General features: G+C 57.4%; 51 protein-coding genes, 2 tRNA genes, 2 pseudogenes and 1 riboswitch (2 of these 56 only partly in view). Of the genes and pseudogenes, 26 read left to right on the plus strand and 29 right to left on the minus strand.

The features are described from left to right. Positions 1-698, plus strand: partial view of a helix-turn-helix domain-containing protein gene (locus SIAM614_RS06930; protein WP_006933154.1) — the 3' portion only. 364 nt of this gene lie to the left of the window's left edge; only the last 698 of its 1,062 coding nucleotides appear in the window; its start codon lies off the left edge, out of view; it ends in the stop codon at positions 696-698. Between the two features lie 59 nt (positions 699-757). Here SIAM614_RS06930 and SIAM614_RS06935 read toward each other — a convergent pair whose 3' ends face one another. The 3 genes from SIAM614_RS06935 to SIAM614_RS06945 form a co-directional block, all read right to left on the minus strand. Then, entirely contained in the window at positions 758-1,402 is a 645-nt protein-coding gene (locus tag SIAM614_RS06935; RefSeq protein ID WP_006933155.1) for a LysE family translocator, read from the minus strand. A 154-nt stretch (positions 1,403-1,556) separates the two neighbouring features. Next, complete coding sequence (cls, locus tag SIAM614_RS06940; RefSeq protein ID WP_006933156.1) at positions 1,557-3,071, minus strand: cardiolipin synthase; 1,515 nt, start codon at positions 3,069-3,071, stop codon at positions 1,557-1,559. Between the two features lie 26 nt (positions 3,072-3,097). Further along, positions 3,098-4,132: a cysteine synthase A gene (locus SIAM614_RS06945; protein WP_006933158.1), complete on the minus strand. Its 1,035-nt coding sequence runs from the start codon at positions 4,130-4,132 to the stop codon at positions 3,098-3,100. 314 nt (positions 4,133-4,446) lie between these two features. Between SIAM614_RS06945 and SIAM614_RS06950 the strand changes: the two genes are divergently transcribed. Together SIAM614_RS06950 and SIAM614_RS06955 are read left to right on the plus strand one after the other, a co-directional pair. Next, complete coding sequence (locus SIAM614_RS06950) at positions 4,447-5,100, plus strand: ChrR family anti-sigma-E factor (protein ID WP_006933159.1); 654 nt, start codon at positions 4,447-4,449, stop codon at positions 5,098-5,100. A gap of 58 nt (positions 5,101-5,158) precedes the next feature. Then, complete coding sequence (locus tag SIAM614_RS06955; RefSeq protein ID WP_006933160.1) at positions 5,159-5,965, plus strand: SDR family NAD(P)-dependent oxidoreductase; 807 nt, start codon at positions 5,159-5,161, stop codon at positions 5,963-5,965. A 47-nt stretch (positions 5,966-6,012) separates the two neighbouring features. Here SIAM614_RS06955 and SIAM614_RS06960 read toward each other — a convergent pair whose 3' ends face one another. The 10 genes and pseudogenes from SIAM614_RS06960 to SIAM614_RS07000 form a co-directional block, all read right to left on the minus strand. After that, positions 6,013-7,242 (minus strand): SAM-dependent methyltransferase, encoded by a 1,230-nt coding sequence (locus tag SIAM614_RS06960; protein ID WP_006933161.1) that lies wholly within the window; start codon positions 7,240-7,242, stop codon positions 6,013-6,015. 19 nt (positions 7,243-7,261) lie between these two features. Further along, positions 7,262-8,113, minus strand: coding sequence for a DUF1365 domain-containing protein (locus SIAM614_RS06965; RefSeq protein WP_006933162.1), 852 nt, complete (start codon positions 8,111-8,113; stop codon positions 7,262-7,264). Next, complete coding sequence (locus tag SIAM614_RS06970; RefSeq protein ID WP_006933163.1) at positions 8,110-9,408, minus strand: NAD(P)/FAD-dependent oxidoreductase; 1,299 nt, start codon at positions 9,406-9,408, stop codon at positions 8,110-8,112. The genes SIAM614_RS06965 and SIAM614_RS06970 overlap by 4 nt, the downstream gene beginning before the upstream one ends. A gap of 294 nt (positions 9,409-9,702) precedes the next feature. Further along, complete coding sequence (locus SIAM614_RS06975; protein WP_081455205.1) at positions 9,703-10,302, minus strand: hypothetical protein; 600 nt, start codon at positions 10,300-10,302, stop codon at positions 9,703-9,705. Positions 10,303-11,166: 864 nt separating this feature from the next. Then, on the minus strand, positions 11,167-11,475 hold the full coding sequence (locus SIAM614_RS33415; protein WP_324293996.1) for a hypothetical protein: 309 nt from the start codon (positions 11,473-11,475) through the stop codon (positions 11,167-11,169). A gap of 104 nt (positions 11,476-11,579) precedes the next feature. After that, positions 11,580-12,010, minus strand: a pseudogene (locus SIAM614_RS33515) (M81 family metallopeptidase). A gap of 20 nt (positions 12,011-12,030) precedes the next feature. Further along, the gene (locus tag SIAM614_RS06985) at positions 12,031-13,941 is read right to left on the minus strand and encodes a beta-N-acetylhexosaminidase (RefSeq protein WP_006933168.1); all 1,911 of its coding nucleotides are present in this window, start codon (positions 13,939-13,941) and stop codon (positions 12,031-12,033) included. 3 nt (positions 13,942-13,944) lie between these two features. Next, positions 13,945-14,733, minus strand: coding sequence for an SDR family oxidoreductase (locus tag SIAM614_RS06990; RefSeq protein WP_040439577.1), 789 nt, complete (start codon positions 14,731-14,733; stop codon positions 13,945-13,947). Between the two features lie 4 nt (positions 14,734-14,737). After that, on the minus strand, positions 14,738-15,604 hold the full coding sequence (locus tag SIAM614_RS06995) for a MurR/RpiR family transcriptional regulator (RefSeq protein WP_006933173.1): 867 nt from the start codon (positions 15,602-15,604) through the stop codon (positions 14,738-14,740). A gap of 4 nt (positions 15,605-15,608) precedes the next feature. Continuing rightward, positions 15,609-15,995 (minus strand): RidA family protein, encoded by a 387-nt coding sequence (locus tag SIAM614_RS07000; RefSeq protein WP_006933174.1) that lies wholly within the window; start codon positions 15,993-15,995, stop codon positions 15,609-15,611. Between the two features lie 87 nt (positions 15,996-16,082). Between SIAM614_RS07000 and SIAM614_RS07005 the strand changes: the two genes are divergently transcribed. From SIAM614_RS07005 to SIAM614_RS07015, 3 genes are read left to right on the plus strand one after another with little or no spacing between them, the layout of a single operon-like run. Then, entirely contained in the window at positions 16,083-16,604 is a 522-nt protein-coding gene (locus tag SIAM614_RS07005; RefSeq protein WP_006933176.1) for a hypothetical protein, read from the plus strand. A 2-nt stretch (positions 16,605-16,606) separates the two neighbouring features. Then, positions 16,607-18,124 (plus strand): M81 family metallopeptidase, encoded by a 1,518-nt coding sequence (locus SIAM614_RS07010; RefSeq protein ID WP_006933178.1) that lies wholly within the window; start codon positions 16,607-16,609, stop codon positions 18,122-18,124. Positions 18,125-18,127: 3 nt separating this feature from the next. Then, positions 18,128-19,195, plus strand: coding sequence for a D-TA family PLP-dependent enzyme (locus SIAM614_RS07015; RefSeq protein ID WP_040439494.1), 1,068 nt, complete (start codon positions 18,128-18,130; stop codon positions 19,193-19,195). A 252-nt stretch (positions 19,196-19,447) separates the two neighbouring features. Here SIAM614_RS07015 and SIAM614_RS07020 read toward each other — a convergent pair. From SIAM614_RS07020 to SIAM614_RS07045, 6 genes and pseudogenes are all read right to left on the minus strand, one after another. Next, positions 19,448-20,209, minus strand: a pseudogene (locus SIAM614_RS07020) (ABC transporter ATP-binding protein); the annotation flags it as partial. A gap of 402 nt (positions 20,210-20,611) precedes the next feature. Then, positions 20,612-20,839: a sugar ABC transporter permease gene (locus SIAM614_RS31735; protein ID WP_006933193.1), complete on the minus strand. Its 228-nt coding sequence runs from the start codon at positions 20,837-20,839 to the stop codon at positions 20,612-20,614. A gap of 7 nt (positions 20,840-20,846) precedes the next feature. Further along, positions 20,847-22,016: a Gfo/Idh/MocA family protein gene (locus tag SIAM614_RS07030; protein WP_006933195.1), complete on the minus strand. Its 1,170-nt coding sequence runs from the start codon at positions 22,014-22,016 to the stop codon at positions 20,847-20,849. After that, positions 22,013-22,759: a copper homeostasis protein CutC gene (locus SIAM614_RS07035; protein ID WP_006933197.1), complete on the minus strand. Its 747-nt coding sequence runs from the start codon at positions 22,757-22,759 to the stop codon at positions 22,013-22,015. Before SIAM614_RS07035 ends, SIAM614_RS07030 begins: the two co-directional genes overlap by 4 nt. After that, positions 22,756-23,709, minus strand: a complete 954-nt coding sequence (locus SIAM614_RS07040; protein WP_324293995.1) for an ROK family protein — start codon at positions 23,707-23,709, stop codon at positions 22,756-22,758. Before SIAM614_RS07040 ends, SIAM614_RS07035 begins: the two co-directional genes overlap by 4 nt. A 200-nt stretch (positions 23,710-23,909) precedes the next feature. Next, a complete protein-coding gene (locus SIAM614_RS07045; RefSeq protein ID WP_006933201.1) occupies positions 23,910-24,791 on the minus strand; it encodes an N-acetylmuramic acid 6-phosphate etherase in 882 nt (293 codons plus the stop codon). 204 nt (positions 24,792-24,995) lie between these two features. Between SIAM614_RS07045 and SIAM614_RS07050 the strand changes: the two genes are divergently transcribed. From SIAM614_RS07050 to nagA, 3 genes are read left to right on the plus strand one after another with little or no spacing between them, the layout of a single operon-like run. Next, the gene (locus SIAM614_RS07050; RefSeq protein WP_006933202.1) at positions 24,996-25,757 is read left to right on the plus strand and encodes a GntR family transcriptional regulator; all 762 of its coding nucleotides are present in this window, start codon (positions 24,996-24,998) and stop codon (positions 25,755-25,757) included. Between the two features lie 5 nt (positions 25,758-25,762). Beyond that, complete coding sequence (locus tag SIAM614_RS07055; RefSeq protein ID WP_006933203.1) at positions 25,763-26,803, plus strand: SIS domain-containing protein; 1,041 nt, start codon at positions 25,763-25,765, stop codon at positions 26,801-26,803. Continuing rightward, positions 26,800-27,954: an N-acetylglucosamine-6-phosphate deacetylase gene (gene nagA, locus SIAM614_RS07060; RefSeq protein WP_006933205.1), complete on the plus strand. Its 1,155-nt coding sequence runs from the start codon at positions 26,800-26,802 to the stop codon at positions 27,952-27,954. The genes SIAM614_RS07055 and nagA overlap by 4 nt, the downstream gene beginning before the upstream one ends. Positions 27,955-28,030: 76 nt before the next feature. Here nagA and SIAM614_RS07065 read toward each other — a convergent pair whose 3' ends face one another. Together SIAM614_RS07065 and SIAM614_RS07070 are read right to left on the minus strand one after the other, a co-directional pair. Further along, the gene (locus tag SIAM614_RS07065; RefSeq protein ID WP_006933206.1) at positions 28,031-28,939 is read right to left on the minus strand and encodes a cupin-like domain-containing protein; all 909 of its coding nucleotides are present in this window, start codon (positions 28,937-28,939) and stop codon (positions 28,031-28,033) included. A 373-nt stretch (positions 28,940-29,312) separates the two neighbouring features. Next, positions 29,313-29,388, minus strand: a tRNA-Asn gene (locus tag SIAM614_RS07070). Positions 29,389-29,722: 334 nt separating this feature from the next. Then, positions 29,723-29,939: riboswitch (cobalamin riboswitch) on the plus strand. Positions 29,940-29,972: 33 nt separating this feature from the next. Between SIAM614_RS07070 and cobU the strand changes: the two genes are divergently transcribed. Genes cobU through SIAM614_RS07100 form a run of 6 tightly spaced genes read left to right on the plus strand, consistent with a single transcriptional unit; the run spans position 29,973 to position 37,917 of the window. Next, positions 29,973-30,524 (plus strand): bifunctional adenosylcobinamide kinase/adenosylcobinamide-phosphate guanylyltransferase, encoded by a 552-nt coding sequence (cobU, locus tag SIAM614_RS07075; RefSeq protein ID WP_006933207.1) that lies wholly within the window; start codon positions 29,973-29,975, stop codon positions 30,522-30,524. Further along, positions 30,521-31,642, plus strand: coding sequence for a cobalamin biosynthesis protein CobW (cobW, locus tag SIAM614_RS07080; protein WP_006933208.1), 1,122 nt, complete (start codon positions 30,521-30,523; stop codon positions 31,640-31,642). The genes cobU and cobW overlap by 4 nt, the downstream gene beginning before the upstream one ends. Before the next feature lie 34 nt (positions 31,643-31,676). Continuing rightward, positions 31,677-35,435, plus strand: coding sequence for a cobaltochelatase subunit CobN (cobN, locus tag SIAM614_RS07085; protein ID WP_006933209.1), 3,759 nt, complete (start codon positions 31,677-31,679; stop codon positions 35,433-35,435). Continuing rightward, complete coding sequence (gene cobO, locus SIAM614_RS07090; RefSeq protein ID WP_006933210.1) at positions 35,432-36,070, plus strand: cob(I)yrinic acid a,c-diamide adenosyltransferase; 639 nt, start codon at positions 35,432-35,434, stop codon at positions 36,068-36,070. Before cobN ends, cobO begins: the two co-directional genes overlap by 4 nt. Positions 36,071-36,120: 50 nt before the next feature. Beyond that, on the plus strand, positions 36,121-36,420 hold the full coding sequence (locus SIAM614_RS07095) for a YrhK family protein (RefSeq protein ID WP_006933211.1): 300 nt from the start codon (positions 36,121-36,123) through the stop codon (positions 36,418-36,420). Between the two features lie 6 nt (positions 36,421-36,426). Continuing rightward, positions 36,427-37,917 (plus strand): cobyric acid synthase, encoded by a 1,491-nt coding sequence (locus SIAM614_RS07100; protein ID WP_006933212.1) that lies wholly within the window; start codon positions 36,427-36,429, stop codon positions 37,915-37,917. 1 nt (position 37,918) lies between these two features. On the opposite strand, the gene cbiB is transcribed toward SIAM614_RS07100, so the two are convergent. Together cbiB and cobD are read right to left on the minus strand one after the other, a co-directional pair. Continuing rightward, positions 37,919-38,896, minus strand: a complete 978-nt coding sequence (gene cbiB / locus SIAM614_RS07105; protein ID WP_006933213.1) for an adenosylcobinamide-phosphate synthase CbiB — start codon at positions 38,894-38,896, stop codon at positions 37,919-37,921. 9 nt (positions 38,897-38,905) lie between these two features. Then, a complete protein-coding gene (gene cobD / locus SIAM614_RS07110; RefSeq protein WP_040439497.1) occupies positions 38,906-39,907 on the minus strand; it encodes a threonine-phosphate decarboxylase CobD in 1,002 nt (333 codons plus the stop codon). A 326-nt stretch (positions 39,908-40,233) separates the two neighbouring features. Between cobD and SIAM614_RS07115 the strand changes: the two genes are divergently transcribed. Then, positions 40,234-40,467, plus strand: coding sequence for a hypothetical protein (locus SIAM614_RS07115; RefSeq protein WP_006933216.1), 234 nt, complete (start codon positions 40,234-40,236; stop codon positions 40,465-40,467). Between the two features lie 44 nt (positions 40,468-40,511). Here SIAM614_RS07115 and SIAM614_RS07120 read toward each other — a convergent pair whose 3' ends face one another. Together SIAM614_RS07120 and SIAM614_RS07125 are read right to left on the minus strand one after the other, a co-directional pair. Next, entirely contained in the window at positions 40,512-41,642 is a 1,131-nt protein-coding gene (locus SIAM614_RS07120; protein ID WP_040439499.1) for a carboxylate-amine ligase, read from the minus strand. A 214-nt stretch (positions 41,643-41,856) separates the two neighbouring features. After that, a tRNA-Cys gene (locus SIAM614_RS07125) sits at positions 41,857-41,930 on the minus strand. Positions 41,931-42,180: 250 nt separating this feature from the next. On the opposite strand from SIAM614_RS07125, the gene SIAM614_RS07130 reads away from it, so the two are divergent. From SIAM614_RS07130 to SIAM614_RS07140, 3 genes are all read left to right on the plus strand, one after another. Continuing rightward, positions 42,181-42,843, plus strand: a complete 663-nt coding sequence (locus SIAM614_RS07130; RefSeq protein WP_040439500.1) for a protein-L-isoaspartate O-methyltransferase family protein — start codon at positions 42,181-42,183, stop codon at positions 42,841-42,843. A gap of 297 nt (positions 42,844-43,140) precedes the next feature. Further along, a complete protein-coding gene (locus SIAM614_RS07135) occupies positions 43,141-44,445 on the plus strand; it encodes a TolC family outer membrane protein (protein WP_006933219.1) in 1,305 nt (434 codons plus the stop codon). Between the two features lie 285 nt (positions 44,446-44,730). Then, on the plus strand, positions 44,731-45,471 hold the full coding sequence (locus tag SIAM614_RS07140; RefSeq protein ID WP_006933220.1) for a PopZ family protein: 741 nt from the start codon (positions 44,731-44,733) through the stop codon (positions 45,469-45,471). A 20-nt stretch (positions 45,472-45,491) separates the two neighbouring features. On the opposite strand, the gene SIAM614_RS07145 is transcribed toward SIAM614_RS07140, so the two are convergent. Beyond that, positions 45,492-45,920, minus strand: coding sequence for a DUF1284 domain-containing protein (locus tag SIAM614_RS07145; RefSeq protein WP_040439586.1), 429 nt, complete (start codon positions 45,918-45,920; stop codon positions 45,492-45,494). Positions 45,921-46,103: 183 nt separating this feature from the next. Between SIAM614_RS07145 and SIAM614_RS07150 the strand changes: the two genes are divergently transcribed. Beyond that, positions 46,104-49,034, plus strand: a complete 2,931-nt coding sequence (locus SIAM614_RS07150) for a valine--tRNA ligase (RefSeq protein WP_006933222.1) — start codon at positions 46,104-46,106, stop codon at positions 49,032-49,034. Between the two features lie 111 nt (positions 49,035-49,145). Continuing rightward, positions 49,146-49,694 carry a DUF2155 domain-containing protein gene (locus SIAM614_RS07155; RefSeq protein ID WP_407636305.1) on the plus strand — a complete coding sequence of 183 codons (549 nt, stop codon included), beginning with the start codon at positions 49,146-49,148 and terminating at the stop codon, positions 49,692-49,694. 28 nt (positions 49,695-49,722) lie between these two features. On the opposite strand, the gene SIAM614_RS07160 is transcribed toward SIAM614_RS07155, so the two are convergent. The 3 genes from SIAM614_RS07160 to SIAM614_RS07170 form a co-directional block, all read right to left on the minus strand. After that, positions 49,723-50,514, minus strand: a complete 792-nt coding sequence (locus SIAM614_RS07160) for a GNAT family N-acetyltransferase (protein ID WP_006933224.1) — start codon at positions 50,512-50,514, stop codon at positions 49,723-49,725. Between the two features lie 97 nt (positions 50,515-50,611). Continuing rightward, positions 50,612-51,199 carry a GNAT family N-acetyltransferase gene (locus tag SIAM614_RS07165; RefSeq protein WP_081455208.1) on the minus strand — a complete coding sequence of 196 codons (588 nt, stop codon included), beginning with the start codon at positions 51,197-51,199 and terminating at the stop codon, positions 50,612-50,614. Further along, positions 51,147-51,815: an alpha/beta hydrolase gene (locus SIAM614_RS07170; protein WP_006933226.1), complete on the minus strand. Its 669-nt coding sequence runs from the start codon at positions 51,813-51,815 to the stop codon at positions 51,147-51,149. The genes SIAM614_RS07165 and SIAM614_RS07170 overlap by 53 nt, the downstream gene beginning before the upstream one ends. A 300-nt stretch (positions 51,816-52,115) precedes the next feature. On the opposite strand from SIAM614_RS07170, the gene SIAM614_RS07175 reads away from it, so the two are divergent. The 5 genes from SIAM614_RS07175 to SIAM614_RS07195 form a co-directional block, all read left to right on the plus strand. Then, positions 52,116-53,285, plus strand: coding sequence for a cysteine desulfurase family protein (locus SIAM614_RS07175; protein WP_006933227.1), 1,170 nt, complete (start codon positions 52,116-52,118; stop codon positions 53,283-53,285). Between the two features lie 104 nt (positions 53,286-53,389). After that, positions 53,390-54,862 (plus strand): Fe-S cluster assembly protein SufB, encoded by a 1,473-nt coding sequence (gene sufB, locus SIAM614_RS07180; RefSeq protein ID WP_006933228.1) that lies wholly within the window; start codon positions 53,390-53,392, stop codon positions 54,860-54,862. A gap of 66 nt (positions 54,863-54,928) precedes the next feature. Further along, positions 54,929-55,684 carry a Fe-S cluster assembly ATPase SufC gene (sufC, locus tag SIAM614_RS07185; RefSeq protein ID WP_006933229.1) on the plus strand — a complete coding sequence of 252 codons (756 nt, stop codon included), beginning with the start codon at positions 54,929-54,931 and terminating at the stop codon, positions 55,682-55,684. Between the two features lie 14 nt (positions 55,685-55,698). Beyond that, positions 55,699-57,018, plus strand: coding sequence for a Fe-S cluster assembly protein SufD (sufD, locus tag SIAM614_RS07190; protein WP_006933230.1), 1,320 nt, complete (start codon positions 55,699-55,701; stop codon positions 57,016-57,018). Between the two features lie 35 nt (positions 57,019-57,053). Further along, positions 57,054-57,671, plus strand: the beginning of a protein-coding gene (locus SIAM614_RS07195; RefSeq protein WP_006933231.1) for a cysteine desulfurase. It continues 639 nt past the right edge of the window; the window shows 618 of its 1,257 coding nt (coding positions 1-618); its start codon is at positions 57,054-57,056; the stop codon falls past the right edge of the window.

Consider the following 57,671-nt stretch of genomic DNA (forward strand, 5'->3'; position numbering starts at 1 on the left):
CCATACGCTTTGAAGAAAGTTTTGCCAGACAGGAGTTTATTGTCGCTGATCAGTGCAATTCGCTGGTCCTGTCTCCCTACAAGGTGCGCCCGGCGAACCAGAAACCCTTCGGACCTGCAATGCTGGCCGGGGTCGCGACAGGAACGTTGGAAAGCGCCGGCATACATATTCAGGGCATCTGGTCCGTAACACGTGGTGGTGCTTCCTATCCGATGTACCGGTTCGGTACCTTTCTCGGAGACGGAATAGACTTCGACAGCGATATCCTGATCGTTCTGTCAGAAGATACTCCCGGGCTCAAAGGGGACGCAGGGTTGATGCCACCTGCTCGTAGCCTTTCCTTCTGCCATCTTGTGAACAGGCAAACGGGCCCTGGGGCAAACCGTCTACTGGAACGGATTGTCGGGAGTCTTGAAAGGTCAGAGGGGGAGCACCCAGGTTTGACGTCAACAGCCGCTGAACTCGGATTATCGCCAAGAAGTCTTTCCCGTCGGCTGACGGAGGCGGGGTTGGGCTATGCCAGACTGGTGCGTTTCGTCCGTTTGCGCAAGGCAACGCGCTTGTTGGCGGCCGGAAACTGCTGCCTGGATGACGTAGCTTATCAGGCTTCCTATTCGGACCGGCATCACATGAGCCGGGACTTTCGCAAGATGGCGCAACTGACCCCCGCAGGTCTCAGAGAGTTGCTGGCACGCTAGAAAATGGTGCCAGGGCGTGGCGGGTCAAAGTAAACGACGAAACGCGGCCCGCTTGGGGATCACTCATTTGCCTTGGCCACAAGGAGCTTCATGGCGAAGGTTCCCATGATGCCCGCAAAGGCCCAGTCGAAGGCACGCATGAATTTGGGTGAGGTTTTCAGGAAGCGAGCAAAGGCACTCGCACCAAGAACCATTGCAGTGCAGATCGGCATGCCAAGCGCGACGAAGTAGAAGCCGAGGAACATGAGTTTGCCCGTCGCGTGCGGATCGGTCGCGCTCACGAATTGAGGCAGGAAGGTCACGAAGAAGAGGACGATCTTGGGGTTGAGAATGTTGATCCCAAGTGCCTGTAACCAGACCCTGTGGAAGGGCTGTCTCTTAGTGGAAACTGCCTGGAGTGCCAGGCTTGACCCACTTCTGACAGCCTGGACAGCCAGCCAGATCAGATACGCAGCGCCGACGATTTTCAACACGGCAAATGCAACCGTTGAAGCCGAGAGCAGGGCCGAAACACCGATGGCTGCGAGAACGGTGTGCACGACCAATCCGCAGGTGGCTCCCAACACGGCAGCAAGGCCGGCACGGCGCCCTTGTGTCAGCGTCTTGCTCATGAACAACGTCATGTCGGGTCCGGGTGTTAGCGCCAGAACCAATGCCGCGGCTGTGAACGCAAGCAGGGTCGTGTAGTCCGGTAGGTAAGCCATGGTTTGCAAATGCCGGTGAAGTTGGTCTGACAGATGTTTAAATCATTCCCCTCAACGGCACCAGCACGGACCAGTCACCTTCAGCGCCCTTGATGAAAACGTACAGAACGGGGGATTTGACTGTTCGCCTGGCATTCGTTCGCCTCGACTTGTTTTAAAGGATCGGAGACAACAGCCGGGCTCCCTGGGCCAATACACGGAAAACATAGCTGCGTGACTGGAACGCGTCAGGCCAGGTCAGACGTGAGTTCTGGAAATCGGTCTCCAGCATGCGTTCGACGTTGCTGATCGTGCGTGGATGGGTGAACCAGAGAGTCAGCTCAAAATTGATCTGGAAAGACCTGTTGTCGAAATTCACCGTGCCGATGGAAACAAGCTCATCGTCCATGAGCGTGACTTTCTGATGCAGGAAGCCGTCAATGTAGCGGTAAACCTTAACCCCGCGCTGCACCAGAGTGTCTTCATAGGCGTGGCTTGCCAGCCAGACAGTCCAGTGGTCCCGTTTTTCCGGCATCAGAACACGTACGTCCACACCGCGCATGGCCGCTGAACAGAGCGCTGTCTGAATGTCTAGAGAAGGCACCAGATACGGCGTCGTGATCCAGAGCCTCTTGCGTGCGCGGGCGGCCGTTTCGACAAAGGCCAGTGCACATTCCTCAAGCTTGTCAGCTGGCCCGGTGGGCATGACCAGCACGGCTTCGTCGCCCGGCATCGGGATCTCGCCGACCTGGGGAAGGTCGATGCGTTCGCCGCTTGCCCAAAGCCAGTCTTCCACGAAGGAGAGCGAGCAGGCGACTGCGGCCGGTCCTTCGACACGCACGTGCGTATCGCGCCAGTGACCAAACCAGTTGTCCCGGCCCACATACTGGTCCGCAACGTTGTGTCCACCAACAAAGGTCACCCGATAGTCAACGACAACCAGTTTACGGTGATTGCGATAGTTCAGGCGCATCGGCCCGAGCAGGCGCAGGAACTTGTGGTTTTCGTTGAACCCGCAAACCTTGACGCCGGCAGCCTTCAGGCGGGACAGATAATCCTTCGAGAGAGAATGGCTGCCGACATCATCGTAGAGGAAATAGACTGTAATGCCGTCCTTGGCACGAGCGATCAAGGCATCGGCCATTTCTCGCCCCAGTTCGTCGTCATGAATGGCGAAGAACTGAAAGAAGATGACGTTTCTGGCCTTTGCGATCTCTTCCTTTATGGCACTAAAGGTGGCATCGCCATCAATGAGAAGATCTGTCTTGTTGCCGGCCATGAAGGGCACGCCGGCAACGCGGGACAGAACCGGCCAGTCTCTTGTTTCCACGTGATCGGTCAGGCCTAGCTCATCAGCGCGCCTGGCACGCTCCGCCCGGCCAAGGGTCGCCTGGATCTTCTCGTAGTCGGAAAAGGACCGCCACCCGAATACGAAATAGAGCGGCACCGTGAGGTAGGGCATGAAAAAGAGGGACAACAACCAGGCGACAGATCCCTGGGATGTCCTGGAATTCATGACCTCCCGTACCGCGCAGATAGCTGCAGTCACATACATGATCGCGACAAATGCCGCGACCAGTCCGAGATTGTTTGCCATGACATCCAGAACACCGGCATCGGTTACGGCATCGCGGATAACCGCTTCCGCTGCATCTCCACCTTGTGCCAGTGCTTGCTCTTCCGAACTCATGAAATGTCACCCCCCGGTGTTGATGGTCAGGCGAACGGAGGCTCGATCGTGACCTTGCGTTCCAGCCATTCAGGAACGGGCAGGTTTTTCGACCTGAGGAAGTCCGGATTGTAGAGCTTCGACTGGTAGCGCGTTCCGTGGTCGCACAGGATGGTCACGATCGTCTTGCCTGGACCGAGTTCGCGCGCAAGACGCCGTGCGCCTGCAAGGTTGATCGCTGAAGATCCGCCCAGCAGGAGACCTTCGTTCTCGGCGAGGTCGAAGACCAGAGGCAGGGCCTCTTCATCGGGAATGGTGTAGGCATGATCGATTTTCAGGTCGCCGACGATCGGAGTGCTGCGGCCAAGTCCGATACCTTCGGAAACAGATCCGCCTTCAGAGGCAACGGCCTTGCCAGTAGTGAAGAGCGATTGCATCGCAGCACCGCGCGGATCGGCACAGCCGATGACAACGCCGGGCTTGTTTTCCTGAAGATAGGTAGAAACGCCGGCCAGCGTACCGCCGGAGCCGACGGCACAGATGAAGCCGTCAACACGGCCGCCCGTTTGTGCCATGATTTCAGGACCGGTCGTTACGAAATGGGCTTTCCGGTTGTCGAGATTGTTCCACTGGTCCGCAAAGATGACGCCGTTGGCTTCCCTTCGCGCCATCTCTTCGGCAAGGCGTCGAGCAACGTGCTGGTAGTTGTTGGGATCGGAAAAAGGCTTGGCTGGAACTTCGACAAGCTCGGCACCGCACAGGCGCAGCATGTCCTTCTTTTCCTGGCTCTGAGTTTCCGGAATGACAATCACGGTCCGGTAGCCGCGCGCACTGGCGACAAGTGCCAGTCCAATGCCAGTGTTGCCTGCAGTGCCTTCTACAATCACACCGCCAGGTTTCAGATCCCCCCGGGCTTCCGCTTCGAGAATCATCTGCCGGGCAGGGCGGTCCTTGACCGATTGACCGGGGTTCATGAACTCGGCCTTGCCGAGAATTTCGCAGCCCGTTTCCTCGGACAGCGCTTTCAGACGGATGAGGGGCGTGTTCCCGATTGCATCGACAACAGAAGCGGACACAGACATTTATTCTTTCCCGGCTGATCTGGTCCGGTGGCACTGACCGGACAGAAGAAATCTGATGAGCCCAGGACGCTAAAGGTCTGAAGGGCCTTGATCAAGGTCGCAATGTAAGGGTTCAAAGGGGCATTGCCAGCACCAGAAGACAATCAGGTTTACTTTTCCCTCTGGCGTCAAAAACGCGCCATCAGTTGTTCCGGCCAAGCTGCTCACTAAAATTCTATTTCCAACAATTCTGGTATATTTATTGATCCGAATTTTGTTGCTTGTCGTAATGCCGATAAGGCAATTTAGGATTCTGCAGCCAAATGAGAGTGGTAATGGAAAAAAACGTGACCGGGATGGACGAGTTACTGGCAGGTTATGCCGCCGGAACCTTGACCTATCCGGCGCAGGCACTGGTCGGTGCTCATCTTGAGATGAGCGACTGCAACAGGTCTTATGTAAGTTCGCTCGAAACGCTTGCCGGGTTCGAACTTGAAGAGGCCCAGCCGGTTTCAATTTCCAATCGGGATGCAGTTCTGGAGTCTATCCTGGATGGCCCGCTCGGTGATCTGAACGACAATGAACCTTCCGCCAAGGTGGACGACAGCGCTACCGCTATTCCCGAATCGCTGCGGTCGATTATCGGTTCCTCCATGGACCAGCTTCCCTGGAAAACGCTTCTGCCAGGTGTCAAGGAATGCAAGTTCGGCGAGATCGATGGCTGTGCCAGCAGCCTTCTGTGGGTGCGGGCAGGCCGTGCGATGCCGTCCCATACACACCACGGCACCGAGTTGACACTGGTCCTGAAGGGCGGCTTCAAGGACGAGGACGGTCACTACGTGGCTGGAGACGTTGCCTTTGCCGATGGTGACATCGACCACAAACCGGTGGCCGATGAGGGGGAGGATTGCATTTGCTTCGCCGTTACCGCTGGCCGCTTGCAGTTGACCGGCCCCGTCGGTCGTTGGTTCGCGCCATTCATCCGCTGAAAAACAATCCAAATTCCGGTCTGTTTGCGTAGAAAGGCAAACAGACCGGGAGACTGAATTGCCCAAGACAAATTACGTTGCCAAACCCGACCATGGATGCGCCTGGGTTACGGGCGCAAGTTCCGGTATCGGCCGGGAACTCGCGCTTGACCTTGCCCGTTCGGGATGGACCGTTGTTGCGACGGCCCGTTCGGAAGAGGAATTGGCCGAGCTGGAAACGCAGGCGGAAGAGCTGCCAGGGTCCATTCATGCTTTGCCTGGCGATGTCACGAAGACAGACCTCATGGCCGGGCACGTAAAAAAGATCGTGCAAGACTTCGGCGGACTGGCGCTGCTGGTGGCAAATGCGGGAATTTACCTGCCGCAGGATGGTCTTGATGCAGACGCTGAGGCATTCCGCAAAAGCTTTGATGTCAATCTCATGGGCACCGTCAATGTTCTTCTGCCAGCTATTGCGGCCATGAAGGCTGTTGGAAGAGGGCAGATCGCGGTGGTCGCATCTGTGGCGGGATACGGCGGTTTGCCGACTTCGGCCGCATATGGCGCAACCAAGGCAGGTCTGACCAATCTGGTGGAATCGCTGAAATTCGACCTGGACCTGGCCGGTATCCGGATTCAGGTGATAAATCCCGGGTTTGTGGATACACCCGCGACCGAGTCGAATCCGTTCCCGATGCCTTATCTGATGTCTCCGCAGGAGGCTGTACAGGAAATCCGGAAAGGCTTGTCCCACCCAAGCCGGTTCGAAATTTCCTTTCCGCGTAAATTTGTCCTGCAGCTCAAGCTCTTGCGTTGCTTGCCATACAGCGCCTATTTCGCACTCGTTGCCCGGTCAACGGGCTGGAACAAAAAACAGGCCGGATGAGTCCGGCCTGCTGGAAGGTGAAGGTTCAGGGCTGAACGTGGGCAGGCTCAGGCGGATTTGACATACACCATCTGTCGAACGTCAATATTGCCCGAGCGGAAGCCTGCTTCGCAATAATGGAGGTAGAACTCCCAGAGGCGCTTGAAACGTTCGTCAAAGCCCAACGGGCTGATCCGCGGCCAGGCTTGCCTGAATCTCTGCCGCCATTCGGCAAGCGTCCGTGCATAGTCCTGCCCGAAGATTTTCTGGTCCATGAGGTCAAGGCCAAGCGACTTTCCGATTTCCGCTAGACGGCCGGGAGGAGGCAGCATGCCACCAGGAAAAATGTAGCGTTGAATGAAGTCCGTGCCTCTGCGGTAATCATCAAACATCTTGTCCTGGATCGTGATGATCTGCAGACCCGCCATGCCACCGGGCTTCAGGCATTTCGATAATTGACGGAAGTAGGTCGGCCAATATTTTTCGCCGACGGCCTCGAACATTTCGATGGAGGCTATCCTGTCGAAGACGCCGTTTTCGTCTCGATAATCCTGAAAGACCACTTCGACCTTATCGTTGAGACCAGCCTTGTAGATCCGTTCACGCGCATAGTCGAACTGCTCCTGGGAGATGGTCAACGCGCGCACATTGGCGCCTACCGATTTTGCGACATATTCGGCAAAACCGCCCCAGCCACAGCCGATTTCCAGAACCCTGTGATCCGGCTGGATTCCGGTTTGGCGCACCAGCGAGGCGTATTTTTCCCTTTGCGCCTGCTCCAGGTCATTGGTCTCGTTGCTGTAGATCGCAGAAGAATAGGTCATCGAGGGATCGAGCCATTCCCGGTAGAAAGCATTGCCGAGATCGTAGTGGGCCGAAATATTGCGTTTCGCTCCGCGTTTGGTATTGGAATTCAACCAATGGCGGACAGACATGATAAAGCGGGTGAACGGCTTTCCCTGGAGGGCTTCCAGCGTCGATTCCTGGTTGATACAGAATACTTCGAGAAAAGTCGTCACATCCGGCGATGACCAGTAGCCAGCCATGAAAGCTTCGCCGACGCCGACGTCACCAGCTTGAACGACCATCCGGAAGAACGCCCAATTGTGGATTTTAAGGACACCGTGCGGGCCGGCTTCCTGCCCTTTGATGTGAAACCTTCGACCGTCCGGAAATTGGACTTCGAGCGATCCGTAGCGGATCTTGAGTGCAAGGCCAGCAGCCATCTTGGCGAGGCGGGGTGTTCCCTTCAACTCCGCACGGAAGTTGTCCTTGGTCAGAACAATCGGCTCACTCATAGCAGAACCTCTTGAAATGTCAGTTGTTTGTAACCGGCAGAACAGTGTCTGTCTGCCTTCTCGACCCGTCATTCCCTGCGTCCTCTGCGGGTCTAGCGTGAAATGGTACACGCTTGCGCCAGATTTTAAAGGCTTCCCAATGGATGGCGCCGATGACCTTGTAGGTCAGCAGCGGCACCCGCAGACACGCCCGCAGGATCGACCTGCTGGCAAGGGGGGATCGCGTTCCGGAAAAGGTCGCGGACAGCAGCGGTCCTTCCGTATCCTTTTCCAGGATACGTACCCGTACGGTATTTCCCGGGGGCAACATGCGGAAGAAATAGTGTTGTTCCATGCTGATGAAGGGAGACACGTAGAACAGCTTCTTCTGGTACTGCCGAACGCCGGCGTCGCTGGACTGACTGTCTAGAACGGGCGCGACGTAAGTGTGCAAACCGCCAAACGTGTTACGCACTTCGTAAACGAGGGCAATCAACCGGTCCGAGCGGTCATAGGCGTAATAAACGCTGAGGGGGTTGAAGCCGTAGCCCAACATCCGCGGATAGGCGAGCAGCAAAACACGCGCTGGTGCCTCAAGGCTCTCCTTGGCAAGAAGTTTGTTAACGTAAGACCGAAGGTCAGACCCGTCTCTCGGCCCGTGATCCTTCTGGTGAAACGACAGGAGATTGAACCGGTTGACGGAGAAAAACAGGCTTGATTTCGCAGCTTCGCCCAGTCGGTCAAGGTCGAGTAGAACCGAGAAGACCTTGTAGGAAAACCTGTGTTCACGCGGCTTCATGCGGTGATGCATGACCGTGCCCGTGAACAGGGAAGCCGCCGCGTCGGGCGGCGGTCCATTGTCGTTCAGGCGATTGCTCGGCCTTGCCTTCATTCGGCAGCCTCCAGAAAGGTGCCAGCTTCGATTTCCCTGTCCCAGGGTAGGCGCGCGCCAAGCGATCTCGCAACATCCAGGCCGGATGACAATCCATCTTCATGGAAGCCATGTCCACGCCAGGCGCCGCAAAACCAGGTGTTGTTGACACCCTGAATTTCCCCGAGGCGGGTCTTGGCCTGCTGGGCCGACGCGTCGAACTGGGGGTGATCATAAACATACTTCGCAAAGGTGCAGTCCTCACGTGGTGGGGCATAAGGGTTCAACGTCACGAAGACCGGCCTCGAATGATCGAAATTCTGCAGCCGGTTCATCCAGTAGCTGACGGTTACGTCCCGGGTTTCACCGGCTTCGCGGTCGGACATGTAGTTCCAGGAAGCCCAGACCTTCTTGCGCTTGGGCATGAGTGCTTCATCCCGGTGCAAATAGACCTCGTTTGGACGGTACCTGATGGATCCCAGAATCTCGCGCTCTTGCGGGGAGGGGTCTCCGAGCATCGAGAGGCTCTGGTCTGTGTGGCTCGCAAGGATCACATGGTCGAAAACGTCCTGATGACCGGACTCATCGCGCACGAGAACCTGACCGTTTTGCCGCAGAATTTCAGCGACCGGTTTACCAAGTCTGGTTTTTCCTTGAAGGGGCGCCAGCAGCTTTTCGACGTAGTTACGGCTGCCACCGGAGATGGTTCGCCACAGTGGCCGGTCGAAGGACAGGAGGCGATGGTTTTCGAAGAAAGCGACGAAGCTTTCAGCCGGGTAATCGCGCATTTCGTTGATCGGTGTCGACCAGATCGCAGCTCCCATCGCCAGCAGATAATCGTTTATGAAACCGGATGAATACTGCTCGCGTTCCAGGTAGCTTCCCAGCGTTTCGGTGCGCAGGTGCCCGGCCTTCAGATCTTCGACGGCCTTGCCGTTAAACCGGAAAATATCGCGCAACATGCGCAGGAAGCGAGGTGATACGAGGTTACGCCTCTGCGCGAAGACAGAGTTCAGAGAATGCCCCGACCATTCAAGCTTGCCGTTGTCCGCGGACAAGGCAAAGCTCATGTCGCTTATTTCATTGGCAACACCAAGATGGTCGAGCAGAGCGGTGAAGTTCGGATAATTCAGTTCGTTGTAGACGATGAAACCCGTGTCCACCGAGATCCGGACACCGTCATAGTCGATATCAGCCGTGGCGCTGTGGCCTCCAGGGCGTTCGCGCTTTTCGTAAAGAACAACGTCATGAAGTTCGTTGAGGGCCCAGGCTGCACTGTTTCCGGAAATTCCGGAGCCGATTACGGCAATCCGCATGTCTTATCCTTCGGCGCGTCGCTGTTAGCGCGGAAAACCTGTTCGATTGTCTGGTTTTCCAGTTGATATGCAGCGGTTACGCCTCGGCGAAAAAGGCGGATCACATAGAACGATGAATTTTCTGGATTATTTTTGACGGGACACCCAAAAACGGGCCTCCGCAGACGGCTTCCGGCACGTCGATGGCCGAAACTGGCGGCAAAAGTCTATACACAAGCCAGACTTGCCCGGCCAAAGCCGGGCAAGCAGCAAAACAAGTTGCATGTCAGCAATGTATTTCGGCCGGTTTGCACATCAGGCCTGGATTGTATCGACAATCCAATTCCAGGCAATCTGAACGCGCGTTCGGGCAGCATCAAAGAAAGCAACAACCTTCTGCCACACAAAGTCGCCGAAATCTGCGACCTGCAGCATGGTGCCACGTTTTTGCGTTGGTTCCTGACCGGTTTCGATCAGTTCGATCGTGGTCGCGTCGGCACCTTCATTGACCACACGTCGTGTGACCGTGAGTGTGCCTTCGTTGACCAGTCTGGACTCATCCTTGCCTGCGACGACGGTATCCTGATCCATGGAGCGAACGACAACAGCCCGACCATCTGGCAGCAGATGGGTTTCGTTGGTGTTCACCTCACTGTCGTAGATCACTTCGCCGAAGGAATCGATCAGTTCTACCCAGATCGTTTTCCGGCCTTCCAGTTCGATTTCGCCCACCCAGATAGTGAGCTCACTTTCCAGCGGATCGGCCTGATCCTGTGACGCTGACGCGACTGTGACCGCAAGGCGATCCTCAGGCAACGTGATCGTTTCCTGAGGCAATGGGGCCGCAGCAGCGCTTCCCGCCAAGGCGAAGATAAGGCCAAGCGCAAGAGTTCCTGCTCTGGTATTCCGTTGCATGTACGCCTCCCAAGGCTAATACAACTCTTCCTACCGTGCGTGGGGTCTTTGAACGGTGGTCCTTGAAAGGACTTTTTGGTCTTCCGCGCTTTTGCGCCCCATTCGTACGGTCACGATTTTGCCATTATCGCACCACAGTCTCCCGAATGCGTGTAATAAAGATCACAAATTCGGGCATTTTTAGTTACATTTAGGTAATAAGTGTGGTCGGAGCCTTGAAGTTCAAGGCCGATCACTGGTTTGTGAACGCTGAAGCATCGTCAAAACTACCAATGTACGTAGAGGAAGTTTGTTGACTGTTGTATCTTTGTCGTCGGTTTTCGACGATTTCGAGTGCCTGTCAGGATCTGCGTTGAGCTTCCTTTGAGCGCTTTCAGCAGTTGGCATTCTGACACTGCCCATCAATTTAGCAGTCTGCCGAACCCAAGATGAAAGCAAAAGCTCCACCAGGACTGACCCGGTGGAGCTTTATGGGATTAGCACAGTCGATGGGGTGCGTGCATATGTCCCTTGGGACCAATTCTTCTTTGATCTTGGGCTGTTTTTGTTTGCCCTTCAATCAGCCGGTGGGACTTGGTCAAGCGGCTTGAATTTGGTCACGTCATAAATTGATACTGACCGACCATTCACATTCAACCTTGGTAAAAGTAACTATATCCGTGTGTAGAGGGGGGACTTCGGGCTTAAGGTCCTACCTAAGGCTATGATAGATTTGAGAAATGTATTCGCGCGCGAGTGTTGCAACTTAAATTCGATGTTGAAATTAATACGCATAAAAATTTGCGAATGCTTTATTTTTGAATAAAAAAGGTGCAAACCCTAGCTCATCGATAGAGTTTGAGGGGGCAGTGCTTGCCTTTTACCTTACGTATACGATAGTTGGTCAATCAGCACTTCCGACCGTAGCGGGGACAATCTCTGCCGCCGTGACAACCGGGAAACCGGGTGCCATTCGAAGGACCGTTGATAAGGAAAGCTTGGAGCCGGTCGGTGCCTGTTTTCGAGCCATACCTTCTCCTGGTTGACCGTCCCATCCGTGAGAGTCATGCGAGCAGGATTGGCATCAGAAATGCCAAGCCTTTCATCGTACTCCGATAACTTCGCGTAAAGCGATTTGGCAGGCTCGCCTTCCGTACTGGTGCGCTCTCCAGGCAGCCGCGCGGGAATTGGCACCCATGCAACATATCTGCGATGCCCGTCACGCAATTGATCAACCAGATTTCAGCAGCACGTCAGTCAGTTTGTGGAACGTCGATATGAGGGGCGGTACGATAGGCTCAAAAGAGGTCGATCTGGTCGGCAACGGTTTGCGTGACATTGCCATGGAGGTCGTAACTGACCGCAATTGGAATCCGATAACCGAAAAGTTGGCGAACTGCCGAGACTCAGTCGCCTTCAGCGTCTTCAAGCCCGACGACATGCATGGCGCCGTGCATGATCAAGAGCAGCCCGTTGAGTGGGAGGCTGGCCTCAAGCTCGGCAAGAAAAGCAGATTTGAACGCCGAGTAGCAATCGGCAGTCACCGGGCACCCGGAATGGATCTTGCGTGGAACAATGGACAAAAATTGACGTCCGCAAACTGCTCATCACCGAGACCGGCCTGTCTTAGCAATTCCACACCATGGGCAACCTTGAAGTCGGCCTCAGTCTGGCGAACCGGCGAATAGGTGCTGCATTCGGTATGAATACCACCAACAGTGATTTTCATCTGTTCGCCTCGCAACGCACTCAAAGCTGGGGGAAGAATGGTGCCTGCGCCGCAAATCTTTGCCAGTCCTTGTTGGTGGGTTTGGTCCAGCCCGCTTCGGCGACCGCATAGAGCCTGGGAAAGACCATGTGGTTGAAGATCACATTGTCGGTCATGTGCTCGCACCAGATACAGGCCTGAACACCCTTGAGGCGTTGCTCGCTTCCCGCGCTGAGACCGGTGGAAGCCTCATAAGTGTAGCAGTCCTGAGGCGTGGAAACGCCGGCCCAGCCCGCGCCCGGCTCCTGCCAGCCGGAAGCCTGAGCCATGTCCATGTAATAATGCTGTCCCGGGTTGCAGATGACGTCATAGCCCTGGTCGATCAGATCTTTGGTGACTTCCTGCTTTTGCCAGGCCATCAGCAGGACACCGTCCGGATCAATGCCACCGCCGTGAGAAACTTCATCCCAACCGGCAAGCTTCCGGTTGAGTTTTTTCAAGATTCCCCGAACGCGCCCCATAAAGTAGGCTTGAACCTCCATCGTATCCGCGAGGCCCTTTTCGTCCATGAGACGTTGGGCTTTGGGGGATTCAAGCCAGGAATTGACGTCAACTTCATCGCCGCCGATATGAATGAACTCGAAGGGGAACAGGCTCGCCACTTCCGCAAAGACCTTTTCCAGAAACTCGTAAGTTTCATGCATTGCGGGGTTGAGCGCGTTGTTGGGGTACCCTTGAACGGAGTGATAGCTCTCAGGTGCCTCCGCCTGATCGGCAAAGCGCGGGTAGGTTTTCAGAACGGCAGTGGAATGTCCGGGAACATCGATTTCGGGAAGAATGTCGATGTTGAGGCTGGCCGCATGAGCAACGATTTCACGCACCTCGTCTTGCGAGTAAGCGCCTTCATAGACTTCGGCCGCAAAGCCAAGCTGCGGAACCTGCTCGCAGCCTGGTCCACGCCGCGCGCCACTGACGGTCAACTCCGGATAGGCCTTGATTTCAAGCCGCCAGCCTTCATCGTCGGTCAAGTGCCACTGGAAGACGTTCATCCGGCCCCAGGCCAAGATGTCAAGCAGCCGCAAAATATCTTTGGGGCCCCGGAAGTGCCGGGAAACATCCAGATGTGTGCCGCGCCAGGAAAACCGGGGAGCGTCCTCAATAGACCCCTTGGCAGGAAACCTGAACTTGTCCGGGGCCTGATGGGTGCCGTAGGCGACCTGGGCAAGAAGCGTCAGGCCGTAATCACGACCGGCAACTCCGCTGTAGGTCAAAGTTGCCTTTGATTGGGCGAACTCTAGCCGGTAACAGTCGTCTGCAAGGTTTTTGTTCTGTTGGAATTCGATCTCGATCTGGTGATGCGACGGCGTGAACCGGAAGGGCTGCGGTGCGCATGGGAAAAGACGCGCAGAGAGTGCGTTGATCTTGGCGGCAGCCGCTTTTTCTTCGGCGGACCCATGGGCAACAAGAAAGCCCGCCCTGTTGTCAGCATAGTCTGAAATGGTGACCGTCTGGGGCCAGGGTACGATATGGAGAGGTTCGGAGAGTTCTCCGTCCGGTATTCTGCGCCGTTCACCGCTGTCCAGTTCTTCCGGCGCTTCCAGATCATTGCACAACACCTCAATGACACGACCTTCGGTGCTGACATAGGCAGACTTCGGACCATCGAGACGGTGCCTTGCTACATTCGCAAGACCGGTAATAGAGAATGTCCAGGTTTCACCGGGGCCGATCGTTTCTCCGGCCTTCGGTGTGATTTCATGAAAATTTGCGATCCGGATGAAGCTTTCGGCGTTTTCAAGTTTTGCATCTGCCGAAGCCCGATTGAGCGCCGTGTAGGCAAGCGTAAAGGCCTTCAAGGGTTTGGAACTGGTGTTGGTCAGCGCAAACTCCTGGCGCGAAGCTGCAAGATCCTTCGCCGGGCGGTAGAAACAATCGAGCACAAACTTGGTCATGATCTAACATCCGTCGAAGTCGGAAGATTGAGTGAAGGTTCGGGCGAGGGAAGGCGAGCCGGCGGTCAGTCCGCTGTCGACTGGCAGGCAGATGCCGGTGATGCAACGGGCTGCCGGACTGACCAGAAAAGAAACGGCTGCTGCAATGTCATCCGGCTCGGGTAGTGTTTTGAGTGGATACCAGGCGAGGGCTTCTGCAAAGACATCCGGATTGGCCGCCTGACGGGTCTTCCAAGCCTGGGTTTTAATGGTTCCCGGAGCGATGGCATTGGAGCGGATGCCATACCTGCCATATTCAACGGCAATGGACCTTGTCGCCTGGATCAATCCCGCCTTGGCTGCGCTGTAGGCAGGGTGACCGTAGACCGACAGTCCGTTGACGGAGGCAATATTGATCACGTTGCCAGCGCCGCAGGCAATCAAAGGCTGTTCAAAGGTCTTGAAACAATTGAGCGCGGCTTCCAGGTTCAGGGTGAGGTCCTTCGACAGGGTTTTAGCCGTCATCTGGTGCAATGTCAGGGCCGCTGCCGCCCCTGCGTTGTTGACCAGCGTTGTGACTTCACCGAGCCTTGCAGCTTCTTTTGAGAGCCGTTCCAAGTCAGCCTGTTTGGTCAGATCGCATTGGATCGCGGCAATGTGGGCGCCATGATTCTCAAGGTTGTCTACCGCGCCTTCAAGAGCAGTCATATCAATGTCGACAGCGGCAATGGTGTGTGTTTCTGACAACTTAGCTGCAATGGCCATGCCGATGTCGCCGCCAGCGCCTGTAACCACCGCAACGGGTTTAGCCACTTGTTCAGTCACCGAGTGCTTCCTTGTCGTCCAGATCGCGCGTGTTGCTGAGCTGGTATTTGACGCGTCTGAGGTTCTCCCGGGCTTCGTCCCCCCGCCGCATCGCGACGAGCGTTGCCAGAAGATCCGTCACGAACAGAAAGGCATAGCGGCTGGTGCTTGGCCGCAGGATGTTCTCGCCTTCCGGCAGATCGATCGCGATCGTGATATCCGCCAGGTCTGCAACCGGGCGGCCCGGACGGGTGAGGGCGATCACGACGGCACCGTAGGTTTTTGCGGCTTCCAGAGCGCGGACCATCTGGAGGTTCCTGCCGGAGACAGATGAAGCGATGATGACGTCGCCCGTGCGCATGGTGGCTGCCTGCATCAACTGCATCGCATGATCTGTAACGCTGACGGTGCGCAGGCCGAGGCGAAAGAAGCGGTTCTGGATTTCGTCTGAAATCATGGAGGACGTGCCACCTGCACCGAAGGCCGCCAACAGCTTGGCCGTCGAGATGGCATCTGCCGCGGCGAGCACGGTCTCCATGCCGAGCGCGTCGCGCGTGCTGGCCGCTGCCTCCTGGAACTGCGCCAGAAGGCTGTCGGCGATGTCCGCAGGCGCATCGGAGGCCGCGTTCGCAGTCAGATACCTTGTGCCGGCGAAGGTGACCTGTGCGACCTGAACCTTGAAAGCCGTGAAGCTTTCGCAGCCGAGACGACGGCAGAAGCGGGTCACCGTCGGTGGCGAAACACCTGCGCGTTCTGCAACGTCCGTGATGCCGGCATTCACGATGAATTCGGCATTGCTGCGGAGCAATGCCGCCAGGATCCGTTCCGATTTGGAAAGGTCTGGCTCGATCTGCTGCAGAACGGACAGGATATCCCTCATGGGATCAGGCCGGTTTCTTATAGGCGACGCAATCGATTTCGACCTTGCAGTCGACCATCATGGTTGACTGCACGCAGGCGCGTGCTGGCGGATGCTCGCCGAAATAGGTTTTGTAGACGCCATTGAACGACCAGAAGTCGCGCGGATCATCGAGCCAGACGCCTACGCGCACGACGTGTTCGAGGCCGTAACCGGCTTCTTCCAGGATCGCGATCACGTTCTTGATGGTCAGGTGTGTTTGTTCGACAATCCCCGTGCCGACAATCTCGCCATCCTTCATCGGAACCTGACCGGAAACATACAGCCAGCCGTCAGCTTCAACGGCTCGGGCGAACGGCAGGTTCTGGCCGCCGGCACCCGATTTTTCAGCACCATAGCGTTTGATCGACATATTTTGCTCCAAAATGAAAACGATTTACATAGTGGTTTGACATTGGTTTTATTTCACCCGTATATTTTCTAAAAATCAACCGTCAAAATGAAAATGGTTTCCGATATGCAGGCGCTTTCCGACAGCCAGACAAATCCCTTTACCGGAGATGATGAAGATCGCGCCGCGATCTGGGACATGCTTGTCTTGCGCGACATCAACGCCTTCGTCGCAGCGGACTGGTCGCAGGTGGCGGGAGACTTCGACGAACCCGCCTTTTTCGGCGTGGACGCCGGCAAGGTGTCCAATCCCGACGATTGGAAACTCGGTTTTCCAGACCTCGGTTCCTACAGGGAGCGCTGGCTAAGCCAGGCAGAAATTTTCCGGGCTACGGAATTCGCCGAAGACGCACGTGCCGCCATTTTTGACGCGACCCGCCTGACCGAGATCGACATCAACGGAGATCGGGCGGTCGCGCACAAGAAATTCGACGGCCGTATCCGGAAAGCAGATGGCGGCGAGAACCGTATGTTGTGGCAGACGTTGTATTTCTGTGTCCGTAAGGAAGGGAGCTGGAAGATCTGTGGCTTTGCCGGGTATTTGCCGAATCCTCTCGGAGAAGCGTCCTGATCATGACCAAGCCACGCGCTTTCACCGCTGTTCTGGCAACGGAAACCAACACGTTTTCGCCGATACGGGTCGATATCAACGCGTTCAGGGCGTCGTTGCTGGCAAGGCCGGGCGAACATCCGGAAACACCGACCTTGTGTTCGGCCGTCATGACAGTCGGCCGCCGGTTTGCCCGGGAGAACGGTTGGGAACTGATTGAAGGTACTGCCGCCTGGGCTGATCCCGCCGGGCTAGTCTCCAGGCAGACCTTCGAAGGGTTGCGTGACGAGATCCTGGATCAGGTCGCTGCCGGTGGACCGTTCGACGTCGTTGTGATCGGTCTGCACGGTGCGATGGTGGCGGATGGCTATGACGATCCGGAAGGCGATCTTCTCAGCCGAATTCGATCGATCGTGGGCCCCGATGTTCCGTTGATCGCAACATTCGACCCCCACAGTCATCTGACAGCCAAACGCGTTGCCGCGGCAGATGCGCTCATTGCCTTCAAGGAGTTTCCGCACATCGATTTTGTCGACAGGGCTGAGGATGCCTGGCGGATAGCCGGTCAGGCGGTTGCCGGCGAGGTCAAGCCGGTGATGAGCGTCTATGATCCCAAGATGATCGATGTTTTTCCGACAACATCCGAACCGATGCGTCGCTTCGTTGACGACATGATCCGGCTGGAAAAGGAAACTCCGGGCCTTTTGTCTCTTTCGGTCATCCATGGCTTCATGGCGGGTGACGTGCCGGAAATGGGAACGAGACTGCTGGCAGTGACAAACAACGCGCCGGTGCTAGGGCAAAAAATGGCGCGAGACCTGGGCGAGGCACTTTTCCAGTTACGCGGCAAGGTTCGCAGTATCGAACTCACACCGGCTGATGCCTATGCCAGAGCACTGGAATTTGACGGCGGCCCGGTCACGATTGCGGACATGTGGGACAATCCTGGCGGAGGAACGGCGGGCGACGCCACCGTTCTGCTGGCAGAAGCCATGGCCAGAAACCTTGAGTGCATTGCTTTTGGTTCAATCTGGGATCCGGTCGCTGTCCAACTCTGCCACGCGGCAGGTGAGGGCGCGCGGATGATGCTTCGGTTCGGTGCCAAATCTGCACCGGAAACCGGCGATCCCATCGATGCCGAAGTCGAAATTGTCCGCAATATCCGGAACGCCGAACAAGCCTTCGGCCAGAGCATCGTTCCCATAGGCGATGCAAGTCTGATCCGGATCGGCGGGATCGAAGTGATCCTGAATTCAACCCGGGCCCAATGCTTCGACACCAGCCTTTTTTCCAATTTTGGCATCGATCCGGCCAAACGGAAAATCCTGGTGGTGAAATCGACCAACCATTTCCACCAGTCCTTTGCCCGCGTCAGTCCCCTGATCCTTTATTGTGCGGCAGGACGTCCCTATCCCAATGACCCCAGGGTTACACCCTACAAGAAGGCACCGCGGGACATCTGGCCGATCAACGAGGTCGTTCCGGCGAACGGGCATGAAACCAAGACCAGTGCCGGCAGCGCCGGTCGTAGAGGAGGCTGAGCGATGAGTGTGGGGCTATCCATCCAGGACCTTCTGACCCCGGTAGCCGTAATCGATGAAGCGGTTATGGAAACCAATATCAAGGTCGCACAGGAGTATTTCGACCGGATTGGCCGCAAATTCCGGCCTCACATCAAGACCCACAAGATACCGGCACTGGCGGCATTGCAGCTCGCCTATGGCGCATGCGGTATCAATTGTCAGAAGATCAGCGAAGCGGAAGTGTTCGCCGATGCCGGGTTCACCGACATCCTGATCACTTTCAACATGCTCGGCAATTCGCGGCTCGACAGGCTGAAACTGCTGAACACCAAAGTGGACTTGCAGGTTGTTGCGGACAATGAAGTTGTCGTAGACGGCCTCGCGGAGGCGTTTTCGGGAGGCCAGCCGTTGAAGGTCCTGGTCGAATGCGACACGGGTGGTGGACGAAACGGCGTCCAAAGCCCGGCTGCCGCAGTCGAACTTGCAAAGCGGATCGATGAACAGCCCGGGCTGGTGTTCCGCGGTCTTCTGACCTATCCGAAACCCTCGTCGGAAGTGGTGGTTGAAGCCCACTTTTCGGAAACCCTGGCGCTCCTGAAGCAGGCCGGGCTTGAGTGTCCCGTTGTCTCGCATGGCGGGTCGCCGGGCCTTTTCGACAGCGATCTTGTGCCCAGCGCCACGGAACACAGAGCCGGTACCTATATTTTCAACGACCGCGCCATGGTGCGTGCCGGCATGTGCGACGTTGACGATTGCGCCATGCATGTTCTGGCCACCGTTGTCTCGAGGCCGACGGAAAACCGTGCGGTCCTGGATGCCGGTTCCAAGGCGTTGACCTCGGATTTGCTGGGTTTTTCCGATCACGGCCTACTGATCGACTATCCGGAGGCCTCCATTACGGCGCTCAGCGAGGAACATGCGGTCGTCGATCTGACGAACTCCGCCAGCAAACCACAGATCGGCGAACGGGTCCGGATCATTCCGAACCATACGTGCGTCGTTTCAAACCTGTTCGACCAGTTGGTGTTTCACAAAGACGGCGTGGTGACCCGCATCGAGACGGTCGCTGCGCGCGGGCAAGTCGTCTAGTCCTCCAGACGGCTTGCCCGCCCGTGACGCAATAGAAAACGGCCATCTCACAAGGTGGCCGTTGTGTTTTCAGGCATCAGGCGGCATCTGTCCGTTATGTATGTCGACTGCTTCCAGCTCTTCCAGCGAGAGCAGGCGCTGAAAAGCGTTGCCCTCGTCATCGAAGAGTTGGCAGTCGATGCGTTGCAGGCCCATGGAAGCAGAGACACCGGCCTTGACCGTTAGATCCTGGCCTGATGGCAACGTGCCCCCAACACCGTCAGGACTGGTAGTCTTGCCGAACACCTCCATGAAATTCATTTTCGGATTGCCGATGAGGCCGGCGACAAAGGTGTTCTGCGGTTTGTGATAGAGTGCCAGCGGCAATCCGACCTGCTAGATAACGCCTTCATCCAGCACCCCGATCCGGTCTGCCATGGTCATGGCTTCCACCTGATCGAGGGTGACGTAAATCATGGCCGCTTCGAGTTCGGCGTGCAGCTTGGCCAGTTCGACGCTCATTTCCGCTCGCAGCACCGCATCGAGATTTGACAGAGGTTCGTCGAACAGGAAGACCGAAGGCTCACGCACATTCGCAAGGCCGATGGCGGCGCGCGGGCGCTGACCTCCGGAAAGTTCGTCCGGCTTGTGCTGCAACCTTTCCTTCAGTTGCAGTATTTCAGCGGCGGCCTGGACCTTTTCTTACACCTTGCCTTTGGACAGGCGCTCGACACGCAGGGGAAAGGCGATGTTTTCATAAACAGGCCTATGCGAATAAAGCGCATAGAACTGGAACACCACGGCGACGCCGCGTTTGACCGGCAGCAGATCGTTGACAACCTTGTTCTCGATCGTGATATCGCCGCCCGTAATTTCCTCAAGCCCCGCAACCATGCGCAGCAAAGTCGATTTCCTGTATCCGGACGGACCAACAAAAACAATGAATTCGCCGTGGTCGACTTCAAGATTGACGCCCTTGATGACTTCCATCTGGCCATAGCTTTTGCGTACGTCGCGTAGCTGCAACGCGCCCATGGTCACTCTTTGTTTGAAGACGCGTCCGGGCCTCCCGAATGCGTGGGAGAGGGGGGGCGGACAATGCTCAAGGTGTGACTTGAACTCTTCAAGCTGCTCTGCGGCGATTTCAAAGGCGTCGGCCCCAGGACAACACCCTGAACGGCTTCGTAGATGGTATTCTGCAAGCCGATGTGGTCGGTTACGAACGGCGCCGGTCTACCGGTCGGAATGGCGTCGAGGAAGGCCTTCCAGGTCGGATCCTTTCGACGATTTCCTTAACCTCAGGCATGTGATGCAGTGGCATGTAGCCTTCTGCGATATCGAACGCCATCTGGTTTTCCGGATTGGTCGGGAGCTTTGCAAGTGGCGGAGCCTGTTCTTCGACGCCGGGGCCTTTGAAGATGGAGAGCGAGTCGGTGATCAGGAGTGTGTCGGGGCCACCGCTCGGACCATGCGGGATCCGCGCGACATGAGTTTCTCGTAGTTTTCGAGCCCTACGTATTCGTAGTTCGAGCTCATGCTTGTGTTGGTGAAGGACAGCCGGAACGGTTCGAACAACGGATAGGCGACGATGGCCAGCATGACGAGCGAGCCCGGTACCAACGGAAGAAACGGGAAGTAGTCGGTCTTTTTCGATGATTGCGCCATGGGGCCCTTATGCAATGCCGTAGCTGTCGAACTGCTGCCAGGTGTCGGTGAGGTCGATGACGCTTCTTGTGCGGCGCGCTTCATCCAGTTTGATTGCCGTCAGTCCGGCTTCCAGTGCATCCAGAACGCCAACGGGCAGGTTGCCGCCATTCTTGAAATAATGGTGGAGGTCTCGCGCCATGGCTTCATCAGCGCCGTAATGGCCATGACGACTGGCATCAACGACCTTGGGCTTGTCGATCAGGCAGGCGGACGTCAGAGCGTCATGAACCCGGTAGTAGTTGCGGATGAAGTCGCCTTCCGCCATGCCCTTCGTGCCCATGACCGCAAATCGGCGGAATTCGTCCGGCACATACATGTTTGTGTGAAAGCAGAGGTTTGCGCCGTCCTGATATTCGATCAGCGCAGTCTGATAATCGATGATGTCGCCATCGCTGTCGAAGTCGGCATTGCCGCCGCCCCAGCGTGGAGTGAAGGGATCGACCCTGCCTTCGATTTTCGGCGTCGGGAAAGTATGGTCCTGATCCGGCCGGTTTTCAGGTATGAAGCTTTTGCGTCCGCCGAAGCTGGACACGAAACGTGGACGACAGCCGGTGACGCCTTGGTAAAGGTCGAGGTCGTGGCAGCATTTTTCCAGCATGAAACCGCCGGAGTTTCTGTCGTAGCGGCGCCAGTCGCGCATGAAGAACGAGCCGTGATAGGGCCCGATATGCTCGGATGCCTCAATGGAGACCACCTTGCCGATCTGGCCGGACTTCAGGCTCTTTTGAAGCTCGGTGTAGAGCGGTGAATAGCGCAGCACCAACCCGACAAGGACACGCTTCGATCCCCCATGCTTCTTCATCAGGGATAGAAGTTCGAACGTTTCCGCTTCGCTGACGACAATCGGCTTTTCGCAGAAGATGTACCGGACATCCGTCTCCAGTGCTGTTCGCAGATGATCCAGATGCATGAAATTGGGCGAGCCGATCATCAGAAGATCGAGTTTTTCCTTCCGGATCATCCTGGCAAGATCGGTGTAGGCGGTCAGGCTATGGCCGCATCTCGCCTCGACATGCTTGAGGCCGGCTGGTGTCGGGTCGACGTAGGCGCAGGGATCCAGATCTCCCGAAGCCTCCTGCAGGCAGTTGCTGACGTTGGCAATTCTCGCGCCCAATCCGACATAGCCGGTCTTCATACTGCGGTCTCCGTAAATTGATCGATGGCATTGCGAAGGGACTGAACGGTGCTTCCATCGGTATTCTTGATGCCTTCCTCGGCGACGAATCCGAGACGCGTTTCCAGGTCCTGAGGCGCCTGCGAACGCTTCACCGAAGAGCAGGACGCATGCAGTTCCCTCACTCCGGATTGTTTGAGGATGAGATTGGCGTTTGCGGCAGTGATGCCTGATCCAGCCATGATTGAAATTCGGCCGTCAGCGAGCCTGACTGCCTGCTCAAGCAACTGCAGCCCGCCTTCCGCCCTCGGGGCCTGACCAGACGTCAAAACCCGCTCGAACCCGAGTTCGATCGCCTCTTCAATGGCTCTTGGATAATCCTGGACGGTATCTATGGCGCGATGCAGGGTCGCCGGCAGTCTTGTGCGCTTCAGGGCCAGTGTCAGGAAGTCGCGATCAAGGTGGTGCAAGCTATCGACGGCACCGATAACGATACCGGCCAATCCGGCCTGTTCTGCCGCCTCCATGTCGCGCAGCATCACGGTCTTTTCCAGATCCGAGTATAGGAAATCACCGGACCGCGGACGTATCATCGCGTAAACGGGGACAGGAAGCTTGGCGGCTGCCACCATGAAGCCTCGTGAAGGGGTCAAGCCACCCTCGGAAAGGGCTGCGCAAAGTTCAATACGGTCGGCTCCGTTTTCGGCTGCCGTCCAGGCGCCTTCGAGAGTGTCTACACAAACCTCGAGCGGAACCCTGGTCACCGCGCGGCTTCCTTGAACAACGACCGCGCAACGATACCAGCCCCGTGCAGGCCGCCATTGGCGGAATATGCCCCCTTGATGACGAGCGGTTCGCTATAGTCCGCAAGCACGATGTCCCGTGTCTTCCTGTCGATCACATCCAGAAGGACAAGGTCGTTGGAAAGGCCTCCGCTTACCGGAATGACATCCGGCCCAAGCGTGTTGACAAAGGCAGAGAGCGCGCGAGAGAGCAGTGTGGTGAAGGCTTCCAGCGTTTGCGTGGCGGCTTTTTCGCCAGCATGCCAGGCAGCGGTAATTTCCTTGCTCGGCTGGTCCAGCCCATGCAGCGACCGATGGATCTTTTCCATTCCGCGGGCCGAGCAAATAGCGTCGATGCATCCTGTCTGACCGCAGCCGCAGGCATAATGCTCAATTCCCGTCAATTGACCACCAGCGGTCGGATCCATGATGGGGCCATGTCCCCATTCGCCGGCAATACCGCCGTAGCCGGTGACCAGAGAGCCATTTACGACAAGCCCGCCACCGACGCCGGAGCCCAGAATGATTCCGAAAACGACCGGTTTACCGCGGCCGGTGCCGTCGATCGCCTCTGCAAGTGCAAAGGCATTGGCGTCGTTTGTAATGGCAACGGGGCGGTTGAGGGCGGTCTCCAGATCCGATTGAACTCGCCGCTTGTGAAGGCAGGGAATATTGGCCACATCAGCGATGCCGCTGCGTGCATCAAAGGCGCCGGCCAGTGAAATCGAGATGGGGGAGCCTTCTGGTCCGGAGCAGGTCGCGATGGCATCGACAAAGGCCTGCCAGTCGTTGCCAGGAGTCGCTACCCGGCCTTTTTCCGCAACGGTTCCATCCACTTGGAGCTCTCCATGTCGAATGAAGGAGCCTCCAATATCAAAACAGGTGGTCATCGCCTGCCATAACGCCTCTGGGTTTTGTTTGTTAACGACCATTTATAATACCAATATGCAACCAATGACATGGGTAGTAAACTGAAAAAAGAAATTGGCATTATTTTTTTAACGAATTGGGCTTGTGAATCCTGTCAATAACAACGGGAGGAGGGGGCTTCGAAGAAGGGTCGCATATGTCAGAGCGGCCTCGACTTTCAAAGATACAGTGTTGAGCGGGCGTCGCTTGCCAGAGATCGGGGTTAAAGGAAGGGACGCAGGTTTCCGTCATGTTCGGCGAGGGATTTTTCGGCACCTTCCAGGTCGAAGCCTTCCCGAATCATCAGCACGGCAATCTTGACCCGCCCGCCGGCCTGCTGAAGCTTTTCAGCCGCAGCCTCGGCAGTGCAGCCGGTCAGATCCTGAAGAATGCGATAGGCACGCTGACGCAGTTTTTCGTTGTCAGCTACAAGGTTGACCATGTGGCCACGAACCGCGTGCCCCAATCGCAGAGCAACCAGCGTTGAGATCATGTTAAGTGCTGCTTTTTGGGCACTTGCAGCGCCGAGACGTGTTGAACCGGCGATAATTTCCGGCGGCGTTTTCAGGAAGATCGGGAAATCCGACTGGTGCAGCAGGGGCGTGTCGGGATTGTTTGCCAGCGCAACCGTTCGTGTGCCTGCCGCGTGAGCGCCTCTGACCGTACCGAGGGTATAAGGTGTTGATCCACTGGCTGAAACGGCGATAAGAATATCTCCTTCCCCAAGGCCGGATTTCTGAAAATCCGCAAATCCAGCTTCTTCGTCGTCTTCATAGGTGCCAGCCAGATGAAGCAGGTTTGCAGCGCCGCCAGCGTAGAGCATCCGCATGCGCTCAACAGGGAAGCCGAAGGTGCCGGGCAGTTCCAGGCAATCTGCCAGTGCCGTCAATCCGGCGCTGCCGGCTCCTGCGTAACCGATCTTTCCGCCTGAAACGGTCACGCTCTGCAGTGCTTCTGCTGCTTTTGCTATCTGCGGAATGGCTGCTTCCGTGGCTTTCAGTGCATCCTTCTGGCGTTGCAGCAGCAGGGACAGCACGTCTTCATCAGACCTTTTGGACAGGCCAATGGAAAGCGGGTCGCGGTCTTCGGTCGTCGGCAAATTCATGGGTCAGGAACTCGGAGAAACGCCAAATTTCATGTTGCGGAATTAAGTCTCTCGGGGCAACGCCACATCGGCGCGGCCTCTGGTGGGTGCTCCGGTTGCGGTGACGCAGGTTCGCAAATTGTTTTAACACTTGATTTTCGGTTTCGATAGAGTTTAAATTGGTATCTGAAAGGTATTATTTTCATCTCCAAGGCGCCCCTTTTCATGACGGACTTCATTTCCATGCTGGAAAATGGTGACTGGCTGGCGAACTCCAGCGGTCCCCGGTATTTGCAGTTGCGGCGGCGCATTCAGCAGGCAATTGACGATGGCGTGCTGAGGGAGAATGAACCGCTTCCGTCCGAACGCGAAATAGCGTCAATTACAGACCTGTCTCGTGTAACGGTGCGCAAGGCGGTTGCCGGTCTTGTCGAGGATCAGGTCGTTGTCCAGAAGCGTGGCAGTGGATCGTTCGTTGCGCCCAAGGTGCACAAGGTCGAGCAGCGTCTTTCCAGTCTGACGTCCTTTTCCGAAGATATGGCACGACGTGGGCTTTCCGCCAGCAGCGAATGGCTGCGCCGTGGGTTGTTTCCCGCATCGCCAGAAGAAATGTTCACGCTCGGTCTCACATCCGGTCAGCGCGTTGCCCGTGTCGACAGGCTTCGAAAGGCTGACGGCACCGCAATGGCAATTGAGCGCGCTTCTCTATCCGAGAACGTTCTGCCTCATCCAGAGCGCGTCACGACATCACTTTATGCCGTCCTGAGGGCGTCCGGCATGCAGCCGGTACGTGCCATACAGCGCATTTCCGCACGCAACCTCGAGCCCATTGATGCTGACATACTCGGAGTTCCGGCCGGGTCTGCCGGGCTGAAAATAGAGCGTGTGTCCTATCTCGCATCCGGAAACGTCGTCGAATTTACCCGTTCCGTTTACCGCGGCGATGCCTATGACTTCATCGCCGAACTTCAGATTTTGGAAGACTGATCCAGATGAGTGAAGCAAGTACCTTGGCCACGCCGACGCACATGCGCCGGGAAATTGAAGAAATCCCGGACGCCGCGCGCCGCCTTCTGGCCGATGGACATCCGCTCATCCGCGACATTGCGAAAAAAGCAGGCGCGCCGGTGTTCCTGGCAAGTGTCGCCCGTGGTTCGTCGGATCATGCCGCGACATTCCTGAAGTATGCGTCGGAAATCTACCTCGGCCTTGCCTTGGCTTCTCTCGGGCCGTCCGTTTCTTCGGTTTATGGCGGCAAGGTCAAGCTCGGCCAGGCGCTGGTGATTGCAATTTCCCAGTCAGGTGCCAGCCCTGACAGTCTCTCTGTTGTTGAAAGCGCTACGAGACAGGGCGCCTTCACGGTTGGCTTCACCAACACCTCAGACAGCAAACTTGCAAGGCTTTCGAGCGCTGCCATCGATATTTGTGCAGGGCCTGAGCGCAGTGTTGCCGCGACCAAGACCTTCGTCAATTCCGTATTGGCCGGATTGCTGCTGCTTGCGGAAATCGGTGGCGATAAGGAATTGCTCGACGCGTTGGCCGCTTTGCCGGAGCATTTCGAGAAGGCGATCGACAAGGACTGGCGCGCGCTTGCCCAGCCGATCGAGCAGCGTGGCTCGCTCTATGTCATCGGCCGTGGACCAGGCTTGGCAATAGCAAACGAAGCCGCGTTGAAGTTCAAGGAAACCTGCCAGATTCACGCGGAGGCTTATTCGTCTGCCGAAGTTATGCATGGTCCTGTGTCGATTGTCGAAAACGGATACCCGATCCTGGCCCTCGGTGTGCGCGATGCCGCTGAAGAGGGGCTTGCCGAGGCAGCGGATCGCATGGTGGATCAGGGCGGCAGCGTCTTTGCGACGACAGACAAGGTTCGTCGTGCAGAAAAGCTCGCCTTCCAGGCAACCGGCCATCCTCTGACCGATGCGTTGGTTCAGATTGTCTCCTTCTATGCCTTTATCGAGTGGTTCGCGCGTCACCGTGGGTTCAATCCGGATGTCCCGAAGCACCTGAAGAAAGTCACCCAGACCGTATGACCTCCAGAACCGCCTATCTCTGCAGCCGGGTTTTCGATGGCGAGAAAATCCATGCGAATGCAGCCCTGCTTGTCGAGGAGGGCAAGGTGGTTGGCCTGTGTCCGGTTGACCAGGTGCAAGCTGGCATGGAGACACTGGACCTCGGTGATGGTCTTCTGACCCCGGGGTTGATCGATCTTCAGGTCAATGGCGGCGGCGGCTTGATGCTGGGGGATGTGGAAACGGTCGATGACTTCGAACGTATCTGCGCCGCTCATGTGAAGCTCGGCACGACAGCCCTGACGCCGACCTTGATCACGGACACGCCTGAGACAACACGAAAAGTCATTGATCTTGCAATTGCGGCATGGGCGAGGGGCGTTAAAGGCTTTCATGGCTTGCATCTGGAAGGCCCGCATCTTTTTGCAGGGCGCAAGGGCGCACATGACCCAAGGCTGATCCGACCTCTGACCCGGGAAGACATGTCGCTCTACCAGCGCGCTGCGCGGGAATTGCCTAGCCTTATCATGACCGTTGCACCGGAAACCGTACCGCCCGACCAGATACGGGAGTTGGCAGACGCCGGAGTTCACGTCAGTCTTGGCCACACCGGTGCGACCTATCGGCAATGCAGTGCTGCGGCAGAAGCAGGCGCTTCGATGGTCACACATCTCTTCAACGCCATGAGCCCGTTGCAACACCGCGAGCCCGGCCTTGTCGGCGCCGCGCTCGATCTGGGCGCGCTCAACGTTGGTATCATTGCCGATGGAGTCCACGTCGATCCGGTCGCAATGCGTATCGCACTGAAGTCCAAGACCGGCCCGGGCAGAATATTTGTCGTGACCGACGCCATGTCGCAGACCGGCACCGATGTGACGTCCTTCTTCCTGGGCGGGCGAGAAATCTTTCGCCGCAACGGTACACTCACCCTCGAAGACGGCACACTTGCAGGCGCCGATATCGATCTTCCGGCGTCTTTGAAATTTTTGACAGATACACTCCAGCTTCCGCTCGAAACAGCGCTGGCGATGGCCACCAGCGATCCCGCTGACGTGCTTGGCCGTCCGCTCGGCCGTTTTGAAGAGGGCTTTCCGGCGGACTTCGTCCAGTTCAGCAACGGCTTTGGCGTTGAGAGTGTCTGGATTGCGGGTCAGAAACTGGCAAAAGCATAGACCAGCACGAATTCCGCTGAAAAGCAGCCCGCGCTGAGGCCACGGACTGCGGTGGGAAGACTTGCTGGTCCGCCGCTTACGTCTTGTCGACCTTTTTCAGCGTCGATCGAACGTTTGGAAGCGTCAGCAGCGTGTTCGGTATCTGCAGCAGTTCCTTGAAAAAGCGCCTGACGAGAGCTCCGCGGCTAGGCCTGTAAGGGGATAAAATGAACGATTTCAGACCCCAGCCGATACCGCCTACGTTGGGTAGGGCGCGAATGGCGGTCTCGTAACAGCGCCGAACCAGTGCTGAATTGCTGGTCTTGAAGGAATGCAGCAAACCGCACCGCTCCACGTCGCGTTTGAATTCCTTCGTGATGACCGAGGTTTCGCGTTTCGTAAATGTCCAGTTGATGTTGATATTCTCATCTTCCTTGGCAATCACCCGGTGGTACCAAAGAGGCGGAAGGTAAAGCAGGTCGCCTTCCTCCAGATCGAATTTATAAAAACGCTTTTTCTTCAGTAGTTTGTCTTCATCTTTCAGGAGAGAAAAATTGGTGAACGGATAACAGGGCAACGGTGTTTCGGGCGAAACGAGTACCCATTCCTTTCGTCCCTTCACCTGAACGGTGATGACGTTCTCGGCATTGGTATCGTAGTGAAATTCCGTCCTATTGTTCCTGCTGTTCACCCAGAATCTCCAGGCGACGGAATCTTCCATTATCCGGTCTGAAGAGAGGACCTCCTTCAGAAAGTCCGGCATCTCGATGTCCTGTTCAAGAACAGGCGATCGGCTGACGAAAAACACACCTCTATCTCGCACGTTCGGCAAGCTATGCAGTTCTGCCCGCAGACGTTTGAAAACCCATTTTTTTCGCGCCGGCCAGCTTTTTGCCAATCCCTTGACGAGCAAAGGTTGTTCCTTGTCACAGTAGAATTTTAGAAACTCGGCATAACCGGGAGCTGCCGTTACAGTGGGAATGGATGGTTCCGCATCGCCGATCATAAAAAGTATCCGGCTTTAGAGAGCTGCAGGTGTGGTCGATGGCGGTAAAATTGCCTGAAAATCAAAATATGTGACGTTGCGTCATTTCACGATACGTCCAGTCTTGGATTTTATCAAGAGAACGGCCCCTGTCGTCATGTCCCAAGCGATCTTACGAAATAAACGCAGAGAGGAGCAGAGGAATGGCGCCGCAACTAGAGGAGGAGGAGATTCTGGCCCGGAACGCGGTAAACATTACCGCTCCACCGTGATACTCACTATCGATTGCAAGGTGTACAAATACCGAGCGGCCCCCAAAACGCAAACGGGTGAAAATAGTTGTTACGAACTATCTTCAAGCGGCTAATTTTCGGGAGAAAAGAAGAGGTGGTGATGGCTCCCCAGGCCGGACTCGAACCAGCGACCCAGCGATTAACAGTCGCTTGCTCTACCAACTGAGCTACTGGGGATCACCACGCTCGGGGTCAGCGCGTTGCCACCCCGTCGATGGAGATGCGTATATCAAAGGCTTGATCCGTTTGCCAAGCCCCCGAAGACGTTTTTTTCATCGTGCCGTCATTTTTTTGAGGTTCGTGTGGAAAACTCAATATATTACAGGTCGCTAGACCGACTGTCACGCTTGGAAAACCCTACGTTCCATGCTGTTTGATAGCTCCCTTGCAGCGCGATTGAGCAGTGCCATTTCCGGACTTTGGTACAAGACGGTGTCTGTGTGGGCAGATATGCCGGATCGTCGCGGCAAGTGACAGTGTCCTTCTGCTGCTTGTGTCGGCTTCAAGATCCGTTTAGGAAGAAACTGACGGTTCCGGAGAAGGCCTTGCCCGATCCGGATGAAACGGGAATCCGGTGAGGGCTTTTCAAGTCCGGGTCCGGAGCTGCCCCCGCAACTGTGAGCGGTGAGTGGCTGTACGAAAACCACTGGCGTCCTGATGGGGCCGGGAAGGGGTACAGACCGCGCTGAGCCGCAAGCCAGGAGACCGGCCGTCGCATTGGCAACCCTTTAGCGCTGTCGGGCGGACGGCTGGGAGAAGGAATGACGCATTCGAACGGCGAGAGGACAATACTGGTCCTCGGCGGCGCCCGCTCCGGCAAAAGCCGGTTCGCGGAAAAGCTCGTCCATGAAACCGGTCTGCAGAAAATCTATGTCGCGACTGGCGCTGCTCACGACGATGAAATGGCCAGCCGGATTGCAGCTCACAAGGATCAGCGCGGCCCGTCGTGGCACACGGTGGAAGAGCAGCTTGATCTGGTCTCCGCGCTTGAAAACGAATGTAGGCATGACCGGGTAGTCCTTATTGACTGCCTGACCTTGTGGCTGTCCAATCTCCTGTTTGCAGACAAGGACATCCCAGTGGAAACGGCGCGGCTTTGCTCGGTCCTGAAGGATCTGCAAGGACCATGCGTTTTCGTTTCCAACGAAGTCGGGATGGGGATCGTGCCGGAGAACCGTTTGTCGAGGTCGTTCCGCGATGTGCAGGGCCGATTGAACCAGGATATGGCGCAAGAGTGCCACCAGGTCGTTCTCGTCGCTGCGGGCCTTCCGATGCTTTTGAAACCCACTTCACAACCGGATATCAAACTATGACCACTTCTTCCTTGCAGCCCGGCGCGAAAATCCCGGCAACGATTGTCACTGGGTTTCTTGGGGCAGGCAAAACCACGCTGATCCGCAATTTGCTCACCAATGCCAATGGCAAACGGATTGCGTTGATCGTCAACGAATTCGGCGACATGGGCTTCGACGGATCCCTGGTCAACGGATGCGCCGACCCCGATTGCGCCGCAGAGGAAGTCGTCGAACTGACCAATGGCTGCATCTGCTGCACCGTTGCCGATGACTTTCTGCCGACCATGGAAATGCTGCTCGCGCGGGATAATCCACCCGAGCATATTGTCATCGAAACGTCCGGTCTTGCGCTGCCGCAGCCTCTCGTGCGCGCGTTCTCCTGGCCGAGCGTGAAGCCCAAGGTAACGGTTGATGGCGTGGTGACAGTGCTGGACGCTGCCGCGCTTGCGGAAGGCCGGATCGCGCTTGATGAAGACGCACTTGCCGCGCAGCGTGCTGCTGACGAAGCTCTTGATCATGACAGCCCAGTTGAAGAGCTGTTCCACGACCAACTGCGTTGCGCTGATCTTGTTGTACTCAACAAGGCCGATCTGGTCTCGGAAGATGCTCTGAAGCAGGTGCATGAGAGGATCGCCGCCGATGTCCGGCCAGCGGTTCACGTGGTGACATCCGAAAAAGGCACGCTGCCCATTGAAGTTCTGCTCGGCAGAGGGTCTGCCGCAGAGGACGACATGGCTGACCGTCACGAACATCATCACCACCATGATGACCATCACGATCACGACGATGACCACGACCACGATGATGATCATCATCATGACGACCACCATCACGATCATCACCACCATGACGATTTTGAAAGCCACGTTTTGACAGTCTCGTCCTTCGCCAGCCTGAAAGAAGCAGAGGCAAAGGTTCTGGAGGCCATGGGGCAAAAAGGCGTCTTGCGCATCAAGGGGGCCGTGAAGATCGAGGGCAAGGCAGCACCCGCAATGGTGCAGGCCGTCGGCCCGCGCGTCGAAACCTGGTTTGCAGCCGGAGCCGAAAGCAGCGGCAAGCTTGTCGTAATCGGCCTGAAAGGTCTGGATCTGGCTGCGGTCCGTGGTCTGCTGGGCGAATTGACGGCTGCTGCCTGAGACGCTGGATAGAAGCCGGAAATAAAGATCAAGCATGCACATTCTTGCCAGCCAGACACGCCGGATCGATGACGGTGGAGACGCGGTCGATCTCGGCCAGTCTCCGGCGGACATTCTGTTTCTGTCCGCTGCCGACACCGAACTGGGCAGCTTTGCCGCAGCGCAAGGCCGACTTGGCGCGGACCGTGCAGAGCTTCGGCTTGCAAACCTGATGGCGCTGTCGCATCCCTATTCAGTCGATCTTTATGCCGAACAGACCGTGCATGGGTCCCGGCTGATCGTCCTGCGAATTCTGGGCGGCGTCGAATACTGGCGTTACGGCCTGGAGAGGTTAGAAGAGGAAGTCCGTGCCAACGACATCGATCTGATTGTCGTTCCGGGCGACGACAAGTGGGACGAAGATCTCACGTCTCGATCCACCAGATCTTCGGCAGAAGTGCACCGGTTCTGGCGTTACTGTGTGGAAGGCGGAGCGGAAAATTACGCCAACGCCCTGAGATACGCAGCCTATCTGATCGGTAAGGGAGAAGAGCCTGCACATCCCGTGCCCCTTCCACGCGCAGGGATTTATCTTGCCGGGAAAGCAGCACCCGACATTGCACAGTTGAAGGCATCCTGGTGTGACCCTGCCAGACCGGTGGCCGCAATCACCTTTTATCGTGCCCTGGTTCAAGGCGCCCAGACCGCGCCTCTGGATGCACTGATCGATGCGCTCGACAAGGCCGGCGTCAATGCGCTGCCGATCTACGTGTCCAGCCTCAAGGAAACCGAGTCTGTCGCCATCCTGGAAAGCCTGTTCGATGCGGCACCGCCTGATGTCGTGCTGAACGGCACGGCCTTTGCCGTTTCCAAAGCTGGTGCTGCCCATCAGCCGACACCGCTGGACCGCCCGGGCAAACCTGTGCTGCAGGTCGTGTTCTCGTCGTCTTCAAAAGTAGGCTGGGAAGAAAGCGATCAGGGCCTGTCTATCCGCGACCTGGCCATGCATGTCGTGTTGCCGGAGATCGATGGCCGTATCCTGACGCGGGCGGTTTCGTTCAAGGAAGAAGGTATCTTCGACGAGGCTACGCAATCGACACCGGTTGCATTCGTACCTGTGCCTGACCGGATCAGGTTTACGGCGGAGCTTGCGGCCGCCTGGGCGAGACTTGGACGGAAACCGGCAGAGGCCAAGAAGTCCGCGCTCATCCTTGCAAACTATCCGAACCGGGACGGTCGCCTTGCCAACGGCGTCGGGCTTGATACGCCGGCGTCTTGCGTACACCTGCTGAAGGCGATGGCCAGTGCCGGCTACGACACTGGCAGCCTTCCGCAAACATCCGCCGACCTGATGGATGTACTGACGTCCGGTGTAACCAATGCACTTGAAGGCCGGTCCGGCAAGACTGGCTATCAGGCGCTGTCACTTGCAGACTATGAGGCCTCGTTCAACAGATTGCCTGACGCCGTGCGATCGGCTGTTGTTGAACGTTGGGGAGCACCGTCGGACGATCCCCATGTAACGGACGGCCACTTCCGGCTGGCGCTGCATCGGTTCGGCAATCAGGTGGTCGGCATTCAGCCCGCCCGTGGCTACAACATCGACCCTAAGGAAACCTACCACGATCCGGCGCTGGTCCCGCCGCACCACTATTTTGCCTTCTACATCTGGCTGCGGGAGCATTTCGCAGTCGATGCCGTCATTCACCTCGGCAAGCACGGCAATTTGGAATGGTTGCCCGGCAAGGCGCTGGCGTTGGCTGAAAGCTGTTTCCCGGAAGCCGTTCTGGGCCCGGTTCCAAACATCTATCCATTCATCGTCAATGACCCGGGCGAGGGCGCGCAAGCCAAACGGCGTACGGCCGCCGTCATCGTCGATCACCTCACACCACCTTTGGCGCGGGCGGAGAGCCATGGCGTCGCGGAAGAACTGGAAACGCTGCTGGATGAATATTATCTGGCAAGCGGTGTCGATCCGCGCCGCCTGAAGGCTTTGACGCGAGACATCCTGGACGCTGCTGCACGGCATGGTCTGGACAAGGACATCGGTATCACCGATGCAATGGACGAGGAAACGCGCCTGGCGCGTCTGGACGCTCATTTGTGCGACCTGAAGGAACTGCAGATCCGGGACGGGCTGCATATTCTGGGTGAAAGCCCGGCAGGCGATCTTCTGACTGATTTGCTCGTTGCGCTGGCAAGGGTGCCGCGCGGCAGCAAACCGGGTGAACAGAGCCTGCAAAGGGCCATCGCTGCGGATCTCAATTTCGAAGGCTTTGATCCTCTGGATTGCGATTTCGCCGCCCCCTGGAGCCACGGTCAGCCGGACATCTTGGCAAATGTCCTGGAGACACACTGGCGGTCACAGGGCGACGCGGTCGAGCGCATCGAGGTGCTGGCCCGGGAGATCGTTGCAGGGAACCGGCAAGTGCCTGAGAGTTGGCATTCGACGCTTGCTGTTCTGGACGATCTGAACGGCGTTTTGCGACCGGCCGTAACCGGGTCCGGAGATGCCGAAACGGCGGCGGTGCTGACGTCGCTCGCCGGCGGCTTTGTAGCACCCGGACCGTCTGGAGCCCCATCGCGTGGGCGCCCGGACGTGCTGCCAACGGGACGAAATTTCTATTCCGTCGATGTGCGCGCCGTTCCGACCGAGACCGCGTGGCGGCTCGGCTGGCAATCCGCGTCACTCGTTGCCGAACGGTATTTCCAGGAAGAAGGCGAATGGCCGAAATCACTGGTCCTGACATGCTGGGGCACAGCCAACATGCGGACCGGCGGCGATGACATTGCCCAGGCACTGGCTCTGATCGGCGCGCGGCCTGTATGGGAGCAGGGCTCGGGCCGGGTCACCGGGTTCGAAATCCTGAAGCTTTCAGAACTCGGGCGTCCACGTGTTGACGTTACCTTGAGGGTTTCCGGTTTTTTCCGAGATGCCTTTCCCCACCAGATGGACCTTTTTGACAGCGCGGCCCGTGCGGTCGGTGCGCTGGAGGAACCGGACGAAGCCAACCCGATTGCCGCCCGGATGCGATCGGAGAGTGCCAGGCTTCAGGCGGATGGTCTGGACAAGGCGGAAGCCGAACGCCGTGCCGGGTTCCGCGTCTTTGGCTCAAAACCTGGTGCCTATGGTGCAGGCCTGCAAGCGCTGATTGACGAGAGGCTTTGGGAAGAACGCGCGGATTTTGCCGAAGCCTTCCTGACCTGGGGAGGATACGCTTACGGAGGTGGTGCGGAAGGCACGGTCGCAAGGCATGATCTCGAAACCAGACTGAAGACCATCGACGCAGTGCTGCACAATCAGGACAACCGCGAACACGATCTTCTCGACAGCGACGACTATTACCAGTTCGAAGGTGGACTGGCGGCGACGGTCGAGGCGCTGAAAGGCGACGCGCCGACGGTCTATCACAACGACCATTCGCGCCCGGAACGTCCGGTGGTGCGCACCCTGTCGGAGGAAATCGGTCGGGTCGTGCGTGGACGGGCTGCAAATCCGAAGTGGATCGCAGGTGTCATGCGGCACGGCTACAAGGGCGCGTTCGAGATGGTTGCGACGCTCGACTATCTGTTTGCCTTTGCGGCAACGACGCGGGCCGTGGGTGATCACCATTTTGATCAGCTCTATGATGCCTATCTGGACAATGAAACTGTTCTGGACTTCCTCAAGGACGCCAATCCGTCGGGACTTAATGAAATGCTGGACCGGTTTCTGGAAGCAATCGAACGCGGCCTCTGGACGCCGCGGCGCAATTCGACCCATGCTGCACTCAGTGATTTGAAAACAAGACTTGAAGGGACGGACGCATCGTGACAGCCGACAAGGACAAGCCGGAACTGACCGAAGAAGAACTCAATGCCCGCCACGCCGAGAAGATGCGCAAGAAAAAGGCCGCACGCGACAAGATCATGGCGACCAAGACCATCGAAAAGGGCTTGCTGATCGTCCACACCGGCAAGGGCAAGGGCAAGTCGACAGCCGGTTTCGGAATGGTGTTCCGCTCGCTGGGGCACGGTCACAAGGTGGGCGTTATACAATTCGTGAAAGGGCGGATCGAGACCGGTGAGCGCATGGCACTGGAGCGGTTCTCCGACCTTGTCACGATCAAGCGGATGGGTGAGGGGTTTACGTGGGAAACCCAGGACCGTCAGCGGGATATCGATGCGGCGAACGAAGCCTGGCAAGCCGCCAAGGACATGATCACCTCCGGTGAATATCGCCTGATCCTGTGCGACGAGCTCAACATCGTCCTGCGTTACGATTATCTGGACATCGCCGAAGTGGTCGATTTCCTGAAGAACGAAAAACCGGAGGACGTGCATGTCGTCATCACCGGGCGCAATGCCAAGGACGAGTTGATCGATATCGCGGATCTCGTGACCGACATGACCCAGATTAAACATCCGTTCCGGTCTGGTGTGAAACCACAGGAAGGCATCGAGTTTTAGGCCAGGGCTCTCGGATCATGAAACCCAGAGGCAATCAAAGGGGATCGAGGATGAGCAAGCTATTCGATCATGGTCTTCGCACGGCCTCGCAGGCGCATGTGGAAACGGTTCGGAAATACGAACTTTACCGAACCGTTGTCGAATTCCTGGCTGCATTGACGTTTCTCGTCGGCAGCATCTTCTTTTTGTACGATGGACTGATGTATGCGGGCACCTGGTTGTTCGTCATCGGATCCGTTCTCTTCGCCGTTCGGCCGACGGTCCGCTTGATGCTTGAACTGCGGCTTGCCAACCTTCCGATACCCTCCGAGTTCCGGCCCTACGGCGCGCCTCCTTTCGTCAAAGACTGACATTGCATGGTTGAACAGACCTCTGCCGGCAGGGTGCCGGCAATCATGATCCAGGGTACGGGCTCGAATGTCGGCAAAAGTCTGATCGTCGCCGGTCTGTGCCGTCTGTTCGCCAACCTTGGCCTCACGGTTCGCCCTTTCAAGCCGCAAAATATGTCCAACAATGCTGCCGTGACAGCCGACGGCGGTGAGATCGGCAGGGCTCAGGCGCTGCAAGCCATGGGCTGCCGGGTTCCCTTGAGCGTTCACATGAACCCGGTTTTGTTGAAGCCCGAGACAGACACAGGTGCCCAGGTAATCGTTCAGGGCAAGCGCCATGGCACAATGCGGGCGCGCGAATATGGAAAGCAGAAAGCTGTATTATTACCGAAGGTTCTGGAGAGTTATTCGATAAACGCTTCAGGCGCAGATCTGGTGATCGTCGAAGGGGCGGGCAGCCCTGCGGAAATCAATCTCCGGTCCGGGGACATCGCCAACATGGGGTTTGCCGAAGCGGCGGACCTGCCGGTGATCCTGTGCGCGGACATCGATCGCGGCGGCGTTATCGCCTCGGTTGTCGGAACCTGCGCAGTTCTGGAAGGTGGTGAACGTCAGCGTATCAAGGGCTTTTTCATCAACCGGTTCCGGGGTGACCCAAGCCTGTTCGATAAAGGCTTGCGGGAAATCGAAAGACGCACCGGATGGCCAGGCCTCGGCGTTGTGCCGTGGTTTGCCGATGCTGCGAAACTGCCGGCGGAGGATGCACTTGGGCTGGCGGATGGATTTGGCGATGGCGGTCTGAAGATCGTCGTTCCCGTGATCTCGCGGATAGCCAATTTCGATGATCTGGATCCACTCCGGCTTGAACCGGGCGTGACGCTTGAGCTTGTTCAACCCGGCACTCCATTGCCGGGAAATGCCGACGTTGTGCTTTTGCCCGGGTCGAAGTCCACGGTTGGCGATCTTGCCTTCTTTCGCAAGCAAGGATGGGACATAGATCTCAAGGCTCACCACCGGCGTGGCGGGCACATTCTGGGCGTTTGTGGCGGCTACCAGATGCTGGGCAAGACCATTTCCGACCCGGAGGGTATCGAGGGATCTCCGGGAACGGTGGAAGGTCTCGGGTATCTCGATGTCGAGACCATCCTGACGGCGGAAAAATCGACCGTTGCCGCACGCGGTACCCATGTCGTCAGCGGTGCCCCTGTCTCCGGATACGAGATTCACGTTGGCCGCACGTCCGGGCCAGACTGTGCCAATCCCATGATGCGCCTCGATGAAGGTCGAGCCGATGGTGCGGTCTCTGCTGATGGCCGTGTGTACGGAACCTATATTCACGGCCTGTTCACCGACGATGCCTTCCGGGCGGCTTACCTGAATGCCTTCGGTGTCCGGTCCGACCTCAGCTACGATCAGGACATCGACCGGATTCTGGACGATCTTGCACGACATCTGGACCAGGTCCTCGATGTGGAGGTCATCCTGAAGATTGCACGCGGGGCAGGTGACAACGCCTGACCTAGAAGGCCAGCAACAGCGCCAGACATGCGATCAGCAATGCCTCAAGCGCGAGGCAGCCGATCAGGATCCTCAAGGCACGCGTGATATCTTCCGCCCTTGCATCCTTGCGGCCGCCCGCATTCAGATACCTGTCATTGACGGTGTACCCCGGGTAGATTCGCGGTCCTGCAAGGGCGAGGTTCAAAGCGCCAGCCATGGCGGCTTCCGGCCAGCCGGCGTTTGGCGAACGGTGCTTGCGGGCATCGTCCAGAATACAGGCGATACTCTTGCGCACCGAACCCCGGGACAAGGGGGCGCACAGGGCGATAAACAGCCCCGCCAGACGAGACGCGGGCAGGTTGATGAGATCGTCGAACCGGGCAGCCGCCCAGCCGAAGTCGGCATAAACCTCGTTCTTGTGGCCTATCATGCTGTCAGCCGTGTTCACCGCCTTGTAGGCGATCAAACCGGGAAGGCCGAGCACCGCGAACCAGAAGACGGGTGCCACGATGCCATCAGAATAATTCTCTGCGCAGGATTCTATGGCTGCCCGCGAGACGCCGGCTTCGTCCAGCCGGTTAGGGTCGCGGCCGACGATCATGGAAACCGCCTTCCGGCCGCCCTCCAGACCGTCCTTCAACAATCCATCCCTGACAGCGGCAACATGACGGTAAAGACTGTTCTGCGCGATGAAAACCGCAGCCACGACAGCCTCCAACACCCTTCCATAAGGCAGCCAGTTGGCAATCGTCTCGATAAGGACACCGGCAAGCCCGCCGCCGGCGAGCAGAACCAGCAACGTCAGCACGCCGCCCAGCTTGCGCGTCCCTGGGGCGTATTCCGTCTTGTTGAAATGACGGTCGAACAGGCCGATCAGTTTGCCGATCCACACGACCGGATGCGGCAGGCGTTGCCACATCCAGTCAGGATCGCCGATCAGGGCGTCCAGCAACAGCGCGGCGAGAAGCAGCCAGAGAGCGTGGTCGTAGAGCAGCATTCCAGTTCGTCAGACCTCTTTTAGCGCTTCGGCAAGAGCGTCGGTCAGACGTTTCAGGTTTTCCGGGCCACCGGGAAGGCCAAAGCGGATCCAGGTTGGGGCGTAGTCGAATATCCGCGTCCAGATCTGTCTGCGGGCGAGGGCCTCATGCAGCGCCTTCGGATTGCGCAGACCGGCGAGCGCGTAAAGAGGTGTGCCACCGAAAACGCTTAGGCCGGCTTGCGAAAGTGCGACCGTCAGATCCGCCATATCCTCGATCAACTGCCGGGTGATCCGGTCCTGCCAGGCACTGTCCCGCAATGCTCTGGCTCCAATTTCCAGAGCTGGTCCGCCGAGGCACCAGCTGTTCAGCAAAGCGGACATGCTGGAGATGGCGGTTCTTTCGCCGGCGAGAAAGCCGATCCGCAAACCGGCGAGACCGAAGAATTTGCCGAAGGACCGCAACACCACAACGTTTTCGGAACCAATGTGTGGCAGAAGGCTGGCTCCCGGAACAACATCGGCAAAGGCTTCGTCAACCACCAGATAGCCACCGCGTTCACTCAGTGTCTTAGCGATGTCGATCAGGCTTTTGACGTCTATCAGGCGTCCGTCCGGATTGTTCGGGTTGACGAGAACAACGATCTTCGCATCGGCCGGCAGGGAGTAGACGCTGGACACTTCAATCGGTGCGCGGCCTTCACGGGCCCAGGCATCCTTGTGGCTGGTATAGGTGGGCGTGGCCACGACCACCGGCCCGTCCGGAAGGGTCGTTGGCAGCAGTGACAGGAGGATCTGCGTTCCCGGCGCTGCGATGACACCAAGATGGTCTGGAATACGGTAGGCGTGCCGGGCCGCCGCAATCAGATGCTCTTCAGCGCCGCGCGCGGGCAGGGTGGTCCAGGCCGAAGACGGCAGCGCATCCGGCAGGGGATAGCTGTAGGGATTGATCCCGGTCGACAAATCCAGCCAGTCGTCACGTGTTCCGCCAAAGCGCTCAATCGCAAGGGTCAAATCCCCGCCGTGTTCCATCGAATATGCCTCTTGCAGTTGGCAGGTCGTCCGATCCGCCCGTTGTTCAGTCATCTAGCCGGTTGGAAGATCAAAAGTACAGACGGTTCGCGACATGGGCTGCCGCAGGACCGTCCTCGAATTCGGTTCGGAAAGGACGTGTCGTTGTTAAGCGTAAGGTGCTCGCTCTTTCAAGCATTTATAGGAAAGCCAGTCAGGCTGATTCCCAATTGAGTGCAAGGGAGGCGAGTGCGGCGCAAGACAAAGCAACCATGGGCGCATTGACAGGTCCGTAGATTAGTAGAAAAAAGAACAAAAGAAGAACAATGTGCACGTGAGGACACCCCATGCCGAAAAGCGACCGTCATTCACCGCTACAGGACGCCGAACGCGAGGCTCTGCTGGTTCAGCTTGCGCTTGCCCGGCAGGCGCTGATCAAGGCACAGCGTGGTATGCGCCCCCGATCGGGCCTGTCGCGCTCCGCGGCGGCGGTGATCGAGGAAATTGACGAGTTCGCGTTTGTGCTGACCGGGTCATCGGAATTTTTTCACACAGGCACCCATGGCACGCCGCCACGGTAATCCGGTTGACCCCGCTTAATGACCAGCCGACAAGTCCGCACCTGTCAAAGCCCTTGTTGGGTCTCCGCCATCAGTTGGTCGACAACCCTTTCGAGCGTGTCCTGCGGTATCTGCCCGTCTTCGGGAATGTCTCCAACCAGTTTGAGCTGGCGTTCGGCGGATGTTCCTCTGGTTGCGATCTCTCGAAGATGCTCCACATCGGCCTCGCAGCCGAAATGAACGGCGTCGGGTTGGATGAGTTCGATCAGCTCCCCGATCATCTCCGGGAAAGCTGCTGTTTCGTTCAGGCCGAAATCGATCAACCTGGCAGTGCTTCCATGCCTTTGTGCCTGCCAACGGTTTTCTGCCAGCAGAAATCGCGAATACTGCCGCCAACCCTGATTGACGCGGCGCAGCCTGTAGAGCATGCGGCATAGGCATCTGAAGGTTGCTGCGATCGCAATTGCGTCGTCCAGCAGCGGGCAGACATCGGTGATGCGCATTTCCAGCGTTGGAAACCGGTCGGAAGGGCGCAGGTCCCACCAGATTTTGGTGGCATCCTCAATGGCGCCTGCACGAACGAGAATATCGACCGTGTGCAGGTAATCGAAATAGCTGTTGAAACGGGGCGGCAGACCTGTTCGCGGCATCTCGTTGAAAACCGACAGACGGTAGGACTTCAGGCCGGTGTTCCGGCCGCGCCAAAAGGGCGACGATGTACTGAGCGCAAGCAGGTGCGGCAGAAAGTAGGCGAGCTGGTTAAACAGCTCGATACGCAATTCCTCATCTTCGATGCCGATATGCACATGCATGCCGCAGATCACCATGCGCTTTACCACAACTTGCATGGATCTGGCGATTTCGTTGTAGCGTTCCTTGTCCGTGCGCGGTTGATCCGTCCATTCCGCGAACGGGTGGGTTGAGGAAGCGATTGGTGCCAGGTTGAACGCTGCTGCTTCGCGCGCAATCGTCTTGCGGAGAAGCCCGAGTTCTGATCGGACCTCCTGGAGACTGGAGCAGACCGGAGTGCCGACCTCTATCTGGCATTTCAGAAATTCAGGACTTACCCGTCCTTCAAGGGCACTTTCGCAAGCCTTAAACAGCTCCGGCGGCGGCGAACTTGCCAGCTTGCGGGTAGATTTGTCCACGAGGAGATATTCTTCCTCGACCCCGATGGTGAAACTCGGTTCCTTCATGAAGAGAGCTTCCGGGAAACTGCGGCGTCCGGTCAAGCCTGAAAGAAGGTGAATAGAACACTTTGGAATGGCCAACCGCTGCGGTTTGTCAGCTTTGTTGGCCTTTTGCAGAGTTTAGGGAAAAGGCGACTACGATGCAGCGGGTCAGCAAAAATCATTAGGATCGCCCAGAGCGGCAATACGTGAGAAAAGGATCTAAACTGAATAGAGGAAGTGGAGGCCCCGACCGGAATCGAACCGGTGTACACGGATTTGCAATCCGCTGCGTCACCACTCCGCCACAGGGCCCCTAGGTGGTGTGCCGCGCCTTATCAAACAGTTGCGCGATTTGGTCAAGCCCTGAATTCAACGCCGTGCACATTTCCACCGTTGCCGGAGAGCGATTTGAAGAAACCCCTTTGTCGCAGCCTATTTTTCGCAGAAACCTGATGCGATCGCGGGATCTGCTTGCGCGGATACTTGTCAGGCAGCCTTTGCATCGCTAATGAACGTTTCTCAAGAGGCGCCGGTAATCCGGCATGTCAAAGTGAGGGCCGATATGACGGACTTTAATCAGTCCCGCCGCAAGATGGTGGATAACCAGCTGCGCACCAACGATGTGACCGATCACCGGATCCTGGACGCGATGGAACTGGTGCCGCGCGAGCGCTTCGTCCCGGCGTCCAAACGGGCCGTTGCCTATATCGATGAGGATCTTCCGATCGGCGCGTCCGATACTGGCCGCATGCTCATGAAACCGCATATTTTCGGAAAGCTGGTTCAACTGGCCGATATCCGGGAAGGCGATGTCGTTCTGGTGGTCGGCGCGGGAACCGGCTACAGCGCTGCCGTGGTCTCCAAGCTTGCAGCTTCGGTCGTCGCTCTGGAGGAAAATCCGGATCTCGCCAAAACCGCAACCGAGGTTCTGGTGGATCTCGGCATTGAAAATGCGGTGGTCGTGGAAGGTGCGCTGGCTGCGGGCTATTCGTCCGAAGGCCCTTATGATGTCATTCTGGTGGATGGTGCTGTCGAAGTGTTGCCGCAGACCCTGACCGATCAGTTGAAGCCAACCGGCCGTCTGGCGGTGATCGAAGGACGCGGCGGTTCTGGCGTTGCCAAGCTTTACCAGAAATCGGGCACTGCGGTCAGCAGCCGATTCGGCTTTAATGCGTCCGTGAGCGTTCTGCCGGGCTTCGCCAAAGCAGAAGAGTTCGTCTTCTAAAGGGGCGAGGTCGCTACAGATAGTTGGAAACCCGCTGGGGTCTGGCGGGTTTTGCTTTGGAAATCCGATTTGGACTTCATTTAGAGAAAACTTGTTGCCATTAAGCCGCACTCGCGGAAATTCGCAATTATCGGCTCTCAAACGGTTGAAGAATAACACCCGTCAGTTTACTCAACAGGATCAAGAAGGTTGACCCGGAAGGAGTGTGGGGTGTCTGGTCGTACAACTCTAAAAGTTTTGACCATTGCTGTAGGACTGTTAGGTGGCGTTTCCGCGGCCTCTTTAGCTGGTGCCTCCTTGTCTCCCGCGCGTGCGGAAACCATCAGAGAAGCGCTGGCTCTTGCCTATTCCAATAACCCCACCTTGAATGCGGCGCGCGCGCAGCTTCGTGGTGTGGATGAAAACGTGCCACAGGCATTGTCCGGCTGGCGACCGACCGTGACGGCATCCGCAGCGGCCGGACGTCTCGCAACAGGGGCCGACTCGGCGATCGACTACCGCAACAATGCGTCGATCTCCCTGACCATCAGCCAGACCCTGTTCCGTGGCTTCCGGACGATCAACTCCACCCGTCAGGCAGAAGCTGTCGTGCGTGCTCAGCGCGAAAGCCTCATGTCGACGGAACAGGATACACTGCTCGACGCCGCCACATCCTATGTGGATGTGATCAGGGACACCGCTCTGGTGTCACTGCAGCGCAGCGACCTTGCCTTCCTCCAGGAACAGGTCAGAGCCGCTCGTGACAGGTTTGATGTGGGCGAGGGTACCCGGACGGATGTCAGCCAGGCGGAAGCCCGTGCTTCCGAAGCGCGCGCCAGCCTCAACACCGCCATGGCCAACCTAAACACCAGCCGCGCCATCTACCGCCAGGTGATTGGCGTTGAAGCGCGCAGCCTGTCGGCCGACACGTCCATCAGCCGTTTTGTTCCGAAGTCCATCGAACATGCGATGCAACTGAGCGAAACGCATCAGCCGCTGATCCGTCAGGCTCAGCATCTGGTCGATGCCGCCATCTTCAACATCAAGACGATCGAAGGTGAGCTTCTGCCGACGGTGACACTGGACGGCAGTGTCTCCAGATCGTGGAACCCGTCCGGTTTGACCGACTACAGCGACAACGCCCAGATATTCGGCAATGTCAGCATCCCGCTTTACCAGGGCGGTGGTGTGTCGTCCCGGGTGCGTCAGGCCAAGGAAGAACTGGGCCAGACCCGGTTGCAGCTGGATGTTGCGCGCGATCAGATTCGTGCCAACGTGATTTCCGCCTGGGGCAATTATCAGGCGGCTGAAGCTTCCATTGTCGCAGCACAGGCCGCCGTTCAGGCACAGCAGCTCGCCCTGGAAGGCGTCATTGAAGAACAGCGCGTCGGTCAGCGGACAACGCTTGATGTCCTGGATGCGCAGCGCGAACTGGTAACGCAGCAATCCAATCTCGTGACTGCGCAGCGCAACCGGATCGTCAGCGGATATCAGTTGGTGGCCGCAGTTGGCCGGCTGGACGCTGAATCGCTCGGCCTCGGTGTTGCCCGCTACAATCCGACACAGCATTACCAGGCAGTGCGCGATCAGTGGTTCGGTCTGCGTACACCGGATGGCCGATAAGAAACTTGTAACTTATCTTCGTCACGATGGCGGCTGTTGGTCGAAAGATCTTCAGCCGCTTTTGTTATTCGGCATAACATCCTGACAAATCTACGCAGGATGACGTGAAATGCCTTGCCGAATTCCACCCTTGATCGGTAATTGCCGACTAAAAAGGGGATAAGGCGATGCTTCTGGGCGCGCTCACTTTGCGCGTTTCTTATGGACCCGCATAATTTCGGTTAACGAATCATTTTTGATGGAACGGATCGTTCCTGAGCGTAGCCGGTAAGTACGGGGGAAGTCATGGCGCAGGCGAAGAAGGCTGATGAGCCGTCGATGGAGGAAATCCTCGCATCGATCCGCCGAATCATATCCGATGAGGACCCCCAGGGAGCCGAAGACGGCGAAAGCGGCAGCAGCGAACCCGTAGAGACACCAGTAGAAGAAGAGGCGGCGGACGATATGGGCGATGCCTCCGAAATGTCCCAGGACGATCTCGACAAACTGTTCGACATGAGCAGCGACGATGAAGAAGACCTTCCCGCGGAGGACGAAGACGCGGACGATATGGCCGCCGCGATGGCAGCAGATGCCGAGGAAGACGAAGGCGACGACGTTCTGGAGCTGACTGAAGAGCTGGCGATTCCCGAAGACGATGCAATGGACATGGTCGAGGGTATGGCAGAAGATTTGGACGGCGACGAAGGCGATATATCTTTCGCGGCGCCGCCAATGCCTGAAATGGCCTTTGAATCGGAACCGGATTTCGATCCCGAGCCTGTCATGGCCACCCGTCCAGTGCCGGACGACCTGCCAAATGTCCCAGACGATGCCCCTCTGACATCGCAGAACACAGGGGAAGCCGTTCACGCTGCTTTCGACAATCTGTCGAACATGTTTGTGGGATCCCAGGCACAGACCGTCGAAGAACTGGTCAAGGAAATGCTGCGGCCGATGTTGAAGGCCTGGCTCGACCAGAACCTGCCCGGCATGGTGGAGCAGATGGTCCAAAAGGAAATCCAGCGCGTGACGCGCCGGCGTTAAACCGCGGTTGTCCGACGATTTCAGTCAGGGGGTGCCAGATGGCATCCCCTGAAATCGTTTCGGGCAATCTTTGAGCACAGGATCTGCCATTCGCATCCTTCACAGGCCTTGCGAATTGTCCCCATCGCGAAGGCTTCCCGCAGCAAAGACAGAACTTGCCGGTCTAGAACGAAGGATTTGCCGCTTTCAAGTTGGCGTCCAAGCGCTTGTGCGATATCGGCGACCGCCGTCCGGTCTCTATGGCGAACGCTTTCATTCCGGCAATGGCAGCCTGGTTCGCTCAGCATGGGCTGGCACAAGTCATCGGGACCGTCCACCAGCTCGACAGGTTCACCGTCGTTCAGGCGCTGAACAATTGCGCTGTAGTTGTCGACAAAGGCGGGCGTATAGCCCTTGCCCAGATAGGTCAGCATGCAAAGCAGGTGGTGGGGACGGATTGAAACACTCATGATCTGCTTATCGCAGCAAACGCCTTCGGACCCAAGTTCGGATCGGCAGATAGGCGTTTCTCCTTCCAAAAGCGCCTCATGGCTGCGGGATTGGCCTGTATAGGCGGTTGACTTGCGGCATCGCATCCGATTTACACGGTGCTTCACGAAAATCGAAATTCATTCTCCCATTGAGTGACCCTGATGCTGGATAAGACCTACGATGCGGCCAGCGTTGAGCCGCGGATTTACGAAACCTGGGAAAAGGCGGAGGCCTTCAAGGCCGGAGCTGGCGCCAAAGAGGGTGCGGCCTCCTTTTCCATCGTAATTCCGCCGCCGAACGTGAACGGTTCGCTGCATATGGGGCATGCTCTCAACAATACCCTGCAGGACATTCTGATCCGCTGGAAACGCATGCAGGGCTTCGACACTCTGTGGCAGCCGGGTACGGACCACGCGGGGATTGCGCTTCAGATCGCCGTCGAAAGGCAGATGGCCGAACGCAATGAGCCGAGCCGAACCGAAATTGGACGCAAGGCTTTCGTCGAGCGGGCATGGCGCTACAAGGGAGAAGTCGGCAGCGCAATCATCGCTCAGTTGAAGCGTCTGGGGGCGTCGTGCGATTGGTCGCGCGAACGCTTCACGATGGACGAAGGCCTGTCCGAGGCTGTCCGTAAGGTTTTTGTCGACCTCTATAACGAGGGACTGATCTACAAGTCCAAACGGCTGGTCAATTGGGATCCGAAAATGGAGACCGCGATTTCGGATCTCGAGGTCGAAAACGTCGAAACCGATGGTCACATGTGGCACTTCCGCTATCCGCTGGCCGGTGGGGCGACCTATGAATACGTCGAAAAAGACGAAGACGGGAACGTCACCCTTCGTGAGACCCGCGATTATATTTCGATTGCCACGACGCGTCCGGAAACCATGCTGGGCGACGGTGCTGTCGCCGTTCATCCGGATGACGAGCGTTACAAGCCAATCATCGGGAAACTTTGCGAGATTCCGGTTGGGCCGAAGGAGCATCGCCGTCTGATCCCGATCATCACCGACGAATATCCCGATCCGGATTTCGGCTCGGGTGCGGTCAAGATCACCGGTGCGCACGACTTCAACGACTACGGCGTCGCACAGCGCAACAAGATCCCGATGTATCGTCTCATGGACACCAGGGGTGCGATGCGCGCCGACGGTGCACCTTACGTCGAAGAAGCTGCCAAGGCGCAGGCGATCATCGATGGCGCCGAGATGACCATTCAAGAGGTCGATCTGATCAACATCGTTCCAGACGACCTGCGCGGTCTCGACCGGTTCGAGGCGCGCAAGCGGGTGATCGAACAGATCACCGCGGAAGGTCTTGCCGTCACGGTTCCAGCAGATCATCCGGACGTTGCGTGGATGAAGGGGCGGGCCCCGGAGTGGACTGCGCTTGGCCGGGCCGTCGTTCGTCCGCTGGAGGAAGGCTCGGAAGCTCCGGAACGCTTGCCGCTGGTCGAATCCAAGAAAATCATGCAGCCGTTCGGTGACCGGTCCAAGGTCGTCATCGAACCGATGCTGACCGATCAGTGGTTTGTCGATGCCAAGACACTGGCAGCTCCCGCCCTGAAGGCCGTTCAGGACGGCACGACCAAACTTATTCCCGGCAACGCCGACAAGGTCTACTTCAACTGGCTCAATGACATTCAGCCCTGGTGTATTTCTCGCCAGCTCTGGTGGGGCCACCAGATCCCTGTCTGGTATGACGAGGACGGCAAGGAATACTGCGCGCATTCCGAGGAAGAAGCCGTTGCAATGGCGGGCGGCAAGGTACTGACGCGGGATGAAGACGTTCTGGACACGTGGTTCTCTTCCGCGCTCTGGCCGTTCTCGACATTGGGTTGGCCGAACAAGACGCCGGAACTGGAACGCTACTACAAGACGGATGTTCTCATCACGGGTCTCGACATCATCTTCTTCTGGGTTGCCCGGATGATGATGCAGGGCCTCCATTTCATGGATGAAGTGCCGTTCCACACGGTTTACTTCAACTCGATCGTGGTCGACGGCAAGGGCAAGAAGATGTCCAAGTCGACTGGCAACGTGATCGATCCGCTTGATCTGATCGGACGGTTCGGTGCCGATGCGACCCGCTTTGCACTTGCCAGCCAGGAAGTTCAGGCCCGCAGAATGCTGCGGATGTCTGACCAGGCTGCCGAAGGCGGGCAGCGGTTCGCGACCAAACTCTGGAACGCGGCCCGCTTTGCCGAAATGAACGGCTGCGCTCGCGCAGACAGCTTTGATCCAGCAGCAACCAGCCACACGCTCAACCGCTGGATCGCGACCGAAACTGGCCGCTGTATCACCGAGGTAACGGCGGCGCTGGAAGACTTCAGGTTCAACGATGCCTGCGGGGCGGTCTACCGCTTTACCTGGAACACGTTCTGCGACTGGTATCTCGAACTTGCCAAGCCGATCTTCAACGGCGATGACGAGGCTGCCAAAGCCGAAACGCGCGCGACCGCTGCCTGGGCTCTGGATGAGATTCTGAAGGTTCTGCACCCAATTATGCCGTTCCTGACCGAAGAGCTCTGGGAACGTCTGGGCGATGAAGGCAACGCTCAGGACGGGCTGCTCATGTTGGCTGCCTGGCCGGAAGCGAAAGTTTCAGATGAGGACGCAGCAGGTGAAATCAACTGGCTTGTCGATCTGATTTCCGAGATCAGGTCGGTTCGCGCGGAAATGAACATTCCGGCGGGTGCGAAGGTTTCGGTAATTGTCACGGGCGCCAGCGAGCAGACCAAAGCCCGGCTCAAGACCCACGAGTCTGCCATTCTTCGTCTGGCACGCGCTGAAACCGTGTCGCTGGCAGATGCTGCACCTTCCGGGGCCGCCCAGATCATTGTCGGTGAAGCCACTATTTGCCTCCCGCTTGCCGGCGTGATCGATCTTGGTGCCGAAAAGACCCGTCTTCAGAAGGAAGCCGGCAAGCTGGAAGGTGAAATCACCAAGATCGAAAAGAAGCTTTCCAACCCGGCATTCGTTGCCAAGGCTCCGGAAGAGGTTGTCGACGGCGAACGCGAAAAAGTTGCCGAATCCAAGGAAAAGCTGGAGAAGGTCCAGACGGCACTCAGCCGTTTGGCGGAAATCGGCTAGATCATTTCTCTGCCCGGAGGGAGCTTTGTCTTTTCCGGGCCGCAATTCGGTGCTAGCGCCGCATAAAAGAACACACGTATGCTTGGCATCCGAGGAATCGAATTGAAGCTGATGGCGGACCAGTTTGACACGATGAAAGCGGTTAGGCGTCTGGGCGCTGGCCTTGGAATTGCGGCGATGGCGGCGGTCACGCCCCTGGTTTCGGCGCACGCAGAAAAGATCGAGAATCCGGTTGCCGTCTTCTCGGGCCTCGACAAGATCACCGGACGTATCATTTCCTTCGATGTGTACATCGGCGAGACCGTTCAGTTCGGTGCGCTGCAGGTTACACCAAGGGTCTGTTACACGCGTCCTCAGACAGAATCTCCTCTGACGACCGGCTTTGTTCAGGTCGATGAGATCACGCTGAATAACGAAGTGCGGCGGATTTACTCCGGCTGGATGTTTGCGGCCAGTCCCGGTCTCCACGCTGTCGAACATCCCGTCTACGACATCTGGTTGACCGATTGTAAGCTTGCTTCCACCGTTCCACCGCCCGAGGACTATGCCGGACCGCCGATCACAGGCACCGTTGCAGAAGGCGAAGACCCCTTGGCTGGACCCGACGATGGTCTGGAACATGGCCCCGGTATACCCCGTCCCAAACCTTTCCAGGGGTAAGTCGCGCGGGAGCGTCGGACTCGTTGCTTTAACGCGTGAACCTTTCCGCTCCTTTCGTGGCGAGCCCCGAATAAAGCGTCAGCGACAGGGACAGTCCGCACCCTTCCACCATCCGGCGTGACGTCGTATTCGTTGCCGACACCAGTTCATAGAGATGGGTCGCTGCAAGGTGTTTCAGGCATGCGTCCGCCATCAGAGCGTTCACATAGGTACCGAGCCCCTTACCGCGATGGGCGGGGGCAACGGCCACAAGACCGCCCCAGGCATAACCGCAATAGGGGCTGTGCTCATTGTGCGGCAGGTAGCCGTGCGCGCAGGCTGCAAATCCCACCGTTTCATCCATCAGTCCGACGTAAACAACGGAGCCGAGATCGCCATTCAGGAAGGAACCTGAGAAAGGCGCGATGCCGGCTGCGGCAAGGAACTCCTGGAACGAACGCGTCAACGGTCCGCCCGCACCATCCAGTCCAGAAAATGTTTGAAGTCCGTCGGGCAGGGCCCTTGATAGGGTTGGCGTCGTCGCAGCTCTGATTGTCTCGGCGTCGCCGACCAACACATCCCAGGTGTCCAGCCGGTAGCCCTTTTTGGCCAGCGCGTTTTCCAGGTCGGGCTTTCTGTTTGTCTCGAGCAGGCGAAATCCGAAGACGCCGTCTTCCTCAAGTGACTTGAAAATCGTGTCAATACCCAGAGCATCAGGATTGTCTGTGCCAAGCGTGCGGACGTTACAGCAGGCTCCAGGTGTTTCCATGGTCCAGCCAAAAAGTTCTTCGGCGCGCTGCTGAAGCTGAGTCTGCTGCTGTGTTCCGAAATATCCAGCCATGGTGGATCAAGCCACCCGGTTTCCGTTTCTGAAATCAAGGCAGGCAAAAAACAGTCTGTCCAGTCCGCTATAGGGGAATGACGCAAAGCGCTCGCGCTTAGGTCCGTGTGGGGTATCCGGGTGCACGCATTTCAAATCCCGTCTTTGAGGTGGCAAAGCCGAGATCTTTATAAAATCGATGCGCATTCTTGTTGGCAGCCCCTGACAAGAGCATCACTTTGAAGCAACCAGCTTCAAAGGCAGCGTCAGTGGCGCTTTGCATCAGCACTTTTCCGATTCCCCTGCCGCGCCAGTCTGCGTGTGTGACGACATTCTCAATGAGAGCAAAGGGCGCACAGCCGCGCGTGAGGTTTGGCACCTTGACCAGCATGCAAGTCGCAACCAATGTGCCGGCTATGTCTGCGACAAGCACATCGACGCCTGGCTGTACCAGGATCTGGTCAAAGGTTTCGCGGCGCAAATCGTCCGATGCTGGAATGTCGTGCGAGATCAGTTGCGCATAGAGCGCGCACAGGCCTTCAAAATCTTCTTTGCTAGCTGACCGGATAACGAAACCGTCTGTCGATAGGGGCATGGGAAAAGCAGGTCTTCTGAAAAAAAAAGCCCGCCGGGTGGCGGGCTTTGATGTCGTATCAGTCGATGTCGACGTAATCGGATGGCGAAAGCCCCAACCGGCCATCGACATAGGTGCCGCAGCGCTGCATCAGCTCGTCCATATCATTCTCGAAGAAATGGTTGGCGCCTGGAATGGTCTCGTGATCTATCACGATGCCTTTCTGGGTCTTCAGCTTGTCGACCAGCGTCTGAACATCCTTCTGCGGAACAACCTTGTCGTTGTCACCGTGAATGATCAGGCCGGAGGACGGGCACGGGGCAAGGAACGAGAAATCGTGCAGGTTCGCCGGCGGGGCAACCGAAATGAATCCTTCCACTTCCGGACGGCGCATCAGAAGCTGCATGCCGATCCAGGCACCGAAGGAAAATCCGGCAATCCAGCAGGCGCGAGCGTCCGTATGTACGGTCTGTACCCAGTCGAGAGCGGCAGCCGCATCGGAGAGCTCTCCCTGGCCATGGTCGAAGGATCCCTGAGATCGGCCTACGCCACGGAAGTTGAAACGCAGCACTGCAAATCCGCGCCGGGCGAACATGTAGTACATCTGGTAGACGATCTGGTTGTTCATCGTGCCGCCGAATTGCGGATGCAGATGCAGAACCAGGGCGATGGGCGCGTTGCGTTTTCTGGCGGGATGGAACCGGCCCTCAAGCCGGCCGGCGGGACCGTTGAAGATCACCTCTGGCATGAAACGCTATGTCCTTGTCATTTTGTCGCGCGGAAGAAGATCGCGCGGTAATCTGGGCTCACAATACGTGGTTTCCCGTAAGTCTAAACTTGACTCTTTGTCTCCGAGTTTCTAGAACCCTGTTTAGAATTATTCGAAAGTTCGCACCATACCTCAGCAGGCAGACGATGCTCGGTTCGATCGGTTGGGGGCAGTTATCGTCATGATGGCGGAAAAATTCAAGGTTTTTCGCACATCTATCTGACAACAAAGCGAATTTTGGATTGTTTGCAAGGTTCGAATTCAATCGTAAGAGGCGCTATGCAGCATCAGTATGCTCCGATCTATCTGGACCATAACGCGGGCGCGCCCCTGCGCGACACCGTTCGTGAGGTCATGATCGAAGCGCTGAATGATGCCGGCAACGCGTCCTCCGTCCACGCACATGGCCGAAAGGCACGTGGACGCATTGAGACCGCACGTGATCAGGTCGCGCGGCTCTGCAACGCGAAAACCCGAGCGGTGACATTTGTTTCCGGTGGAACGGAAGCCAACATGACGGCGCTTTCGCCGGCGTGGCAGGATCAGGGCGCACCGGTCTATCTCGACAAACTCTTCAGAAGTGCAATTGAGCATCCATCGGTGATGACCGGGGGACGGTTTGCCGTTTCCGACCAGGTGGTCCTGCCTGTCGACGGCGATGGCCGTGTTGAGCTCGATGCTCTGGAACAGGCGGTCAAAGACGCCGATCCGAGCCTTATCTCCGTGATGGCGGCCAATAATGAAACCGGCGTTATTCAGCCCCTGGCTGAAATTGGTGCCATTGCCACAAGATACGGTCACTTTTTCCACGTGGACGCGGTTCAGGCTGCCGGTCGGATGCCCATCGATCTCGAAAGCTGGCAGGCAGATGTCCTGACGCTGTCTGCTCACAAGTTTGGCGGTCCGCAAGGCATCGGTGCTGTCGTGGTGCGTTCAACTGCCCGTGTTCCTGCGCCGTTGATGGTTGGCGGCGGTCAGGAGAACTGGCGCCGCGGCGGAACGGAAAACGTCTCGGCAATCGCCGGCTTCGGCGTTGCCAGCATGGCTGCCCTTGAAGAGGCGGCCGATACGCGCCATTTGAGAGATATGAAGGCGAAGCTCGAGACCGGGCTGTGCGCGATTTGCCCTTCGACAGTCATTTTCGGCAACAAGGCGGAAAGACTGTCCAACACCTGTTGTTTTGCCGTTCCGGGCATTCCGGCAGAAACCGCGCTGATCGCTTTTGATCTCGACCATATCTCGGTTTCCTCTGGTTCCGCCTGCTCCTCCGGCAAGGTGTCCGTGTCCCATGTGCTGACTGCCATGGGCGTTCCGGAAGATCTTGCACGTTGCGCCTTGCGCGTCAGCATGGGGTGGAATACCAGCGGTTCCGACATCGACAGGTTTCTTGAGCTGTGGCCGAAAATTGTCGGCAGGCTCAACCCGCAAGCGCGTCATCAGGCGGCTTGAAGACAGGAATTCGGCAGCTTCACTGCCAGACATGGCGCAGGTGACAGGGTCGCTTGCAGGAAATAACCGAAGCAGGCGCGGGGCCTGTTGAATGGAGGCTAGATATGCCAGCTGTACAGGAAACCATCGATAAGGTGAAAGCCATCGATGTCGACCAGTATAAATACGGCTTCGTGACCGATATCGAGTCGGATAGAGGCGCCAAAGGCCTTTCCGAAGAAACCGTTCGCTTTCTGTCGGCAAAGAAGAACGAGCCGGAATGGATGACGGAATGGCGCCTTGATGCGCTGCGCCGTTTCCGGCAGATGGAAGAACCGACCTGGGCGCGCGTTTCCTACCCGAAAATCGATCTCGACGACCTCTATTACTGGGCATCGCCGAAATCCGTCGAAGGCCCGAAAAGCCTGGACGAAGTCGACCCGGAACTGCTGGCGACTTACGAGAAGCTTGGCATTCCGCTGCGCGAACAGGAAATCCTGGCCGGTGTCGAACCGAAGAACCGGGTTGCCGTCGATGCTGTGTTCGATTCCGTTTCCGTCGTCACCACGTTCAAGGAAGAGCTGAAGAAAGCCGGCGTTATCTTCTGTTCCATTTCCGAAGCGCTGCGCGAATATCCGGATCTGGTGAAGAAATATCTCGGCTCCGTAGTTCCGGTGACCGACAACTACTACGCAACGCTGAATTCGGCTGTCTTCTCGGACGGGTCCTTTGTCTATGTTCCCGAAGGCGTTCGCTGCCCGATGGAACTGTCGACCTATTTCCGCATCAACGAACAAAACACCGGTCAGTTCGAGCGTACGCTGATCATCGCGGAGAAGGGCGCCTACGTCTCCTATCTGGAGGGTTGTACGGCACCTCAGCGTGACGAGAACCAGCTTCACGCGGCCGTTGTAGAACTGGTGGCCCTGGATGATGCGGAGATCAAATATTCCACCGTTCAGAACTGGTTCCCGGGCGATAAGAACGGAAAAGGCGGCATCTACAACTTCGTCACCAAGCGTGGCGACTGCCGCGGCAAGAATTCCAAGATCTCCTGGACCCAGGTCGAGACCGGTTCGGCGATTACCTGGAAATACCCGTCCTGCATTCTGCGCGGAGAGAACTCCCGTGGTGAGTTCTATTCGATCGCGGTTTCCAACGGCTACCAGCAGGTCGACAGCGGCACCAAGATGATCCATCTGGGCAAGAACTCGTCCAGCCGGATCATTTCCAAGGGCATTTCCGCCGGAAAGTCGCAGAACACGTATCGTGGACTGGTTTCCGCTCACCGGAAGGCCTCGAATGCGCGCAACTTCACCCAGTGTGACTCGCTTCTGATCGGTCAGGACTGTGGTGCGCACACAGTGCCCTACATCGAGAGCAAGAACGCCTCGGCCCAGTTCGAACACGAGGCGACCACCTCGAAGATCTCGGACGACCAGATGTTTTACTGTCTGCAGCGCGGTTTGTCGGAAGAAGAAGCCGTGGCGCTGATCGTCAACGGTTTCGTCAAGGATGTCATCCAGCAGCTGCCGATGGAATTCGCAGTCGAGGCACAGAAGCTGATCTCGATCAGCCTGGAAGGATCCGTGGGCTAACGGTCCTGCATACTTACGAATTGATTGGGGCTCTGAACGCCCGCCGAATTACGAGGAACAATCTCAATGCTTGAGATCAAAAACCTGCATGCACGTATTGCGGAAGACGAAACCGAAATCCTGCGCGGCATCGATCTGACCATCAATGCAGGCGAAGTACACGCCATCATGGGCCCGAACGGTTCCGGCAAGTCGACTCTGTCCTACATCCTGGCCGGCAAGGACGACTACGAGGTTACCGAAGGCGAGATCCTGTTCAACGGAGAGAACCTTCTGGAAATGGAGCCGGATGAGCGCGCTGCTGCGGGCCTGTTCCTGGCGTTCCAGTACCCGATCGAGATTCCAGGTGTTGCGACCATGGAATTCCTCAAGACGGCGATGAACGCACAGCGCAAGGCACGCGGTGAGGACACACTGTCGATCCCGGACTTCATGAAGCGCGTCAAGGAAGCAGCTGGTCACCTGAATGTCTCCATGGACATGCTGAAGCGGCCGCTCAATGTCGGCTTCTCCGGTGGCGAGAAGAAGCGTGCGGAAATTCTGCAGATGTCCTTGCTTGAGCCGAAGCTCTGCGTGCTCGATGAAACGGATTCCGGCCTCGACATCGACGCGCTCAGGATCGTTTCCGAAGGTGTGAACAAGCTGCGCGGTCCGGATCGTGCCATGGTGGTGATCACCCACTATCAGCGTCTGCTCGACCACATCGTTCCGGATGTCGTCCACGTTCTGTCCAAGGGCCGCATCGTCAAGACCGGCGACAAGGACCTGGCGCTGGAGCTGGAAAAGAACGGTTACGCCGACTACATCGACACGGCCGCCTGAGGGAGCAAAGCGATATGAACGCCAGCGCACCCATCAAACACACCCAGGCGGAAAGCGACCTGCTGGAGCGTTTCGACAGCGCGAAAGAAGGTTTGTCCGGCTCGGTTGCCGTCAAGGCTCTGCGTGAAGCCGCGCTCGGCCAGATACGGGACCGTGGCCTGCCGCATCGCCGGGTTGAGGAATACAAGTATTCCGACCTGCGCGCCTACATGAAATCAGCTGCCCCGCTTGCAGGCGCCGCCGATGAAGCTGCGGCTAGAAGCCTGATTGAGACACAGGACGGTTTCGGTGATCTCGACCGCTACCGTATCGTGGTCGCCAATGGCTCTTATCTTGCCGCGCTTTCCGACGTTGAAGCACTTGCCAGTGAAGGCGTGACGCTGACAAGCGTTGCCGAAGCCCTTGCCGGCGAAATGGGCACCAAGTTGGTTGCTGCGCCGAAGACGGGGCCATCTGACGGCGTGATTGCCTTGAACACCGCGTTCCTCCAGGGGGGCGTCGTCATTACGGTGAAGAGTGGCGTGGAAGTGTCCAAGCCGGTCGAACTGGTTCAGGTGGCGACAGCCAAAGGGGCTCAGTCAGTCCGCAACCGTGTGGAACTTGGCGAAGGTGCGAAGCTGCGTCTTCTGGAAACCTTTGTCGGAGATACCGGTGAGGGGGAGCTGAACACGGTGTTCGATTACGAACTCGCCGACAAGTCAGCGCTTGCGGCCACGCGTCTGATCGTCAGCAAGACCGATGCAGCGCAGCTTTTCACGACTATTGCTACGATTGGCGCCGAGGCGGAACTCAAGTCGCTCGGCTTCATTGCCGGACCGCAATTCAGTCGCAACCAGCAATTCATCAACTTTACCGGTGAGAACTCGGAAGCGAAGATCTACGGCGTGACCATGGCTGGTGGTAAGTCGCTTGCCGACCAGACACTGATCGTCGATCATGCCGTACCACACTGCAACAGCCGCGAATTCTTCAAGACCGTTCTCGACGGTGAGGCGAAGGGTGTGTACCAGGGTCGTATCAACGTTGCCCAGCATGCCCAGAAGACCGATGGCGAGATGATGACCCAGGCTCTGCTCCTCTCCGAGGACGCGGAAATGGCCAACAAGCCGGAACTGGAGATCTTCGCGGACGACGTATTGTGCGCCCACGGTGCGACCAGCGGACAGATCGACGAGGATCTGCTTTTCTACCTGCGCGCCCGCGGCATTCCGGAAGACGAGGCGAAGACCCTTCTGGTTCTCGCTTTCCTTTCCGAAGCGATTGAGGAATACGGCGAAGACGATGTGACGGAAGGCCTGGAAGCACGCGTGCGTGACTGGCTTGCCGACCACTGACATCTGAAGCGAACGGGAATAAGGAGCAGCGCCGCATGACGGTTGCGACCGCAGAAGAAACAGCCGGCAGCGCCGGCTACGACGTCGAAGCGATCCGCCGGGATTTTCCGATCCTGTCGCGGGAGGTTTACGGCAAGCCGCTGGTCTATCTGGATAACGGTGCCTCCGCCCAGAAACCCCAGCAGGTGATCGATGCGGTGACCAAGGCCTATTCCGAGGAATACGCCAATGTTCATCGTGGCCTGCATTTCCTGTCCAATACCGCAACCGACAACTATGAAGCTGCGCGCGAGAAGGTGCGCCGCTTCCTGAATGCCCAGTCGGTCGATGAGGTGGTTTTCACCAAGTCGACCACCGAGGCAATCAATCTGGTGTCTTATGGCCTTGGGCCTGACTACTTCGCCGATGGCGGTGAAATCGTGCTGTCGATCATGGAACACCATTCCAACATCGTGCCCTGGCATTTCCACCGGGAGCGTCACGGTGCGAAGCTGAAATGGGTTTATGTTCGTGAAGACGGGTCGTTCGATCTGGATGCCTTCGCAGATAGCCTGACCGACAAGACAAGGCTGGTTGCGATCGCGCATATGTCGAATGTTCTGGGCACGGTCGTTCCAGTTAAGGAAGTTTGCCGGATTGCGCATGAGCGTGGC

This window comes from Roseibium aggregatum IAM 12614, from assembly GCF_000168975.1.
GTDB lineage: Bacteria > Pseudomonadota > Alphaproteobacteria > Rhizobiales > Stappiaceae > Roseibium > Roseibium aggregatum.

Coding starts and splice junctions, on each gene's coding strand:
- SIAM614_RS07130 (WP_040439500.1), top strand. CDS start 42,181: ATGACGGACTTTAATCAGTCCCGCCGCAAGATGGTGGATAACCAGCTG.
- cobD (WP_040439497.1), bottom strand. CDS start 39,907: ATGGAACACGGCGGGGATTTGACCCTTGCGATTGAGCGCTTTGGCGGA.
- SIAM614_RS07145 (WP_040439586.1), bottom strand. CDS start 45,920: ATGAGTGTTTCAATCCGTCCCCACCACCTGCTTTGCATGCTGACCTAT.
- SIAM614_RS07140 (WP_006933220.1), top strand. CDS start 44,731: ATGGCGCAGGCGAAGAAGGCTGATGAGCCGTCGATGGAGGAAATCCTC.
- SIAM614_RS07100 (WP_006933212.1), top strand. CDS start 36,427: ATGGTTGAACAGACCTCTGCCGGCAGGGTGCCGGCAATCATGATCCAG.
- SIAM614_RS07170 (WP_006933226.1), bottom strand. CDS start 51,815: ATGCCAGAGGTGATCTTCAACGGTCCCGCCGGCCGGCTTGAGGGCCGG.
- SIAM614_RS06950 (WP_006933159.1), top strand. CDS start 4,447: ATGGAAAAAAACGTGACCGGGATGGACGAGTTACTGGCAGGTTATGCC.
- sufD (WP_006933230.1), top strand. CDS start 55,699: ATGAACGCCAGCGCACCCATCAAACACACCCAGGCGGAAAGCGACCTG.
- SIAM614_RS07030 (WP_006933195.1), bottom strand. CDS start 22,016: ATGAAGACCGGCTATGTCGGATTGGGCGCGAGAATTGCCAACGTCAGC.
- SIAM614_RS06975 (WP_081455205.1), bottom strand. CDS start 10,302: ATGCAACGGAATACCAGAGCAGGAACTCTTGCGCTTGGCCTTATCTTC.
- SIAM614_RS07010 (WP_006933178.1), top strand. CDS start 16,607: ATGACCAAGCCACGCGCTTTCACCGCTGTTCTGGCAACGGAAACCAAC.
- SIAM614_RS07055 (WP_006933203.1), top strand. CDS start 25,763: ATGAGTGAAGCAAGTACCTTGGCCACGCCGACGCACATGCGCCGGGAA.
- cobW (WP_006933208.1), top strand. CDS start 30,521: ATGACCACTTCTTCCTTGCAGCCCGGCGCGAAAATCCCGGCAACGATT.
- SIAM614_RS07095 (WP_006933211.1), top strand. CDS start 36,121: ATGAGCAAGCTATTCGATCATGGTCTTCGCACGGCCTCGCAGGCGCAT.
- SIAM614_RS07150 (WP_006933222.1), top strand. CDS start 46,104: ATGCTGGATAAGACCTACGATGCGGCCAGCGTTGAGCCGCGGATTTAC.
- SIAM614_RS06935 (WP_006933155.1), bottom strand. CDS start 1,402: ATGGCTTACCTACCGGACTACACGACCCTGCTTGCGTTCACAGCCGCG.
- SIAM614_RS06945 (WP_006933158.1), bottom strand. CDS start 4,132: ATGTCTGTGTCCGCTTCTGTTGTCGATGCAATCGGGAACACGCCCCTC.
- SIAM614_RS07165 (WP_081455208.1), bottom strand. CDS start 51,199: ATGTCGATGGCCGGTTGGGGCTTTCGCCATCCGATTACGTCGACATCG.
- SIAM614_RS07000 (WP_006933174.1), bottom strand. CDS start 15,995: ATGTCGATCAAACGCTATGGTGCTGAAAAATCGGGTGCCGGCGGCCAG.
- cobN (WP_006933209.1), top strand. CDS start 31,677: ATGCACATTCTTGCCAGCCAGACACGCCGGATCGATGACGGTGGAGAC.
- nagA (WP_006933205.1), top strand. CDS start 26,800: ATGACCTCCAGAACCGCCTATCTCTGCAGCCGGGTTTTCGATGGCGAG.
- SIAM614_RS07045 (WP_006933201.1), bottom strand. CDS start 24,791: ATGAATTTGCCGACGACCGAAGACCGCGACCCGCTTTCCATTGGCCTG.
- cbiB (WP_006933213.1), bottom strand. CDS start 38,896: ATGCTGCTCTACGACCACGCTCTCTGGCTGCTTCTCGCCGCGCTGTTG.
- sufB (WP_006933228.1), top strand. CDS start 53,390: ATGCCAGCTGTACAGGAAACCATCGATAAGGTGAAAGCCATCGATGTC.
- SIAM614_RS07015 (WP_040439494.1), top strand. CDS start 18,128: ATGAGTGTGGGGCTATCCATCCAGGACCTTCTGACCCCGGTAGCCGTA.
- SIAM614_RS07115 (WP_006933216.1), top strand. CDS start 40,234: ATGCCGAAAAGCGACCGTCATTCACCGCTACAGGACGCCGAACGCGAG.
- SIAM614_RS06995 (WP_006933173.1), bottom strand. CDS start 15,604: ATGAGGGATATCCTGTCCGTTCTGCAGCAGATCGAGCCAGACCTTTCC.
- SIAM614_RS07120 (WP_040439499.1), bottom strand. CDS start 41,642: ATGAAGGAACCGAGTTTCACCATCGGGGTCGAGGAAGAATATCTCCTC.
- SIAM614_RS07005 (WP_006933176.1), top strand. CDS start 16,083: ATGAAAATGGTTTCCGATATGCAGGCGCTTTCCGACAGCCAGACAAAT.
- SIAM614_RS07040 (WP_324293995.1), bottom strand. CDS start 23,709: ATGGTCGTTAACAAACAAAACCCAGAGGCGTTATGGCAGGCGATGACC.
- SIAM614_RS07065 (WP_006933206.1), bottom strand. CDS start 28,939: ATGATCGGCGATGCGGAACCATCCATTCCCACTGTAACGGCAGCTCCC.
- cobU (WP_006933207.1), top strand. CDS start 29,973: ATGACGCATTCGAACGGCGAGAGGACAATACTGGTCCTCGGCGGCGCC.
- SIAM614_RS07050 (WP_006933202.1), top strand. CDS start 24,996: ATGACGGACTTCATTTCCATGCTGGAAAATGGTGACTGGCTGGCGAAC.
- SIAM614_RS07160 (WP_006933224.1), bottom strand. CDS start 50,514: ATGGCTGGATATTTCGGAACACAGCAGCAGACTCAGCTTCAGCAGCGC.
- SIAM614_RS06985 (WP_006933168.1), bottom strand. CDS start 13,941: ATGACCAAGTTTGTGCTCGATTGTTTCTACCGCCCGGCGAAGGATCTT.
- SIAM614_RS07155 (WP_407636305.1), top strand. CDS start 49,146: ATGGCGGACCAGTTTGACACGATGAAAGCGGTTAGGCGTCTGGGCGCT.
- SIAM614_RS06970 (WP_006933163.1), bottom strand. CDS start 9,408: ATGCGGATTGCCGTAATCGGCTCCGGAATTTCCGGAAACAGTGCAGCC.
- SIAM614_RS07175 (WP_006933227.1), top strand. CDS start 52,116: ATGCAGCATCAGTATGCTCCGATCTATCTGGACCATAACGCGGGCGCG.
- SIAM614_RS06965 (WP_006933162.1), bottom strand. CDS start 8,113: ATGAAGGCAAGGCCGAGCAATCGCCTGAACGACAATGGACCGCCGCCC.
- SIAM614_RS31735 (WP_006933193.1), bottom strand. CDS start 20,839: ATGGCGCAATCATCGAAAAAGACCGACTACTTCCCGTTTCTTCCGTTG.
- sufC (WP_006933229.1), top strand. CDS start 54,929: ATGCTTGAGATCAAAAACCTGCATGCACGTATTGCGGAAGACGAAACC.
- cls (WP_006933156.1), bottom strand. CDS start 3,071: ATGAGTTCGGAAGAGCAAGCACTGGCACAAGGTGGAGATGCAGCGGAA.
- SIAM614_RS06960 (WP_006933161.1), bottom strand. CDS start 7,242: ATGAGTGAGCCGATTGTTCTGACCAAGGACAACTTCCGTGCGGAGTTG.